This is a genomic window from Microbacterium sp. NPDC056736, assembly GCF_042790415.1.
Lineage (GTDB): Bacteria > Actinomycetota > Actinomycetes > Actinomycetales > Microbacteriaceae > Microbacterium.
Map to the genome: position 1 here is coordinate 188,114 of NZ_JBHTZE010000006.1, position 54,881 is coordinate 242,994.

The window sequence follows — 54,881 nt, forward strand, 5'->3', positions numbered from 1 at the left end:
CCGCGTGCCGCCGAACCACTTCGGGGGACCCTCCTCGATGCGGATGCTGCCGACCACCGCCTGCTCGAGCACCTCGGCCGGGATCGCCTTGGTCGTGCGGCCCAGCAGCACGGCGCTCTCGAGCGCGTCGATCCCGCGCGGCGGCGTGTACTCGGCGATGATCACGGGTCGCCCCGGATCGTCGCGCAGGTGACGGACGCGCGCGACCGCCGCGAGCGCGAGCGCGCTCCCGAGGCCCACCAGCGCGACGCCGGCCTGCAGCCAGCCCCACGGCGACGCGAAGTACGAGGAATCGAACTCGGTGAACGTGTCGGGTTCGAACCCGATCGCGATCGTCATGGTCTGGTACGGCTGAAGACCCTCGACGGATGCCACGACCGCGCCTGCGTCGTCGCGGATGGGGCACGTCTGGTCGTCGCCCTGCTGCCCGAAGTAGCACGCCTGTGCGCCGGTGCGCGCGGCGGCGAGCTCGTCGGGCATCGTCACGCGCGCCGTCACGCGACCGAACGGCTGCGGCCACGCGGTGCCGTTGACGTCCCAGTAGAACTCGTCCGCGCCGGTGTCGGCGAAGTACCGCGTGACGTTCTCGAGCGTGTAGGTGAAGACGTACGTCTGGGCCCCGTGCACGTAGCCGTCGGCTCGGGACGTCATGATGTAGAACCCGTCCTCGGACTCCGTCTCCGCCGCCCGCTCGGCGCCGCTCTCGTCGGTGATCGACACGAGCTGCGGGTTCAGTGGTGCCCCTTGATACGAGTCCGGGATGATGCGGCGCATCCCCCGGTTCTGGTCGATGTCGGGGAACCGGGCGACGAAGGTCTCGACGACGGTGAGCGTGCTGGTGCCGTCGCCTGTGCGGCCGAGCTGGTACTCGACGTCGAGGCTGTCGAACGAGAAGTCGTCGACGCCGGCGTGCGCCGGTACCGGCATGGCGAGCGCGAGCAGCAGACCGGCGAACACGGCGAGCGCGAGGCCGGCGATCCCGAGTCGCCGTGCGCGCGAAGGCACGGCAGCAGAAGTCCCCATGGGGCCAGCCTAGGGTCGACCCGAGGCTCTAATCTGGACGCTATGACCGATCGCCGCCTCGCCATCGACGCCTGGGAGAGTCTCTTCCGCGCGCAGCATGAGGTGTTCGGCGACATCAACGACGACTTCCACGACGACAGCCTGAGCCAGGCCGAGTACGACGTCCTGCTCACGGTCACCCGAGCCGCCGACATGACCGCGCGCCTGCGCGACGTGACGGCGAACATGCTCATCAGCCAGCCCAGCGTCTCGCGGCTGGTCGACCGCATGGTGACGCGCGGCCTGCTGACGAAGTGCGCGGATCCCGACGACGGCCGCGGAGCGCTCGTCACCGCGACGGATGCCGGTGCATCGCTGTTCCGCCGGATCGCGAGCGCGCACGGACGTGCGATCGCCGAGCGGATGTCGCTGCTCTCGGACGATGAGCTGGCTCAGCTGCGCGACCTCACGGCCAAGCTGCGCAAGAAGCAGCCCAGCTGCTGAGCCGCGGGCCGGTCCGTCACGGTGTGCGACGGCGGAGCGTGAGGGACGCCAGGATGAGCGAACCGACGGCGAACGCGACCACGACGAGCAGTGGCGCGAACACGTCCCATCCCTCGTCTCCGGCCGTCACCGCGTTGATCGTGTCGATCGCATAGCTCAGCGGCAGCACCTTCGAGATCTGGTACAGCGCGTCGGGCATGTCCTCGCGCGGCATGAACAGTCCGCCGAGGATGATCTGCGGGAACACGATCAGCGGCATGAACTGCACCGCCTGGAACTCCGTCCGCGCGAACGCGCTCGCGAACAGTCCGAGCGCGCTGCCCAGGATCGCGTCGACGACGGCCACGAGGCCGAGTTGCCAGAGCGGTCCGTCGACGTCGAGCCCGCACACCCACACCGCGAAGGTGACGGTGACGATCGCCTGCAGGGTCGCCATCAGCCCGAAGGCGAGGCCGTACCCCAGGATGAAGTCGGTCTTGCGGATCGGGGTCGTCATCAGGCGCTCGAGCGTGCCCGACCTGCGCTCACGGAGGGTCGTGATCGAGGTGATGAGGAACATGACGATGAACGGGAAGAGCGCCAGGATGGGCCCCCCGAACTGGTCGAAGACGCCGTCCAGATCGCTGAACAGCCACGCGAACAGCCCGACCAGCAGGCTCGGGGCGACGAGCATCAGCGCGATCGAGCGCGGGTCGTGGCTCAGCTGCCGCAGCACGCGGCCGGCGGTCGCGACGGTCAGGGTGCCGTTCACGGCGCACCCCCGTCCTTCGCGCGTCGCCCGGGCGCGTCCGCGTTCCGGCGTGCCTCACGGCGGGTCAGGGCGTGGCCTTCGTGGGCGTCGGCCGGGGTGTCCTGCGCCCGCCGCAGTGCGTCGTGCTGGACGAGCGCGAGGAACGCGGCATCCGGATCCGTCTCTCCGGTGTCGGCGAGCAGACCGCCGGGGGTCGTGTCGGCGATGATGCGCCCTGCCCTCATCAGCACCAGCCGGTCGCACCGCAGCGCTTCGTCCATGACGTGACTCGACACGATGAGCGTCGCCCCTGCGTCGGCGAGTGCGCGGAAGACGTCCCAGAGCTCGGCGCGCAGCAGCGGGTCCAGGCCCACCGTCGGCTCGTCCAGCACGAGGAGCTCCGGCGCGCCGAGCATCGCCACACCGAGCGAGACCCGCGTCTCCTGGCCGCCGCTGAGGGAGTCGATGGTCTGGTCGCGCTGGTCGGCGAGCCCGACCTGCTCGATGACGCGGTCGACGTCCGAGCGGTGGGCGCCGACGAGCCGGGCGAAGTACCGCATGTTCTGCCGGATGGTGAGGTCGCCGTAGACCGACGCCGCCTGCGTGTCGTACGACACCCGCCGGCGCAGCGCCGCCGATCCGGCCGGCTCCCCCAGCACGGTGACGGTGCCGCCCTCGACCTTCTGCACGCCCACGATCGCGCGCATCAGTGTGGTCTTGCCGCAGCCGGACGGTCCCAGAAGGCCCGTGATCTCTCCACGCGGAACTTCGAGATGAAGGTCCCTGAAGACCTCGGTGGTGCCGCGCCTCACGTGCAGCCCGCGCACCGTGACGGCATCCGCTGCAGGCATATTCATCACGTGTGAACAGTGACCCCGCGGCGCCACGCCGTCAAGAGGTCCGGAGACGCAGGCCCGGAGTCCGGGCACCGCGTCCGGGGACGGGCAGCCGTAGGGTGGGCGCCATGCACACACGCAACCAGGCCAGGCTGCAGGTGGTGGCCGGTCCGATGTTCGCCGGCAAGTCCGAGGAGCTGCTGCGGCGGGTCCGCCGCGCGCGCATCGCCGGGCTGTCGGTCGAGGTGCTCAGCCATGCGCTCGACGATCGGCGCGGCGAGGGTCAGGTCAGCTCCCATTCGGGACTCAGCGTGGCGTCGAGGCCGGTCGCCGACGTCGCCGGGCTCGTGTCCGCCGTGCGCGGCAGGGACCTGGATCTCGTCGCCGTCGACGAGGCGCAGTTCTTCGGTCCCGAGCTCGTCGGCGCCGTGGACGGGCTGGTCGCCGACGGCGTGGACGTCGTGGTGTCGGGCCTGTGCGTCACGTTCGACGGGGAGCCCTTCGAGCCCCTCCCGTCGCTGATGGCGATCGCCGAGGACGTGATCAAGCTGACCGCGGTGTGCGCCGTGTGCGGGGAGGACGCCGCATTCCATCAGCGGATCTCGGCAGCGGATGCCGGTGACGCCAGGATCCCGACCCTCGCGCAGATCGGCGGCATCGAGTCCTATCAGGCCCGCTGCCGCCGGCATTTCACCGGCCGCGGGAGCCGGTGAACGAGGGCCGCAGTGCCAGGATGAGGCATGACCTTTGGGCTGGCGCGCGATGTGATGCGCCCGACCGACTCGCCGCGCGCCGACCGCGTCACCTATGTCGAGCTCTTCTTCGACCTCGTCTTCGTGTTCGCCCTGACGCAGCTGTCGAGCTATCTCGCCGAGCAGCAGAATCCGGCGGGCCTGCTCGAGGGCGTGATCATGGTGTGCGCCCTGTGGTGGGCGTGGGTCTCGACCACGTGGGTCACGAACTGGCTCGACCCCGTCGCGCTGCCCGTGCGCGGCGTCGTGATCGGCCTCGCCTTCGTGGCCCTGGTGATGAGCGTGGCGATCGCGGAGGCGTTCGGCGAGCGGGCGTGGGCATTCGCCCTCGCCTACGTCGTGCTGCAGATCGGCCGCACGGCGTTCATCGTGTGGGCGACGCGTCGCCATGACCGCCAGGTGTCGCACGACTTCACGCTGGTGCTGGTCTGGACGGCTGTGGCCGCGGGCCTGTGGATCGCCGGGGCACTGCTGCCGCTGTGGTGGCAGCTGCCGCTCTGGGCGGCCGCCCTCGCCGTGGAGCTCCTCGGCACCATCCTCGGCTTCCCCGTCCCCGGACGCGGCCGCGTGCTCATCGGCGCCTGGGACCTCTCCGGGCCCCATATCGCCGAGCGCACGGCCCTGTTCGTCCTCATCGCCCTGGGCGAGGGGCTCCTGGTCACCGGGTTCGCCTTCGTGGCGAAGGAGTCATCGGCCGAGTCCATCATCGCCATGGCGGCGGCGTTCGCCGCCGCGGCCGCCATCTGGTGGATCTACTTCGATCACGGCGAGCGCTTGGGCTCGGAGGCGATCGAGGCGGCCGACGAGCCCGGCCGCCTCGCGCGGACGGCGTATACCTGGATCCACCTCGCCATCATCGGCGGGATCGTCGCGCTGAGCGTGGGCGACAAGGAGGCCCTCGCCCATCCGCGGGCAGCCGGCTTCGCGCCCACGGTCGCCGTGCTGCTGGGCCCGCTGCTGTTCCTGATCGGCTGCGTCCTCTTCCGGCGCGTGCTCGAGCAGCGGTGGGCGCGTGCCCAGCTCGCGGGCATCGCGGCGCTGCTGGTCGTCGGCGCGGTGGCGCTGGCCTCGGGCGGGATCGGTGCGCTGTGGCTCACCGTCGCCGCCTCCGTCGTGCTCGCCGGAGTCGCCGCGGGCGAGACGCTCGATCGCGTCCGCCGCGGCCGCCGCAGCGGAGGCTGAGCGGGCCCGGACCGGCTGCTGCGGCCTCGCTCCCGGGCCGTGCGGAAAGACGGGATGCCCCGTCCCCGGCGTGGGGACGAGGCATCCGTCGATCGTGCGCGGCTCAGCCGGTCACTGCTCGATGGGCTGCGGCGCGTCCGAGGTGGACTCGTGCGCCTGGATGGTGGGCGACGACCCCTCGGTCGTCACCTCGACCTTGCGCGGCTTCGCCTTCTCGCTGACGGGGATCGTGACGCTCAGCACGCCGTTGTTGTAGCTGGCGGAGATGCTGTCGGTGTCGATCCCCTGGCCGAGGTTGAGCTGCCGCAGGAAGCTCGCGGCCTCGCGCTCACGGGTGATCCACTTGACGTCTTCGCCGCTGTGGAGGGTGCGCTCGGCGCGGATGGTCAGGAGCTGGCCGTCCACGTCGATGTCGACGGATCCCGGGTCGATGCCCGGCAGATCGGCGGTCAGGACGTAGTGGTCGCCATCGCGGTACAGGTCCATCGGCATGCGGCGCGGGCCGCGTCGCGTGTCGAAGAGACTCGACGCCAGACGATCGAGATCACGGAACGGGTCATACGTAGCCATGGTTGTCTCCTCTCGTTCTTGGAGTTGAGTCGAGTCGACTCAACTAATCACAGATTAGCACTCGAGGGGTGCGAGTGCTAGGTCCGCTGTTCGCCGTGAACGAACGCGTCAGCACTCGATGACGTTGACCGCGAGCCCGCCCTCGCTCGTCTCCTTGTACTTGTGCGACATGTCGATCCCCGTCTGCCGCATCGTCTCGACCACCGCATCGAGCGAGACGTAGTGCGAGCCGTCGCCGCGCAGCGCGAGCCGCGCCGCAGTGACGGCGGTGGACGCCGCGATCGCGTTGCGCTCGATGCACGGAATCTGCACCAGCCCGCCGACCGGGTCGCAGGTGAGGCCGAGATGGTGCTCCATCGCGATCTCGGCCGCGTTCTCGATCTGGCGGTTGGTGCCGCCCATCACGGCGGTGAGCCCGCCGGCGGCCATCGCGCACGCCGACCCGACCTCCGCCTGGCAGCCGCCCTCGGCCCCCGAGATCGACGCGTTCGCCTTGAAGAGAGAGCCGAGCGCCGTCGCGGTGAGGAGATACCGACGGATGCCGCGGCGACGGTTCGCCTCGGCGACCTCGCGCTCGTCCCACCCGGCGACCGCCTCGGGCGCGGCGGCATGCCCGTGGTAGCCGAGGAGGGCGCTGCCGACGAGCTCGCTGTACGGGGTGACCGCGTTGCCGGCGCCGAGCCCCGAATCGGCGAGGAAGCGCCACCAGTACATCGCCACGGCGGGCACGATCCCCGCGGCGCCGTTCGTGGGCGCGGTCACCACGCGGCCACCGGCGGCGTTCTCCTCGTTGACCGCGAGCGCGAAGGCACCGAGCCACTCCCCCGGGAGTTCGCGGCGACCGTCCGCTTCCGCCGTCTCGAGCTGTGCGCGGATGGCAGCGGCACGCCGCTTCACGCCCAGCATGCCCGGCAGCACGCCGTCGGCGCGCAGACCGGCCTCGACGCAGGCGGCCATCGCATCCCAGATGGCGTCCAGCCCCTCGGCGACCTGCTCCTCGCTGCGAAGCGCCGTCTCGTTGAGGCGGGCGGCCTCGGCGATCGTGAGGCCCCGCTCATCGCACAGCGCCAGCAGCTGCTCGGCGCTGTCGAAATCCATCGGGTACACAGACGCCGACGCAGTGGCGCCCGCGCCGGTCGACGGGTCACCCTCGCGGCGGATGAATCCGCCTCCGACCGAGTAGTACGTCTCGCGGGCGATGAGGCCGGCACCGGACACCGGCTCGATCTCGACCGTCGCGGCGGACGCGCCGGTCTCGCGGATGCCGGGACCGCTCAGCGCGCGTGCCGGGCCGTCGTCAGCGGATGCCCACGCCTCCAGCGTCATCGCGTTCGGGTGCGCGGGCAGCCTGGTCCGCGGCGCGAAGACGACGTCGTCGCGCCGGAACGGCACGGCGTGGACGCCCGCGACGGCGAGCGTCTCGCCGTCGGGCCATCCGCTCCACGCCGCACGGACGGCATCCGGATCCACCGTCTCGGGTTCGTGTCCCTGCAGGCCTGCGACCACCGCGTCCGGCGTGCCGTGGCCGATGCCGGTCGCGCCGAGCGAGCCGTAGAGCGTGCAGGTGACCCGCCGCACGCGGGGCAGCGCACCGGAGGCGCGCAGCCGCACGGCGAAGTCGTGGGCCGCCCGCATGGGGCCGACCGTGTGGGAGCTCGAGGGTCCTACGCCGATGGAGAACAGCTCGAACGCCGAGACGTAGGCGCTCATCGCCACCAGGCTAAAGCACGCCCCGTGCGATCTGCAGGGCGTTACCGAGTCGATAGGAGCACGATGCGCGCATCACGGCGATTCCGCGAGGCAGTCTGTCGACTCACGCCGAAGGCCGGAACGAGACGAGCCCCACCGTGTTGCCCTCGGAGTCCTTCACGAAGGCCTGCCACTCGTCGTGCCCGGCGGGCCCGAGCGTGTCGTCGGTGTGCGTGAAGATGACGTGCGGGGGCGAGACCACGTCCGCGCGACCCCCGAGCCGCTCGAGTGCCCTGTCGACGTCGTCGACGCGGAGGTAGAGGAGAGACGGTGGGGCCGCGCGATCGAGCAGGAGTCGCACCCCGTCGAGGTCGAAGAAGAGGAGCCCGGGCGGATCGAAGACAGCGGTTGCAGGCGCTTCGAGCAGTGCGGAGTAGAAGGCCGCAGCACGCTCGAGATCCTCGGCGTGCTGCGCGACCTGCACGAGTCTCATGGCGTCATTGTGGCCCGCCCGTACGCGACGTGCCAGGCCGCACGCAACCCCCCTCGCGCCGGAGCGAATCGGGGAGTATTCAGGAGGGAATCGACCTCTGGAGGTGGACCATGCTGTTCGTCATCTATCTGATCCTGCTCATCGGCGGGATGGTGCTGTTGGGGATCTCGTTCTCGCTGCCGATCCTCTCGGCACCGGCGTTCGTGCTCGGCGTGCTGATCGTCTGCGGCGCGGTCGCGGTGCCGATCACGGCAGGGATCTTCGAGCAGCGGAGGTAGCGCGCGCCGTCTCCGCCGGGGCGCGTCGACGTACGCTGGGTTTCTTCCGCGAAGGGGGCTGCGATGTCCGTCCACGATGAGCACGTACCCGCACACCGGGTGCCCGGGCCCGGCGAGCCGGACATCCCGGAGATCGAACTCGACGAGACCATCGCTCCTCGGCCCGAGGAGGAGGCCGCCGACCTGCTGCGGGCGGAGCCGGACGTGGCGGATCACCGCGACAGCGCGCACGATGACCGAACACAGTCGTGACCGTGGGGTCCTGATGGTGACGCCCGGCTTACTCCGGCGCGTACTTGAACGACAGCTGGATCCGGGTGCGGAACAGCAGCGCGCCGTCGTCGCCGACCACGACGTCCTGTTTCGTGACCTCCGCCACGCGCAGGTCGTGGAGCGACCCGGACGCTGTGGTGATCGCTTCTCGGGCCGCCTCCTCCCACGAGGACGCACTCGTGCCGACGACATCGATCACTCGATACACGCTCATCTCGACCTCCATCGCTCGATGCGGACAGGTCCATGATGATGGCGCACACGCCCAGAGGGAAGGGGCCCCAGGATCAGCGCGACGTCGTTTCCGGCTGCGGGCCGGGATCGTCCCCATCATGAGGTCGACGGGGAGACGATCGCGCCGCCTTCGTTGCGCCTCGCCGGGCCTTCGTAGGCGCGCGCCTATCGTGATGTCATGTGGAGAGTCCTGGCGCTGACGACATCGCTGCTCCTGCTGACCGGATGCGCCGCCGTTCCCGCGGATCCCCAAGGCACATTGGATCGCGTGTCGGGCGGCACCCTGAACGTCGGCGTGTCCCCCAACGGGGACTTCACCTCCGTCACCGGAGACGCGGTGGCCGGCTCAGAGGCTGCGCTTGTCGAGTCGTTCGCCGAGACGGTCGACGCGGAGATCGAGTGGACGGTCGGCTCCGAAGAGGCACTGGTGCGGGCGCTGGAGCGGGAGGATGTCGATCTCGTGATCGGCGGGCTGACTGATGCCACGCCGTGGGCGGACAAAGCGGGCGTGACGAGGCCGTACGGCGAGTTCACCGACGAGGACGGGAAGAGGCACAAGCTCGTGATGCTGGTCCCGATGGGCGAGAACGCGTTCCTCACCAGCCTCGAGACCTTCCTCACGCACGAGGCTGCGAGGTTGCGATGAGCATCAGCTTCGGCAGGACCAAGCTGCCTGAGAAGCAGGTCCAGGTCCTGCATCGGGCCATCCGGCTCGAGTGGATCACGATCGGCTTTCTCGCCGTCAGTGTCATCCTCGTGTTCCTCGTGCTCGGCAACTCGCAGGCGATGAAGGCCGCCTGGCTCGAAGACCTGCTGTCATTCATCCCTCCGATCGCTTTCCTCATCGCGGTACGGATCAACCGGAGGCCACCCACTCCCGACCATCCCTACGGCTTTCACCGGTCGGTGGGGGTCGGGCACCTCGTGGCCGCGGTGGCGCTCACAGGGATGGGAACCTTCCTCATCATCGATTCGGGTACGGGGCTCCTCCGCGGCGAGCACCCGACGATCGGAACCGTCGTGCTGTTCGGCCAGGTGATCTGGCTCGGGTGGCTGATGATCGGCGTCATGGCCGTCATCGCCGTGCCACCCGTCATCATCGGGCGGGCAAAGCTGAAGCTCGCACGCGAGCTGCACAACAAGGTGCTCTACGCCGACGCCGACATGAACAAGGCCGACTGGATGACAGCGGCCGGTTCCATCGTGGGCGTCGCCGGCGTCGGCATCGGGCTCTGGTGGCTCGACTACGTCGCCGCACTCTTCATCTCCGGGAGCATCCTCCACGACGGCTTCCGCAATCTGCGCGCCGCGACCCTCGACCTGATGGATGAGCGCGCGACCACCTTCGACGACAAGAAGCCGCACCCCGTCGGCCGAGAGGTGGAGAAGTACCTTCGCGGACTGCCGTGGGTCGCCGAAGCGGGGTGCCGTACGCGCGACGAGGGGCACGTGTTCCACATCGAGGCGTTCGTCGTCCCGCGCGAGGGTCAGCCGCCTTCGATGGATCACCTCGAGAGCGCCCGGCTCGCGTGCATCGAGATCGACTGGAAAGTCCAGGACATCGTGCTCGTGCTCGTCCCCGAACTCCCGGATGTCGTGCAGCCGGAACCGGCCGTCTGACCCGGTCCCGCCACTCGACCGCATGGCAGCGGGGTCATGTGCGGCATCGCCGCCTTTGCGATGCCGTACGACGACTCGCCGGGCCGCGCCACGCTGCCTTCCTGCGACGCGATGTTCACGATGGCCCCGCCGGACGGCATGAGGAACAAGAAGGGAGGCGAACTGCAGCAGAAACGAGAAGAGGGGCCCTGGCGCCGACCGTGGCAGTCGCAATGCTCAACGGCCTCGCACCTGGGCGCTCCGCACTGGGGAGGCTGCCTGGATTCGCCGGCTCGGCCCTCGACCGGCGATCGATACGTATGCGCGCTACCCGACGGACACGCGTGCGCTGCGGCCGTTGATCTCCCTCAACGGGTGCCCGAAGGAAGTAGCCGTGCCTTGGTCTGCGCGCGTGGCGCTGGCTACGCTCCTTGATCGTGATCTACCAGGACCCTCTTGCATATCTGCTCGGCATCGAAGGGTCCGCTCTGCTCGACGCATGGGCCGGTGACCACGATCAAGCCTTCGTCGAAGACCGGGTCGCCGAGATCCGCCGATTGCTCGCCGACGGGAAACTCCAGAATCGCGGGGTGCTCGCGGAGCGCGTGGCCGCTGACGTCGCCTATCAGCAGCAGGCATCTGATTACGACGCGAATGCGGGCGGTGGCCTCTTCGCGATCGACGAGCCGGTCATCACCGAATGGCTGGCGCACCGCGAGGGTGGCGTCGCCCTGGATGCCGCGTGCGGCACAGGCCGATTCGCGCGGATCCTCGCCGACCTCGGCCACACCATGATCGGCGTCGACGGGTCACAGGACATGCTCGAACTGGCCCGCGAGCGTGTCCCGGAGGGCGACCTCCACCTGGGATCAGTCGATCGACTGCCTCTCGCCGACCGATCGGTCGATGTGGTCGTGTGCGCGCTCGCGCTCGTCCACCTCAGCGATCTCGGCCCGGTGTTCGCCGAGTTCGCCCGCGTGCTGCGCCCGGGTGGCGCGCTCCTCATCTCAGACGTGCATCGCGAGCTCACCACGATCGGCTCGGGCATCAAGGGTCTGGGACCCGACGGCGAGCGCCGCCTAGCCCCGGCATTCCGGCATTCCCTCGGCGACTATCTTCGGGCCGCGCTCGCCGCGGGACTCGAGCTGCGCGCCGTCGAGGAGCCCGCCCTCCACTGGGATGATTCGCCGCTGCCGAGGCCGAGCGCCGAGATCGGCGACTGGCCGGCGTGGCCATGGTCCCTGTTGGCATACGTACCTGAGGCGGCGCGCGCGGTCTCCGGCCGTCCGCAGCTGCTCCTTCTGCACTTCGCTCAGCCTGCGTCTTGAGCCTGCGCCCTGCCCCCGGGAGAGTTGACCCTGGAATGACCGAGACCACGCCTCTGATTCAGCCGGGTGCACAGCTGGAGCGCCTGTACACCGGTATGGCGTGGGCCGAGGGACCGGTCTGGCTCCCGGATGCTGGAGCCGTGCGCTGGAGCGATATCCCGAACGACAGGATCCTGCAGTTCGACGCCGCGACCCGGCGCGTAGACGTGTATCGAGCCGGAGTCGAGTTCACGAACGGTCGGACCCTCGATCTCGAGGGTCGGGTCGTGCAGTGCTCGCACGGACTGCGCCGGATCGAGCGCGACGTCGACGGGGTCGTGACGCCGATCGTCGATCGGTGGGACGGTGTGCGCTTCAATTCGCCGAACGACGTGGTGGTCGCTTCGGACGGCGCGATCTGGTTCACCGATCCGCCCTACGGCATCCTTTCCGATCACGAAGGACACGCCGCGGCGCCCGAGTACGAAGGATGCTTCGTGTTCCGCTTCGACGAGCGGATGGGAGAGCTGCGGCCGGTGATCACCGATATGGTGCATCCGAACGGACTCGCGTTCTCACCGGATGAGACGGTCCTCTACGTGTCGGACACGGCAGGGGCCACGCAACCGGGCGTCCCCCGCCACATCCGCCGCTACCGCGTGCGCGACGGCGCATGCGATCAGGGAGAGACCTTCGCGCTGATCGAGGACGGAGTGTGCGACGGCCTGCGCGTCGACGCCCGCGGGCGCGTCTGGGCATCCAGCGCCACCGGCGTCGTCGTCTTCGATGCGGAGGGTGCCCGTGTCGGCGCGATCCCCCTTCCCGAGATCGTGTCCAACGTCTGCTTCGGCGGCGAGGACGGTACGACGCTTTACATCACCGCATCCACCAGCCTCTACCGCATCCACATCAACCTGTAACGCCGAGGACCGGGAGGTCCAGGATGCGGATCGTCGTGGTTGGGGGGCGACCTGGCACGTCGGGGATATCTGATCCCTGGGCTGGTCACAGACGGCGGTCGCCGGCCATGTCCAAGGACGAAGGGGACCGCAGCCTACGATCGCCGGGGTCGGCGATGGACCCTCGTGAGCGACCGCAGTCGGTAGCACGATGCATCGTGAACCGTCTCGGCCCGATCCGGACACTACTTGGTATGAGCGCAGACAACGAGATCATCAAACGGTCGACCGACATCCCTTCCGCCGCTGCCGAACCATTCGAGAGAAACGGGAAGGTGGTCGGGGCGTTCCCCGCCTGGCGGGTCGGCGCGGACGCGGCGCAATCGAATGCCTTCGAGGCCTACGCGGACTTCCCTCGAGCTTCGGGAGACGCCGTGGCAACCATCGACCGGCACGCGGTACGCACCGTGTCCGCCCTCGCAGGCGTGGCGCTCCTCGTCGTGGCGCTCGCCGCCTGCGCGACGCCACCCGAGGCTTCCGTCAGCACCCCGCCGACCGCATCCAGCCCACCTCCGCCGAGGGGGACTCCTTCTTCGTCGGCCGCCCCTTCTGACGATGGGGCGACCGCCCTGGTGCTTCCGGGAGCGTGCGCAGACATCTACTCCGACGCGATGTTCGCCCACCTGACAGCCACGGCGCCGCCGCTCAACGATCCCCTGCATACCACGCCGTCCACGGAGCTGGCGGCCGGCCGGGAGGTACTCGAAGAGGCCCCGACTCTCCGGTGCACCTGGGGCGGGGCATCCGAGTACGGACTCTCGACCAACGTCACCATGGTGGATTCGGGGCAATCGACATCAGTCGCGCAGGCCGCCGTCGAGTCCGGGATGACGTGCAAGCAGCACGCCGAGGGCACGATCTGCCGGACCCGGGAGGACGTCTTCGTCGACGGGGAACTCTACGCCACCGTGGGAGAGACGCACTACTTCCGGGATACCGGCTGGGTCGCCACGCACTGGACCAACTTCGCGCCGGACGGTTACACGGAAGACATCGTCGCCACGTTGTGGCCGTCACTCGCGCCGACCGAGTAATCAACCGCGCGGCGCCGACGCTCGATCGTCGGATCCTGACTCCGTTGCCGCCAACCCAGCGATGGACCGCAGAAACAAGAAGAGCGCCGGCGAACCGGCGCTCTTCTCGAGGTCACTGTCTCAACACAGTGCGCGCCCGAAGGGACTCGAACCCCTAACCTTCTGATCCGTAGTCAGATGCTCTATCCATTGAGCTACGGGCGCATGTCGTTCGCAGCAGCGCACAACGTCGTCAAGAATACCTCACGGCCACCCACGGCGCGAATCGGCGGGAGGATGCCGGATTCCCGGGCGTGTCCGCCCCTCGCCGGCCGTCGCGCTGACGTCAGGAGTCGAGCTCGCTGGCGTCGATGCCGGAGATGCGCGGAGAGGGAGTCGGGGTCGGGCCGGAGGGCGCGGCATCCGTCTTCGCATCCTGATGGCGCTTGTGGGAGGCCAGACGCGGGAGGTCGACCAGGCGGATCGACTGCATGCGCGCGGCCCGCATGCGGTCGTAGTCGGGGTCGAGCTCTGGTCGCATGCCCTCGACGCGCAGCCTTCGCTGGAGGTTGGCCTCGACGTCGCCCCAGGCGGCGTCGCGGGACTGCTCGATGAGCGTGCGCACCACGTGCGGGTCGTCGGCCATGCGACGCAGCGCGTGGGCGACGCCGGCGTACTGACGGCCCCTCCGGCGCAGGTTGCGGGTGTCGCGGTCGCGGTAGTCGTGCGTGCCGTCGGGGTCGGTGAACTTGCCCCAGGCCTTCTTGCGCTGGCTCCTCACGAGCGCGGCCGCCTGGTCCTGCTCGTCGGCCAGCGCGATCAGCGTCTCGTGGGCGAACGGCGTGAACGTCGCCACGTCGAACGGCGCGTCGTGTGCGATCGTCTCGACGAGGATCCGGTTGCGGATGGCCAGCCGAGCGGCGGCGGACGCGATGGACACCCCTTCGGCGATCGCCTCTGCGGTCTTGCCCATCGCACCTCCCTCGAAAAGGCTAGCGTCCGCCGGGCGTTCGCGAGTCCGGAAGAACGAGAGGCCGCGGGCGACGACGTCGACTCCCCTGCGCTGCCGCTCTAGCGGACCCGGGCCGGGGAATCAAGGCCCCCCTCTGAAAGCGGGGGTCCCACGTAGCGTCGGAGTCACATCCCTCTCGAGAGGAGTGACCGATGGGATTCATGGATGACGCCAAAGAGACGGCCGAGGCCGTCGGCGAAAAGGTCAAGCGTGGATTCGAAGACACGACAGATCGCATCGGCGACAAGGTCGACGAGATGAAGGCGGATGCCGAGGTTCGCAAAGCCGAGCGCGAGCGAGACTCGGTGAAGACGCGCAACGACATCAAGGAAGACCTGCGGGACAACTGACCCGCACCTGAAGAAGGCGGAGCCGCCCGGGGGGCCGGCTCCGCCTTCGTCATGTCACGGCAGAGATCAGTCGATCGCGGCGATGCGCCAGGACGCGGTGACGGATGCCGCCGGCTCGATCTCGATGAGACCGGCGTCGTAGTCGTACGACGAGGCGTTGAAGGCATCCGGTGCGCAGGTCATCGGCTCGACGGCGAGCCCGAGACGGCTCTGCGCCGGGTCGGGCTTGTCGGCGGTGTGCACCTGCACCCAGGGGCACGTGGCATCCCACGTCATCTGCACGCCGGAGCCGGCGGCATCCGTCACGCGAACCGTGGCGTAGCCGTCGGCATCGCGGATCAGTCCGGAGTACGCGTGGTCGATCTCGGCGGAGCCGATGACCCGCGGCGAGCGGAAGTCGAACCGCTCGGGGTCGTCGGCGTCCACCGCGACCAGGCCGGTGGGGATGAGGCGGTCGGGGGTGACTGCGAGCACCTGAGCGGCGGGCAGCTCGAGAGTCCAGCCGTCGACGCGACCGTCCCCGGCAACGAGGTACGGGTGCGGCCCGGTCCCCCAGGGCGCCGGCTGCTCGCTCTCGTTGTGGGCGGTGACCGACTGCGTGAGGCCGTCAGGACCCAGCGAGAACGTCGTCGTGATGACCAGGCGCCACGGGTAGAACGTCTGCGGCTGGATGACGGCGGCGAGCGTCACGTGGTCGGGCCCCTTGTCGACGGCCTCGAAGTCGAGCCACGTCGCCAGGCCGTGCAGCGCGTGCGAGCGCGCCGGCTCAGTGAGGGGCAGCTGGAAGTCGCGGCCGCCGAACGAGTAGGTGCCGTCGACCACGCGGTTGGGCCACGGTGCGAGGGTCGCACCTCGATGCGCCGGACGCACCTCGTCGGCCTCGAACGGCACGACGAGGTCGCGGCCCCGGTAGGTGAGCGAGCGCAGCGTCGCACCGACGCTCGCGACGACGGCCTCGTAGTCACCCGCACGCAGCGCGTGCTGGGTTCCGGAAGCGGGGGGACGTGCCATGTGGGCTCCTTGCGGAAGGGGGGCGGATGCCGCCAACCAGAGTAGCGGCGAGGTTCGGGGCGCTCGAACCCGGGGATTACGAAGGTCAGAGCCCCTGGGCGAGGCGGTAGTACGCCTGGTTCCAGCGCAGCTCGCGCTGGAAGCCGCGCACGGTGGTGTCCTCGTCGATGAGGACGAGCTCGGTGGCGGCGATGTCCGCGAAGTCGCGGAACACCTCGATGCCGACCGCGGTGGTCATCACGGTGTGGTGTGCGGCGCCGGCGGCGAGCCAGCAGGCGGCGCTGGTGGCGAAGTCCGGTGCCGGCTTCCACACCGCCCGGCCCACGGGGAGCTTGGGCAGGTCAGGGGCGTCGACGTTCTCGACGACGTTGGCGACGAGGCGGAACCGGTCGCGCATGTCGCTCATCGCGACGACGAGCGCGGGGCCGGGGTCGGCGGTGAAGACCAGGCGCACCGGGTCGTCCTTGCCGCCGATGCCGAGCGCGTGCACCTCGAGACGCGGCTTCGCGGTGGTCAGCGACGGCGAGACCTCGAGCATGTGCGCGCCGAGGATCTTCTCGTCTCCGGCGACGAGGTCGTAGGTGTAGTCCTCCATCAGACTCGCCCCGCCGGGGAGGCCCGCGCCCATGACGTTGGCGATCCGGACGAGGATCGCGGTCTTCCAGTCGCCCTCGGCCCCGAACCCGTACCCCTCGGCCATGAGCCGCTGCACCGCCAGGCCCGGCAGCTGCTTCAGCGCGCCGAGGTCCTCGAACGACGTGGTGAACGCGCCGAAGCCGCCCTCCTCGAGGAACGACCGCAGGCCGAGCTCGATGGCGGCGCCGTCGCGCAGCGACTGGTGGCGGTCGCCGTCGGGCCGCAGCTCGGCCGCGACGTCGTACTCATCGAGGTAGACCTGCACCAGCGCGTCGACATCCGCGTCGGTCTGGGCCTCCACCGCGGCGACGAGCTCGTTCACGCCCCACGTGTTCACCTGCACCCCGAACCGCAGCTCCGCCTCGGTCTTGTCGCCCTCGGTCACGGCGACGTAGCGCATGTTGTCGCCGAAGCGGGCGAGCTTGAGCGACCGCGACGCCGCCCAGCCCGCGGCGGCGCGCTGCCAGTCCTCCACCTGCTGCCGCACCGCCGGGTTGGAGACGTGACCCACGACCGTCTTGCGCGCCACGCCCAGGCGGGTCTGGATGTACCCGAACTCGCGGTCGCCGTGCGCGGCTTGGTTCAGATTCATGAAGTCGAAGTCGATGTCGGCCCACGGCAGCTCCACGTTCGCCTGCGTGTGCAGGTGCAGCAGCGGCTTGCGGAGTGCGTCGAGTCCCGCGATCCACATCTTCGCCGGGCTGAACGTGTGCATCCACGCCACGACGCCGATGACGTCGTCGCGGGCGTTGACGTCGAGGGCGAGGCGGCGGATCGAGTCCGAGTCCTTCAGAACCGGCTTCCACACGACCTTGACCGGGAGGCCGGCCAGACCCTCGGCCACGGCCTGGGACTGCTCGGCGACCTGGCGCAGGGTCTCTTCGCCATAGAGGTTCTGGCTGCCGGTGACGAACCAGACCTCGTAGGTGTCGAGCGAGGTGGACAGGGGCGTGCGGGTCATCGTTGTTCCTTCGGGTTTCAGAGAGCGGTGACCGCGGCGGCTTCGACGGCGAGGCCGGCTCGGTAGCGGTCGAGGTAGGCGGCGAACCCGGCGACGTCGGCGGGTTCCGGGTCGGCGGTCCCGACGGCGGCGTCGGCGAAGACCCGCTCGTCGAGATAGGACGACAGCGAGATGACGGATGCCTCGGCCGAGGCATCCGCGCTCGCCACCGCCCGCGCGTACGCGGCCAGCACGGCGATCCCCCACGCGCCGCCTTCGGAGGCGGTGTCGCCGACCGAGACGGGAGCGCCGAGCGCGCCCGCGAGGAAGCGCTGCGCGACGCCCGCGGTGCGGAACATGCCGCCGTGCGCGAACATGCGGTCGAGGCCGACCCCTTCGTCCTCGAGCACGCGCATGCCCAGCGCCAGCGTGCCGAAGACGCCGTAGAGGTGCGCGCGCATCGCATTCGCCAGCGTGAGTCGACTGTCGGGCGTGCGCACGAACAGCGGACGCCCCTCGGCGAGCCCGGCGATCGGCTCGCCGGCGAGGTGGTTGTAGGCCAGCAGCCCGCCGGCATCCGCTTCGCCTTCGAGCGCCTCGCGGAAGAGCGTCTCGTACACGGCGTCGTCGGCGAGCGGGCGACCGGACGCCTCGGCGAACCGCGCGAACATCCCCGCCCAGGCGGCGAGCTCGCTGGCGCCGTTGTTGCAGTGGACCATGGCCACCGCATCCCCGGAGGGGGTCGTCACGAGGTCGAGCTCGTGGTGCACGCGCTCGAGCGGCCGCTCGAGCACGACCATCGCGAAGATGCTCGTGCCCGCACTGACGTTGCCGGTCCGCGGGGCGACGGCGTTGGTCGCGACCATGCCGGTGCCGGCGTCGCCTTCGGGGGCGCAGAAGGGGATGCCGGGGCGCAGCGCTCCGGACGGGTCGAGCAGCGCCGCCCCTTCGGCCGTCAGCGCGCCGGCGGCTTCTCCGGCGACGCGGATCTCGGGCAGGAGCTCCGCGACCCCGGCCACCGGCAGACGACCGGCGGCGAGGTCGTCGTAGCGTGCGAGCAGCGCGGTGTCGTAGCCGGCGGTCCCGGCGCCGATCGGGAACATCCCCGAGGCGTCTCCGACGCCGAGCACCTTCTCGCCCGTCAGCTTCCAGTGGACGTAGCCGGCGAGAGTGGTGGCGAACCGCAGGGCGGGGACGTGCGCCTCGCCGTCGATGACCGCCTGGTGCAGGTGCGCGATCGACCACCTCAGCGGGATGTTCACGCCGAACGCCTCGGTGAGCTCCGCCGCTGCGGCGCCGGTGTTCGTGTTGCGCCACGTGCGGAACGGCACGAGAAGCGCCCCCGCCTCGTCGAAGGCGAGGTAGCCGTGCATCATCGCCGAGACGCCGATAGCCCCGAACGTCTCGGGCGCCACGCCGTGGCGCTGCCGGGCGTCGGAGACGAGCTCGGCGTACGCGTCCTGCAGCCCCGACCAGACCTCGTCGAGCGAATAGGTCCACAGGCCCGACTCGTAGGCGTTCTCCCACGCGTGCGAGCCCACGGCGAGCACGTTCGCCGGGTCGTCGGCATCCACGAGGCACGCCTTGATGCGGGTCGAGCCCAGTTCGATGCCGAGCGCCGTGCGCCCGGCCCGGATCGCGTCGGCGCTCACCGGCCGGCCTCTTCCGCACCGTCGTCGGCACCGCTGCGACGCTCGTCCGAACTCTGGCCGTAGACGTTCTGGTACCGGTCGTAGAGGCGGTCGATGGCCTCCTGCGGGATCGGGATGAGCGGGCCGGCCTCGCGGGCGTAGTGCACCGTGCGGGCGACGTCCTCGACCATGACGGCGGCCTTGACGGCGTCCTTCGCCGACACCCCGATCGTGAACGGTCCGTGGTTCTGCATCAGCACGGCGCGCGAGCGGTGTCCGGTGAGGGTCTCGACGATGCCGCGGCCGATGGAGTCGTCGCCGATGATGGCGAACGGCCCGACCGGGATGGGCCCACCGAACTCGTCGGCCATCGCGGTGATGACGCAGGGGATCTCCTCGCCGCGCGCGGCCCACGCCACCGCGAACGTCGAGTGGGTGTGCACGACTCCCCCGACCTCGGGCATGTGCCGGTAGACGTACGCGTGCGCGGCGGTGTCGCTCGACGGGCTGCGGTCGCTCCCCGGCGTTCCGGGGATGACGTCACCGTCGAGGTCGCAGAGGATCATGTTCTCCGGCGCGAGGTCGTCGTACGAGACGCCGGACGGCTTGATGACGAACAGGTCGGCTCCGGGCACGCGTCCCGACACGTTCCCGCCCGTCCACACGATCAGGCCGTATCGCACGAGCTCGGCGTGGAGCGACGCCACCTCGGCACGGACGGCGGCGATGGATGCCTCCACCTCGGCGGAGAACGAGGGCGGCGGCGTCGCCGGGTCGGGGCTGGTCACGGGGTCCTCCATCGGGTCTCGTGTCGAGAAGTCGGGCAGAGCATCGCCCGGGACGCCATGTTACCGGTAACACCGACGATTCGCACCGGTTGTTCGACGCCCGCGTTCAGCGGGGCGGCGCTGTGGACGCCCGGACGACCAGCCGCGGGGGCGCGACGGCCGGCGCCGGTGCGCCGAGCACCTCGGCGACGGCACGGCGGGCCTCGCCGGCGAGGTCGAGTCCGACGGTGGTGAGCGCGGGGCGATAGAACGCGGCATCCGGGTTGTCGTCGAATCCGGCGACGCTCACGTCGCCCGGGACGTCCAGCTGTGCGTGGCGCAGGCCCGCGATGAGCCCCAGGGCCATCTGGTCGTTGGCCACCGCGATGGCCGTCGGCCCCTCGGATGCCCTGACCGCTGCGGCCACCTCGCCCGCGATCGCCGCGCCCGCCGCGGCGGTCCAGTCACCGCTCCATCGCCGGCCGGGCTCGATCCCCGCCTCGGCCAGCGCCCGCAGCGCGCCGGCCTCGCGAGAACGGGCCTCGAGCCAGTCGTCGGGACCGGCGACGCGTGCGATGCGCCGGTGGCCGAGGGCGAGCAGGTGCGTCACGGCGAGCGCCGCCCCCGCCTCCTGCGGGGAGGCGCCCTGCCCGGAGTGCAGTGCCGCGACGGCGATCCCGGCGTGCGCGTCCACCAGCGCGGGCAGCGTCGCGGCGTGCGGGGCCAGGACGATGAGCCCGTCGACCCCCTGCCCGAGCAGGCGATCGGCCGCGTCGCGGACGGATGCCTCGTCCGAGGCATCCGCGTATGCCGTCGCGATCCACCGCCCGGCCTCGCGTGCGGCCGCCTCCAGCGCGGCGATGCCGACGGCCGGCCCGTACAGCGTCGCGTCGGACGCGATCACCCCGAGGGTGCGCGTGGTGCGCGTGCCGAGCGCCCGGGCGGCGTTGTTGACGCGGTACCCGAGATCGGCGATGGCGCGCAGGACGCGGTCCCGGGTCTCGGGCCGGATGTTCGGCTGCTCGTTGATGACCCGCGACACCGTCTGCGTCGAGACCCCCGCCGCGCGGGCGACGTCGCGCACGCCCACACGGCTGGACGACGGGGCACTCGCTCGCGGCTCGCTCATCGCGCTCACCCTATCCGCCTCGCCGCGCGGGCAGCCGCTGCCGCCGGTCGCGCGCCCAGCACCCTTTGCGACGGATGTTATCCCTCACTTCAACCGTTGCGCGAGGCTGTCCGGCCGGAGACGCATCTCAAGCGCGCCCGTCGCGTTATGGAACTGTTACCGCTAACATCTTGCCAACGACCGGAATGTGAGGGCTAACATCTCCAGCGTCGGAGTCGCACAGCAGCGACTCGCATCACAACGAGCCGGCAGCGATGCCGGACCAGAACGAGGAGGTTTTGGAATGAGCAGGAACAAGCTTCTCGCCGGGTTCGCGCTTCTGGGGGCCCTGGCCCTCACCGCGACCGGCTGCGCGAGCGGAGACGGCGACGGCGGCGACGCCGGGAGCGGGGGCGACGAGGTCATCACCGTCGGCTTCGCCCAGACCGGTTCGGAGTCGGGCTGGCGCTCGGCGAACACCGAGTCGATGAAGGAGGCCTTCTCGGCCGACAACGGCTTCGAGCTGGTCTTCAACGCGGCCGACAACGACACCGCCGCCCAGATCGCCGCCGTGCGCGATTTCATCAACCAGGGCGTCGACGCCATCGTCATCGCGCCGATCGTGGAGGACGGCTGGGACGACGTGCTGCAGGAGGCGGCGGATGCCGGCATCCCGGTTGTCCTCGAGGACCGCACCGTCTCGGCGCCCGACGACCTCTACGCGAGCTGGGTCGGCCTGGACTTCAAGAAGGAAGGCGTCATGGCCGGGGAGTGGGCGGCCGAGACGTTCGGCGACACCCCGACGAAGATGGTCGTGCTCGAGGGCACGACGGGATCGGCCCCCGCCAACGACCGCGCCGCGGGCTTCGACGAGGCCGTCGAAGGAACGGCGATCGAGAAGATCGACTCGCAGACGGGCGACTTCACGCGCGACGGCGGGAAGACCGTCATGGAGGGCTTCCTCCAGAAGTACGGCGCCGACGGCATCGACCTGGTCTACGCGCACAACGACGACATGGCGCTCGGCGCGATCGAGGCCATCGAGGCGGCGGGCGCAGAACCCGGCGTCGACATCCAGATCGTGTCGATCGATGCCGTCAAGGACGGCATGCAGGCGCTCGTCGACGGGAAGATCAACTTCATCGTCGAATGCAACCCCCTGCTCGGCGACCTGGCGGCGGGACTCGTCAAGGACGTGCTCGCCGGCGAGGAGGTCGAGAAGGAGGTCTACGTCGAAGACCAGACCTTCACCCAGGAGCAGGCCGCCGAGGTCATCGACAGCCGTCCCTACTGATCGCCGGCGCATCGATCCTGTACCAAGGTAGGTCGAGAGCACCCCGCCGGGCGGCCCACGGGCCCCCGGCGGCGTGCCGACGATGAAGCCCGGAAAGGCAGCTGAGTCACATGTCCGCGGACACCGCAGTCCCGCCGGTCGTCGAGATGACCGGGATCACCATCCGATTCCCCGGTGTGCTCGCACTGGACGGCGTCGATTTCTCGCTGCGCCCCGGCGAGGTCCACTCGCTCATGGGCGAGAACGGCGCAGGGAAGTCGACTCTCATCAAGGCCCTCACGGGGGTGTACCCGGTGGATGCCGGCGAGATCGTCGTCGGCGGGCGGCCGCGCCGATTCACCAGCCCGGCCGACGCGCAGGACGCCGGGATCTCCACGGTGTATCAGGAGGTCAACCTCTGCGCGAACCTCTCCGTGGGAGAGAACGTGATGCTCGGCCACGAGCCGCGCACGGCCACCGGCATCGACTGGAAGGCCGCACATCGGCGGGCAGCCGACCAGCTGGAGAGCCTGGGGCTGAACCTCGACACCCGCTCCGCGCTGTCGAGCCATTCCATCGCCATCCAGCAGCTGATCGCGATCGCGCGCGCCATGGTGCTCGACGCGAAGGTCCTCATCCTGGATGAGCCGACGTCGAGCCTGGACCGCGGCGAGGTGGAGCAGCTGTTCGACGTGGTGCGGGAGCTGCGCGCCAAGCGTGTCGCGATCCTCTTCGTCAGCCACTTCCTCGACCAGATCTACGAGATCTCCGATCGCATCACCGTCCTGCGCAACGGGCGCCTCGTCGGCGAGTACGCGGTCGACGAGCTTCCGCGGGGCGAACTGGTCAGCAGGATGATCGGCCGCGAGCTCGACGAGCTCGCCGCGCTCGCCTCGGTGGCCGATCGCTCCATCGATCGCTCGGCGACCCCGGTGCTGCGCGCGACCGGTGTCGGCAGACGCGGGTCGCTCGAACCGGTCGACATCGAGGTGTACGAGGGAGAGGTCGTCGGCGTCGCGGGCCTGCTCGGATCCGGGCGGACGGAGCTGGTCCGACTCCTCTACGGAGCCGACCGCGCCGAGAGCGGCCGGATCGAGGTGAACGGCCGCCCGGCGAAGCACGCCACCCCGCGGCACGCCATCGAGAATCGGATCGCGTTCTCGTCGGAGAACCGCCGCGCCGAAGGCATCATCTCCGACCTGACGGTGGCGGAGAACATCGTGCTCGGCATCCAGGCCCGCCGCGGCGCGATGCGACGGATCCCCCAGAGCGAGGCGGATGCCATCGTCGCGGAGTACATCGCGGCCCTCGGCGTGCGCCCGGCCGATCCCGACATGCCCGCGGGGAACCTCTCCGGCGGCAACCAGCAGAAGGTCCTGCTCGCCCGGTGGCTGGCCACGGCGCCGGAGCTGATCGTCCTGGACGAGCCCACGCGGGGCATCGACGTCGGCGCCAAGGCCGACATCCAGCGCAAGGTCGCCGAGCTGAGCGCCCGAGGACTCTCCGTCATCTTCATCTCGTCGGAGCTCGAAGAGGTGCTGCGGATCGCGCAGCGCATCGTCGTGATGCGCGACCGGCGCAAGATCGGGGAGCTCGACAGCCGCGAGGTGGATCTCGACGGACTCATCGACTACATCGCCCACCAGACCGAGGAGAGCGCCGCATGAGAGCGATCATGAAGCACCGGCTGTTCTGGCCGGCGGCCGCGCTGGTGATCCTGATCGCGATCAACGCGATCGCGCGGCCGCAGTTCATCCTGGTGACCGTCCGGGACGGCGAGCTGTACGGGGCGCTCATCGACATCCTGCGCAACAGTGCGCCGCTGATGCTCGTGGCCCTGGGCATGACGATCGTGATCGCCACGCGCGGCATCGACCTCTCCGTCGGCGCCATCATGGCGGTCTCCGGCGCGGTCGCGCTGACCATCATCGACGCCTCGCCGGACCCGGGCGATCTCGGCACGGTGCTCGTCGCCCTGCTGGTGTCCCTCGCGGTCGCGCTGGTGCTCGGCGTGTGGAACGGGTTCCTCGTCGCGGTCGTCGGCATCCAGCCGATCATCGCCACCCTCGTGCTGATGCTCGCCGGACGCGGGGTTGCCCTGCTGATCACGGAGGGATTCATCACGACGGTGAACAGCGAGCCGTACGAGTTCATCGCCACCGGCTACCTGCTCGCCCTGCCCTTCGCGTTCCTGATCTGGGTCGCGGCCGTCGCCGTGACAGGCCTCATGGAGCGGCGCACCGCGCTCGGCGTCCTGACGGAGGCGGTGGGCATCAATCCCGAGGCGAGCCGGCTGGCCGGCGTCCGCGCGCGCGGCATCGTGTTCGGCGCGTACGTGGTCAGCGGCCTGCTCGCCGGCATCGCCGGTGTCATCTACAGCTCCAACATCCGCGCAGCGGATGCGAACGCGGCAGGCCTCTTCATCGAGCTCTACGCGATCCTCGCGGTGGTGCTCGGCGGCACCTCTCTCATGGGAGGCAAGTTCACGATCGCCGGGACGGTCATCGGCGTGCTCACGATCCAGACCCTGGAGGCGACCATCCTGTTCCTCGGCGTGCCCTCCGCGCAGAGCCCCGTGTTCTTCGCCATCGTCGTCGTCGTCGTCGTCCTCGTGCAGTCCCCGCGCCTTCATCGCTGGGCACGGGGGGCGCTGCGCGCGGCGCGCGCACGCAACAGATCCGCGGCCGACGACCGGACGGGGGTCGCGTCATGACCCGGAGCCTCGAGATGACGGCGCGTCGCACGGCGACCCCGTCGCGCTACGCCACCTTCATGAGCCGGCACGCCTCGCTGATGCCGACCTTCGCCGCCGTCGCGATCCTCCTCGTGCTGCTCGTCGGCGCGCAGTCCCGCTTCCCGCGCTTCCTCAGCCCCGGGAACATCTCCGCGCTGCTCCTGGACAACGCCTATCTCGTGGTGCTGGCCGTCGGCCTGACCTTCGTGATCCTCACCGGCGGCATCGACCTGTCGGTGGGATCGGTCATGGCCTTCACCGGCATCCTGGGAGCCAGCCTGCTCTCGCAGGGGGTGCCGGCGGCGATCGCGGTGCCGATCATGCTCGTCGCGGGAGCCGCCATCGGCCTGCTGATCGGCGTCCTCGTGCAGTACTTCGACGTCCAGCCCTTCATCGCGTCGCTCGCGGGCCTGTTCCTCGCCCGCGGCCTGGCCTTCGTGGTGAGCCTCTCGTCCATCCGCGTGGAGGATCCGGCGGTCCTGTGGCTGCAGCGCACGCGCTTCAGCCTCGGCGGGTGGTACATCACGCCGACCGGGATCATCGCGCTCGCCACGGTCGCGGTCGCATTCGTGGTGCTGCTCTGGACGCGCTTCGGCCGCACCGTCTACGCGATCGGCGGGAACGAACAGTCCGCGCGACTCATGGGCCTGAGCGTCGCCCGCACGAAGATCGTGGTCTACGTGGTCAGCGGCGTCTGCGGCGGACTGGCCGGCCTGCTGCTCACGGCCTACTCCGGCGCCGGATACCCCCGCAACGGCATCGGCACCGAGCTCGACGCGATCGCGGCCGTGGTCATCGGAGGCACGCTGCTCACCGGCGGCACCGGCTATGTGCTCGGCTCGCTGATCGGCGTCTTGGTCTACGGCACGATCAAGAAGCTGATCTCGTTCATGGGCGCCGAGCAGGCGTGGACGCAGATCATCATCGGGGCGCTGCTGCTGGTGTTCATCGTGGTGCAGCGGGTGATCGTCGCACGCTCGCAGCGCCGAAGATAGGCGGTGACACCACGTCCGCGCACAGCGGTCGCGCCCCTCTCCGCCGGGATAATGGCCTGATGGAGATGGCGCGGCCGCTGCTGCAGCTCTCCGGGGCGACGGTGCGCTTCGGAGCGGATGCCGCGATCGACGGCGTCGACTTCCGGCTGTTCCCCGGCGAGGTCCATTCGCTGATGGGCGAGAACGGCGCCGGGAAGTCGACCCTCATCAAGGCGATCACGGGCGCCCTTCCGCTCGACGCCGGCGTGCTGACGCTGGGCGGCGAGGTGATGCGCTTCTCCTCGCCGCACGACGCCCAGCGCGCCGGGATCAGCACGGTCTACCAGGAGATCGACCTTCTCCCCAACGTGTCGGTGGCCGAGAACATCGCGCTCGGCCGGGAGCCGCGCAGAGCCGGGGCGATCGACTGGCGCCGCATGCGCCGCGAGGCCCACGATGCGCTGGCCGACCTCGGCCTCGACATCGACCCGGCGTCGCGGCTCGGCACGCACTCGCTCGCGGTGCAGCAGCTGGTCGCGATCGCGCGGGCGATCTCCGCCGACGTGCGCGTGCTCGTGCTGGACGAGCCGACGTCGAGCCTCGACCTGGACGAGGTCGCCGAGCTGTTCCGCGTCGTGCGCGATCTGAAGCAGCGCGGTGTCGCGATCCTGTTCGTGTCGCACTTCCTCGATCAGGTCTACGAGCTCTGCGATCGCGTCACGGTGCTGCGTGACGGCCGGTTCATCGGCGAGTACCTCACCCGGGAGCTGCTGCGCATCGACCTCGTGCAGGCCATGCTGGGCCGGAGCGCCGCCGCCCTCACCGCCGCGCCCCGCGCGGAGGGCGCGCTCGAGGAGCGGCATCCGTCCCTCACCGCGCGAGGCGTCTCGGCCGGCGCGGGCATCCGCGACGCGGACGTCGAACTGCACGAGGGCGACGTCCTCGGCGTGGCCGGACTCCTCGGCTCGGGGCGGACCGAGCTGGCGCGCGCGATCACCGGCATCGACCGGATCGACAGCGGCGTCATCCGCATCGAGGGGTCCGGCAAGGCTCCGACCGGCCCCCGCTCGGCGATGTCGCTCGGCGTGGTCTACTCCTCCGAGAACCGCCGGACGGAGGGCATCATCAGCGAACTGAGCGTGCTCGAGAACATCACGCTGGCCCTGCAGGCCGACCGCGGGATGATGCGTCGCATCCCGCCGGCGCGGCAGCGCGAGCTGGCGGCGAGCTGGGTCGAGGCGCTCGACATCCGGCCGCCGGATCTCGATCGCCCCGCCGGCACGCTGTCCGGGGGCAACCAGCAGAAGGTGCTGCTCGCCCGCCTGCTCGCCCTCTCGCCGCGCGTGCTCGTGCTCGACGAGCCGACACGCGGGATCGACGTCGGAGCGAAGGTCGAGATCCAGAACCTGGTCGGGGAGATGGCGGCCAACGGGCTCTCGGTGATGTTCATCTCGGCGGAGCTCGAAGAGGTGCTGCGCGTCGGGCACCGGGTCGCCATCCTGCGCGACGGGCGCATCGTCGACACGCTGCCGTCCGACTCACTGACCGTCGACTCCCTGCTCGCGCTCGTGGCCCGACCGGAAGAGCTCGATGACTGACCCGCGGGTGACGGCCGACGACGGATCCACGCGGGCCGCGAACATCTTCGACGTCGCCCGCCTCGCCGGCGTGTCGCACCAGACGGTGTCGCGCGTGATCAACGACCTGCCCAACGTGCGCCCGGCGACCCGAGCGCGCGTGGAGCAGGCCATCGCGCAGCTGCGCTACAGCCCCTCCCCCGCCGCCCGCGCCCTGGTCACCCGCCGGACGCGCACCATCGGCCTGGTCACGCCGGGCGTGCCGGACTACGGCCCCACGTCGATCGCGACCCACTTCAACTTCGCCGCCCGCGCCGCGCGGTACAGCGTCGACACGGTCAGCGCCGTGGATCCGGACCCCGCCGCGATCAAGGGCGTGGTGGAGGGGCTGCTGCGGCAGCGGGTCGATGCGATCGTGCTCATCGTCGTCGACATCGGGGTGCTCGAGGTGGTGCGCGGCCTGGATCTGAGCATTCCGCTCGTCGCGGCGACGGCCACCGCCCGGCGCAGCCCCCACATCGTCTCGATCGACCAGTACCGCGGGGCGAGGTCGGCCGTGCGCCATCTCGCGGAGCTGGGCCACACCCGCATCCTCCACCTCGCCGGCCCCACCCGCGCACCCGATGCGCTGGAGCGCATCCGCGGGTGGCGCGACGAGCTGGCCGAGCGTCGGCTTCAGATCGTCGAGCCCCGGCACGGCGACTGGTCGGCAGCCAGCGGGCATCGGGTGGGCCTGGACCTCGATATCACGGCGGGATCGGCCGTTTTCGTGGGGAACGACCACATGGCGATCGGGCTGATGTCGGCGCTGCGGGAGCGGGGGCTGCGCGTGCCCGAGGACGTGAGCGTCGTGGGCTTCGACGACGTGCCCGAAGCGGGCTATCTCTACCCGCCGCTGACCACCGTCCGGCAGGACTTCGGCACGCTCGGCGAGCTGATCATGCAGAAGGTGCTGATCGCGGTGGAGGAGCCCGACAGCGTCACCGAGGACACCCCGATCCCGACGCACCTCATCATCCGGGAGTCCACCCGGGCGCCGTCCGCATGAGCCCCACCGCCGCGGGCCGTGGCACGCTGGAGCCATGGGCGCACGATCTCGCACCGAGGGCCGGCCGACGCTCCGCGCCCGGCTGCTGACGGCGCTCTCGGGTGATCCCGACGGCACGCCGGCGTGGGTGCGCGCCCTCGCCGACGGCGACGATGCGGGCTGGTTCGCGGACGGCGGCGCGGTGTGGACCGTGCACGCGGGAACGGGGACGTTCGTCGCCGGCATCCGTGCCCTGCTCCTCCAGGCGCTGCATCCGGGAGCGATGGCGGGCGTCCACGACTTCTCGCGCTACCGGGACGACCCCATCGGGCGCCTGACCGGCACAGTGCGGTGGATCATCTGCGTCACCTACGGATCGACCGCGCAGGCGGCCCGCGAGACGGGCCGCGTCGCGCGGCTGCACGAGCGCGTGCAGGGCTCGTACGAGTCGGCGTCGGGCACGCGATCGTACTCGGCGGCGGACGCCGATCTCGTCGACTGGGTGCACCTCGCCTTCACCGAGGCGTTCCTCGGCGCGCACGAGCGCTGGGGCGGCCCGATCCCGGGCGGGCCGGACGCGTACGTCCGCGAGTGGGCGCAGGCCGGTCGGCTCATGGGGCTCGACGACCCGCCGCTCACCGAGGCCGATCTGCACGCCCGCATGGACGGCTACCTCGCGCGCGGCGAGCTGCGCCGGGACGAACGCGTGGACGACGTCGTGCGGTTCCTCAGACGCGCGCCCTTCACCGGCATGATGCGCATCGCGTACCGGGTGCTGTTCGCCGCAGCGGTGGCGAGCCTTCCCGTCCGGTACCGGCGCCTGCTCGGCCTGCGACGCACACCGCTGCCGGTCGTGACGGTGACGCGCCTCGTGCTGGCGGTCTCGGCGCGGGCGCTCGCCCGCGGTCCCCGCGCACAGGACTTCGCCCGCGACCGCCTGCGGCGTCTCGCCGGCGAGGAGTCGACGACTGCCGCCGCCCGGACCCCCGCTCCCTGACCGACTCGCTCGCATCCGCCCCGGTGGCACGCGGCGCATGGCACTCTGGGTGCATGCGTATCGCCCTCACCGGATCATCCGGAAAGCTCGGCTCGGTCGTCGCCCGCGAACTCCGCGCGGCGGGCTACGACGTCATCGGGATCGACGTCGTCGGCTCGCGCGGGCCCGACTTCGTGCAGGTCGATCTGACCGACTACGGCCAGGTCGTCGACGCCCTCGCCGGGGTGAACGACCGCCACGACGGATTCGACGCCGTCGTGCACCTGGGTGCGATCCCCGCCCCCGGCATCCGCTCGGATGTGGCGACGTTCCACAACAACATGAATGCGACGTTCAACGTGTTCTGGGCAGCCGTGCGGCTCGGCATCCGTCGCATCGTGTACGCGTCGAGCGAGACGGTGCTGGGTCTGCCCTTCGACGTGCCGCCGCCCTACATCCCGGTCGACGAGGAGTATCCGCCGCGCCCGGAGTCGGTGTACTCGCTCGTGAAGACCCTCGAAGAGCGCATGGCCGTCGAGCTCGTGCGCTGGCACCCGGACCTGTCGATCACCGGCCTGCGGTTCTCGAACGTGATGGTCCCCGAGGACTACGCGGAGTTCCCGTCGTACGACGACGACGCCCGCAAGCGCAAGTGGAACCTCTGGGGCTACATCGACGCGCGCGACGGGGCGCAGGCCGTGCAGCGCGCGCTCGAGGTGGCCCCGCCCGGGTTCGAGACCTACATCATCGCGGCCGCCGACACCGTGATGTCCCGCCCGAACGCCGAGCTCGTCGCCGAGGTGTTCCCCGGCGTGCAGACGCGCGAGTTCGCGGAGCACGACACGCTGCTCTCCATCGACAAGGCCCGCCGGCTGCTCGGCTACGAGCCCCGGCACTCCTGGCGGGACCACATCCCGGGATCATGACCGAGGGGCCCCGCGAAGCCGCTGAGCGCTACCGCTTCGAGAAGTGGCAGCGCGAGCACGGCCTCCTGCCCGACGAGGCCGAGGCGACGGATGCCGCAGATCAGCGGTCCGCGGCGACGCGAGCGTATTCGGCCGCCGACCGGGCGGCGGTCGTCGAGACCGCGATCCAGCAGGCGATCCGCCGGGGCGAGTTCGATGACCTGCCGGGCGCCGGCAAGCCGATCCCCGGGCTCGGCGAGAGCCATGACCCGGACTGGTGGATCCGCCGCAAGATCGAGACCGAGAAGCTCACGGGTCTCGGGCCCCCGGCGCTCACCCTGCGCGTGGAGAACGTCGAGCTGGACGACCGGCTCGACGAGCTGGCACGCGAGCAGGACGTGCGCGAGGCGGTCGAGGACTTCAACCGCCGCGTGATCGAAGCGCGCCGTCAGCTGCTCGGCGGTCCGCCTGTCGTCACCCCCACGCGCGACGTCGAGGCCGAGGTGGCCGCGTGGCGCGAGCGTCGCGACGCCCGCCTGGCGCGCTCCGAGGGCGGAACGGATGCCGCGCCCGTGCGCCGTCACCCGTGGTGGCGTCGGCGGGGTCGCGAGTAGCGCTCCCCCGCCGGGCGCGGCGCGTCAGCCGTTCGGGTTCGTGGCCATGCCGTCGAGCCAGAGGGTGTTCGACGGGTCCGAGTGCGTCGTGTCGGTGCCGACGTGCCTGTCGCTGATCTGCGGTCCCTTGGTGATCACGTGCACCAGGGCCATGGCGTGACCGCGACCCAGACCGTAGTCGGCCGCGAGCCACTCGACGATGGGCGTGGCCTTGGTCGTCTCGTCGAAGCCCTTCTCGCGGGCCTTCTCGATGAGCTGCCGCGGGGTGAGGCCCGTCTTCTTCTCGATGTTGTCGAGGTATGCCTGGAACGACATGCGTGCTGTCCTTTCAGCGTCCGGTCGGGATGTCGAGCACTCCGGGAGCATCCTGCCACTCCTGGATGATGCGATCGGAGGCGTGGATGCAGAGGATCCGCAGCCGTGTCTCACCGCAGTTCTTGAACCCGTGCCACTCCCCCGCGGGTGCGGTCGCGGTGTCGCCGGCCACGGCGTGACTGACCTTGCCGGCGATCATGAGACGCGCCTCGCCCTCGAGCACGACCCACGTCTCGGCATAGGGATGGCGGTGGATGTCGGGACCCTGGCCGGGCTCGTTGTCGACGAAGAAGTACGACACCGCCGCGCCGTGCTCGGCGCCGACGAACATGCGGTTGCGGCCGGCTCCGACGCGCAGGTCGGCGGCGCCGACCACGGCGGGAATCGTGGTGCTCATGGGGTGCTCCGTTCTGGTCAGCAGGTGCTTTCAGCATCGTCATCCGCAGCCGCGCCCCCTAGAGTTTCGATGTGGATCGAAAGTTCGTCGACTTCGTGCTCGCGCCGGACGATCTCACCGCCATCCGGTTCGGCGTCTCGCCGGGCCACGAGCTGTGCCATGCCGTGCGAGCGCTGCTGCGTCCCGACGAGCACCCTTTGCAGTGGGGCTGGCTGCGCACGACCCGCGGCGCGGTCCCGCGCGAGCACTTCGAGGTGCTCGCGCTCCTGATCAGGGAGGACGGGTACTTCCCCGACTTCCTCACGACGACGCCCTCCTGGGAGCTGACGCCCGATGCCGAGGCCGAGCGGCTCCGCGCCATCGACGACGAGCGGTTCCGCGTGGACATGACGAAGGTGCTGGTGCGCACGGACGGCGCGCGCAGGGTCGCGGTGCAGCACATGCTCGATCAGCCGGATCGCGCACGGGAGATGATCGCGCAGGCCTGGCTGGAGGTGTGGAATTCCGCCGTCGCGCCGGTGTGGCCCCAGCTGGAGCGCCTGCTGCGCGCCGATATCGCCGTGCGCTCGCGCCGGATCGCGGAGAGCGGCATCGGCGCGATGATCCAGACGCTCCACGATCGAGTCCAGTGGAGCGACGGCATGGTCCGCGTCACGATGCGCATCTGGAGCGAGGTGGTCGACTGCCGCGGCAGCGGACTCGTGCTCGTGCCGTCGGTGATGGGATCCACGGGCTGCAACGTGCTCACCGAGCCGCCCGCGCAGCCGACGCTCTTCTACCCCGCGCACGGGGTCACCGCGACCTGGGCGCGGGACGCGTCCGACGCGACGGCGGCCCTCGGCGCGCTGCTGGGACCTGCCCGCGCGCGGATCCTGCTCGAGGCGCACGAACCCCGGACGACCTCGCAGATCGCGCGGGACACCGCCGTGGCCCTCTCCACCGCTTCCCACCACCTCACCGTGCTGCGCGACGCGGGTCTCGTCGCGAGCTCGCGGGACGGCGCACGGGTGCTGCACCGACGCACCCCGCTCGGCGAGGCGATGGTCGGCGCGGCGCTCTGACCCGGTCGGTCTCGGTGGTTTGGGGCGCGTGCCGGGCGTTCGGGGCGCACGGCGTGCGCCCCGAACGTCCGCAGCGCGCCCCAAACCCGGAGAAGTGAGGCAGCGAGCCCGGTCAGGGGCCGCCCAGGTAGCCGACGGTAGGATGGCCGTGCCATTTCGATGTGCATCTACCTGCCCGCGCGACCTCCGCGCCGGGCAAGGCGGCACGATGCGCCGCCGCAGGCGGCTTCCGAGCCTGGAGAAAGATGCACACGACCCTCGTCGAGACCGATACGTCCGCCCGCGCGGCCGTGCGCCGTCCGAGCCTCATCCGCGAGGCCGGCTACGCCTATTTCCCGGTGGCCCTGGTCGCGCGCCTCCCCTTCGCCATGATGGTGGTCGGCATCCTCACCCTCGTCGTGTCCGCGCGCGGGTCGCTGGCCCTCGGCGGCGTGACCAGCGCCATGACCGGTCTCGGCACCGCACTCGTCGGGCCGCTCCTCGGGGCCGCCGCCGACCGGTTCGGCCAGCGCCGGGTGCTGCTGGTCGCCGGGACGGTGAACAGCGTCCTGCTCGTCACGATGGCGGGGCTCGCCTTCACGCCCGTTCCGGATGCCGCGCTCCTCGCGGTCGCGTTCTTCATCGGCGCGTCGATGCCCCAGGTCGCACCGCTGTCGCGGAGCCGCCTCGTGGCGATCATCGGGAGGGTCTATCCGCGCGACCGGCGCACGACCGTCGTCAACGGCGCCATGGCGTACGAATCCGCGGCCGACGAGATCGTGTTCGTGTTCGGCCCGGTGATCGTGGGCCTGCTCGCGACGACCATGACGCCGGCCGCCCCGGTCATCGGCGCCGCGGTGCTCGCACTGGTGTTCGTGACCGCGTTCGCGCTGCACCCGACCGCGGCGGCGGGCCCGGCGCGCGGCGCCGCCGATCGCCCGGCGCAGGCTCCGGTCCGGGATCTCGTCCGCGTCCGGGTGCTCGCGCCCGTGGCGGGCGCCCTGGGAATGGGCCTCTTCTTCGGGGCGATGCTGACGTCCCTCACCGCCTTCATGGCCGAGCGCGGCGTGCCCGAGCAGGCCGGGCTCGTGTACGGCGCGATGGGGATCGGATCCGCGGCGCTCGCTCTGGGCGTCGCGCTCTTCCCCGCGCGGTTCTCGCTCTCCGCCCGCTGGCTGACGTTCGCGGCGGTCCTCGTCGCCGGCGCGCTCGCGCTGCCCCTCGTCGACTCGGTCACGGGGATGGCGCTGTGCCTCCTCGTCATCGGCGTGGGGATCGGGCCCACCCTCGTCACGCAGTACAGCCTCGCCGCCGCGTTCAGCCCGCTCGGCCGGTCGGCGACCGTCATGACGATGCTCGGCTCGGGTGTCGTGGTCGGCCAGTCCGCGGCATCCGCCGTCACCGGAATCGTCGCCGACACCCTCGGAGCCTCCGTCGCCCTCCTCGCGCCGGCCGTCGCCGCCGCCGTCGTGCTCGGCGCCGGCGTCGTGAACGCGGCCGCCGCGCGCCGGTGACGTCTTAGCGCGGCGACTCGGCGAGGATGCGCCGGATCTCGGCCATCGCCTGCTCGGACTGCGCCAGCAGCGCGCGGACTCGTTCGGCCGCATCGCCGGCCACCGCACCACCGCCGGCCGTGGCCGACTCCGCGAGCGCCGGGTGGGTCGTCGTCGCAGGCATCCCCGCGCTCGCCTCCGCACCGGCGTCGACCGCACCGGCCACCGCACCGGCGGCGACCCCCTTCGCCGCGTGCGTCGCCAGCGCAGGCTCCGCCGTGTCCGGCCCTGCGTCCGCCTCGACGAGCGCCTCGGCCTCCGCATCCGCGTCTGCGTTCTCGTTGGCCGCCTTGCGGGGCCCGAGGAAGAGGTTCGCGAGATAGCCCGTGAACGTGCCGAAGATCCCCACCCCGACGACGATGACCAGGGTCCCGATCAGGCGGCCGGCGTTGGTCACCGGGAACTGGTCGCCGTAGCCGACCGTGGAGATGGTCACGAGGGTGTACCAGAGCGCGTCCGAGGCGGATGTGATGTTGGCGCCCTCGGCGTTCTCCTCCACGGCGAGCACCGAGATGCTCCCGAACTGGAGCACCAGGACACCCATGAGGAGCAGGGTCATCAGCGCGCTGTTCGCGCGATCCTTGATGAGGGTGCTCCACACCGTCCGCGGCCCGAGTTCGCGCAGGAGGCGGAAGACGCGCAGCAGCCGGAACAGCCGAAGGATCTTGAACTGCGGGAACGGAAGGCTCGCGAGCAGGTCGGCCCAGCCGAATCCGCGGAAGAAGTAGCGGCCGGCGGACGGCGCCGTGGCGATCCGGTAGATGAAGTCGCCGAGGAAGATCGCGCTGAACACCGCGTTCATCACCGACAGCACCAGCTCGAGCGCCGAGTCGCCGGCCACGAGATACACCAGCAGCAGGTTCACGATCGACAGGATCGACAGCGCGCCGATGAAGATCTCGTACGCGGTGTTCTTCAGCTCGGCGCGTGCCGCCGCGCGTGCCTGCGCGCGGGCACGGGACCGCTCGCGGATCTGTGAGAGAGGCCGGGCCATGACGTCTCCTCGAATCGGGTCATTCCGGACGCGTTCCGGCTGAGTCTCATTGTCCTCTCTCCCGCCCGCGGGGAGCGACGATCACGCCCAGGCCCGTGCGGACAGCGTGGCAGGATCCGCACCTCGGCGGCCTAGTAGTCCTCGGGAGCCAGGTCGCCCTGTCCGCTCTCGCCGAGCTCGGCGAGCTCGGGCGACAGGTCCTGCGTCTCGGGCTGGAGGTCCTCCACGGGCATGTCGAAGCGCGGCACCTGGTCCTCGGCCGACGGCAGGTGGGCGGGGTCGTCCCCCGTGGCGGTCACCGGATCCTCGGAGACGTCGTCGGGCGCCTGCCCGCTCGTGCGCTCCCACTCCGCCTGAGCCGGGTCCAAGGTCGGATCCGGCGCGATCGACGTGTCCTGGTCGCGCAACGGCTGCGCTCCGGCGCCCCCGTCGGCGGCGCGGGGGATGTCGTCGGGAAGGTTGTCGGACATGACGGCTCCTCTCGTCTGGCGAAGAGCCACCGTACGAAGCTCCGCCCGCATCCGGCACGGGGTTGACTCCCGCGCCGGAGGGGAGGTACGCAGACGGATGCCTCAGCGGAGCCGGTAGACGCGGATGCAGACGTGGCCGGGGTCGGGGCGGGCGTATCCGACGAACTGCCCCTCCGTCAGCCACCGGTGCGCTTCGGCGCCCGTCTGGAAGACGAAGGCGGTCCGGTAGTAGAGATCGTCCTCGCCGACAGGCTCTCCCGCTCGCAGCCGGCGCTCGACGACTTCGCCGGCGTGCCAGTAGCCGCGGTTGACGACATCGATCGCGGCGCCGTCCTCGGCCTCGATGACATAGCGTGCGTCGAGCTGCGTGGTCGCTCCCCGTGTGACCCACCAGTCGGCGCCCACGGGGAGCACGCGCCCGGTCAGGCGCGGTCCGGTGATCTCGCCGCCGACGATCGGCGTGACGTTGAGATCCTCGGAGGCCGTGCGCCCGACCCTGATCGGGTCGGCGACCGCGACGCGGAGCTCGAAGACGAACTCGAGTCCCGGCTCGAACGCGGTCACGCGACGGCCGTCCGGGCGCGCGCGTCCACGGGTGTGACGGTACCGAGTGCAGCCTCGACCGCGCGAGCCGCGGCGAGCGCGACATGATCGCCGTTGCGCGGCCCGATGAGCTGCACGCCCGTCGGCAGGCCATCGTCATCGAGCCCCGTCGGCACCGCCACCGACGGCAGTCCGAGGAAGTTCACGGCCACCAGCAGCCGGTGGTCGCGCCACAGCTCGGTGGTCGCGGCGGGGCCGGAGAGGTCGAAGCCGACCTCGGGCATGCGCCGTGCCGAGACCGGACCGAGCACGATCGGGTGCTGCGACTGGAACTTCTCCCAGGCCGCCGCGATCACGGCCCGCCGGGCCCAGGCACCGCCATACTCCTCGGCGGAGCCCAGAACCTCGGTCTCTTGCGCGTTGTCGAGGAAGTACCGGGTCGAGCCGTCCGACAGCGGCATCGGGAGCGCGCCCGGCAGGAAGGCGCCGACCATCTCGTTCACCGAGATGCGGCGCCAGAGTCCGGCCGCCTCCTCGATGAGCGGCGGCTCGATCTCCTCGACCTCCCAGCCGGCCGCAGCGAGCGCGTCGGCCGCCCGGCCGACGGCGGCGGCGACCCGCGGATCGACGCCCCAGCCCAGCGGATCCCGCGCGACGGCGACGCGTCGCGGGCCGTCGTAGGAGGTGGGGTGCTCGACGGTCAGCGCCATCGGATCGCGGCCATCGGCGCCGTGCATGAGTGAGAACGCGATGTCGAGGTCGTCCACGCGGCGCGCGATCGGACCGTTCACGGCGAACAGCTGCAGCGAGAGCGACACCGGCTCGGTGATCTCAGCCATCGGCGCCGGAATCCGTCCGGCCGACGGCCGCAGCGCGCACACTCCTGCGGCATAGGCGGGGAGCCGGAGGGAGCCACCGTAGTCGTTGCCGAGGCCGAGCGGCGTCATGCCGGTCGCCACGGCCACTGCATCGCCGCCACTGGATCCACCGGGCACGCGGAAGGGGTCCCAGGGGTTCAGGGTGCGGCCGAAGAGGTCGTTGTCGGTGTCCCAGCGCAGTCCCCAGTCAGGCATGTTGCCGCGCCCGATCGGGATGGCGCCCGCCTCGAGCAGACGCCGGACCATGGTGGCGTCCTCTCCGGGAACGGCATCGGCCATGAAGGACCAGCCGCTCGTCGACGCCGACCATGTGAGGTCGATGTTCTCCTTCACCGTGAACGGCACGCCCGCGAGCGGGCCCACCGGGTCACCCGCGTCCAAGGCGGCGTCGACCTGGTCGGCGAGTGCGCGAGCCCGATCGTGGAACACGACGGTCAGCGCGTTCACGGTCGGGTTGACCCCCTCGATGCGCTCGAGGTGCGCGTCGATCACCGCCCTCGCGGTCGTGGCGCGCGAACGGACCGCCTCGGCGAGTTCGCCAAGGCCGAGCTGCCACAGCGGTCGATCTGTCATTTCTCTCCTCCGGGGGTGATGATGCGGGTGGTCCTGGTCGCCACCGTCGGCAGGGCGGACGTGCGCGCGGGCAGCCGTCGGCGCGGCACCCATCCGCTCCGCGGGATCGAGTCCAACAGCGTACGCGTGTACTCGGCGCTCGGGCGGTCGAGCACGTCGGCGATCGGGCCCTGCTCGATGACCGCACCCGACTTCATGACGACGACGTGATCGCATACGCGCCGCACGGTGGTGAGGTCGTGCGAGATCATCAGCAGCGCGACGCCGGTCTGGCGGCGGATCCCGTCGAGCAGCGTCAGGATCTCGACCCGGGTGGTGACATCCAGCGCCGACACGGCCTCGTCGAGCACGAGGATCTCGGGCTCAGCCGCGAGCGCACGGGCTATGGCCACCCGCTGCCGCTGTCCGCCCGACAGGGAACGGGGCCGCTGCCCGGCGAGGTCGGGTGCGAGCTTCACCGAGGCCAGCAGGCGGTCCACCTCGGCGTCGATGTCCGAACGCCGGTCGCGGCGTCGATGGACGGCGATCGCCTCGGCCAGGCACTGCCCCACCGTCTGGCGGGGATCGAGCGACTGGTAAGGGTCCTGGAACACCATCTGCGCGACACGCGCCCGCGCTCGGCGGTCGCCGGCCCGCCGCGCCGGTCGCGTCCAGTCCTCGCCCTTGACGACGACCTCGCCGGCATCGGCCGTCTCGAGGCCGCAGATGATGCGAGCCGTGGTGGACTTGCCGGACCCCGATTCCCCGACGATGCCGAGGGATCCGCCACGCGCGAGGGTGAAGCCGACCCCGTCGACGGCGACGAACTCCTCCCGACCGCCACGGGGCGAGCGGACCTGGAACGTCTTGCGCAGTCCGGCGACCGTCAGCACCTGATCCTCGGCCGACCCGCCGGCGGCGACCAGGGCGCCCGGCAGCGTCGCCGACAGCAGCCGCTTCGTGTACGGGTCGGCAGCATCCGTCCGCATCGTCGCCGCGCGCAGCGTCTCGATGGTGCGGCCGTGCTGCATCACCGCGACCCGGTCGCACACCGCACCCGCGAGTGCCAGATCGTGGGTGATGAACAGCAGCGCGAGGTCGCGGTGCCTGCGGAGGTCGGCGATCACGGCCATCACCTCCTCCTGCGTGGTTACGTCGAGCGCCGTCGTGATCTCGTCGGCGAGGAGGATCGGCGGGTCCATAGCGAGGGTGGCGGCGATCATGACACGCTGCAGCAGCCCGCCCGAGAGATCTCCCGGGCGCTGCCTCATGCGGCGGGCGGGGTCGGGGATGCCGACCTCGGCGAGCAGGTCCTGCGCCCGGCGGTCCGCGGCATCCGCCTTCTCCCCCGCCACCGCGACGAGCGCCTCCGTCATGAAGTCGCCGATGGTGCGCAGCGGGTTGAGGTGGGCGCGAGGCGTCTGGAAGACCATGCCGAGGCGGCGGGCGCGGATGTCGCGAAGCCGCCTGGCCGGCAGGGTCGAGATGTCCTCCCCGTCGATGCGGATGGCGCCGCCGACGGTGAAGCCCTCCGGGAGGAGACCCGCGGCGGCCCGGACCGACAGTGTCTTGCCCGAGCCGGACTCGCCGACGAGGCCCAGCGCCTCGCCCGCGCGAACGCCCAGCGTGCAGTCGTGCACGAGGGTGCGCGGCTGATCGCCGTCTCGGCCTGCGCCGGCGGCCGGTGCCGTCACCGAGACGTGGTCGAACTCCAGGACGTACGCGGTCATCGGCCGCTCCCTTCGGCCCAGGCCGTCACTCGGCCACCGACGATGTTGACCGCGAGCACCGTCACGACGACGAGCGCGGCGGGGAACATCGACTGTTCCGGGGCGCCGACGAGCAGCGACGGCTGCCCGGCGGCGATCATCACTCCCCAGTCCGACGACGGCGGCTGCGCGCCGAGCCCCAGGAACGAGATCGCGGCGAGGTCGAGCATCGCGTAGCCGAAGCCGACGGTCGACTGGGCGAGCACCGCGGGCAGGAGCGCCGGCACGAGGTGCCGGAAGCAGATCGCGAGGGAGCCGACGCCCTGGATGCGCAGCGCCGCCATGTAGGGCTTGGCGAGCTCCTGCCGCGCGGAGGCGCGTACGAGCCGCGCCACGATCGGGATATAGGCGATCGACAGCGCCACGATCGGCGCGATGAGCCCCTTGCCGAACATCGACACGGCCAGGACGGCGAGAACCAGGCCGGGGATCGCGAAGATCACCTCGATGAGCCGCGAGCTGACGCCGTCTACCCACCCTCCGAACCACGCCGACGCGATGGCGATCGCGGTGCCGAGGGCCGTGGCGGCGACCACCACGGCGATCGGTGCGAACACGCTGGGCCCGGCGCCCACGAGTACGCGCGACAAGATGTCGCGCCCGAGGTCGTCGGTTCCCATCCAGTGCGCCGACGACGGCGGACCGGATACGGGGCCTACGTAGAGCTGATTCGGGTCGTACGGCGCGAGCCACGCGCCGAACAGCGCCATGACGAGGATGCCGATCATCACGACCCCGGCCGCGATGGCCAGGGGATCACGCACGGCGAGGCGACGCGCGAACGTCGGGACGCGGCCTCCGGCAAGCTGGGCGACGCTCATGCGGTCCTCCTAGGCTTGACGGAGTCGGGGTCGATCAGCGCGATCGCGACATCGGCCACGGCGTTGAGCACGACGAACAGGATGACCAGCAGCAGCGAGACGACCTGCACGACCGGCAGGTCCTTGCGTGCCGCGGCCTCGGTGAACAGGGACCCCAGACCGCCCAGCCCGAACGCCTGCTCGGCGATCGCCGATGCGGCGAACAGACCCGCGACCGTCGCGCCCGAGATCGCGAGGATCTGTGGCGAGGCGTTGAGGAACACGTGGCGCCGGAAGATCTGCGCACGCGGGATGCCGCGCACCCTTGCCGTGTCGACGTGCTCGGAGTGCAGCTGACCCACGACGGCGCCGCGGGTGATGCGGCTGAGGTACGCGATGTAGAGCACAGCGAGCGAGATCGCCGGGAGCGTGAGGTGGTGCAGCGTGTCGATCACGCCGCCGTCACCGGCGCCGTACACCGGGAACCAGCCGAGCACGCGGCCGAACACCCAGATCAGCAGGATCGCGACGACGAACGTCGGCAGCGCGACCCCGAACGACGTTGCGACGAGCACGGCGCGATCGGTTCCCTTTCCGCGCGTGCCGGCCAGGATGCCGGAGCCGACGCCGAACACCGCGATGAGCACGAGCGTGTACAGCACGAGCATCAGCGTGATGCCGAAGCGCGGAGCGATCAGCTCGACCACCGGCGTCTTGTAGACGAAGGAGGTGCCGAGGTCTCCGGTGAGCACGCCGCCGACCCAGTACAGGTACTGGATCCAGATCGGCTGGTCGAGATGGTGCTCGGCCTTGATGGCGGCGATCATCTCGGGTGTGGGCCGCAGGCCGCCGGCGAGCGCGACGACCGGGTCGCCGGGCGTGAGCAGCACCGCCGAGAAGATGACGATGCTCGACAGGAACAGCGTCAGCAGGAGCCCGCCGAGCCTGCCGGCGAGCTGTCTGACCGTGCTGGCGTTCATCGTCATCCCCTCCCGTTCCCGTTGACGGCGGTCACTCGCCGCCGAGGCGCAGCGCCCAGGGGCTCGCGTAGGCGGCCACCGACGTCACGATCCCGGTGAGCTCGTTGCTCAGGAACGCCGTGTGGTACGAGCCTGCCAGGGTCACCTGCAGCTGATCAGGAGCGAAAACCTCCTGCGCCGCGATGTAGGCTTCCGCAGCCGCGACGGGGTCGGGTGTGGTGCGGGCGGCCTGGACCCCCGCGACCACCTCGGGCACGGCGTAGCCGCTCCAGTTGAAGATGCCCCCCTGGTCGGGCGGCAGCACGAACAGCTGCGGGTAGGTGAGCACTCCCGGAGTCTCGGTGTAGCCGCTCGTCGCCACGAAGTCGATGTTCTCGCGCGGCCCCGGATCGGGCAGGAAGATCGCGCCAAAGTCGGCCGCCTGCCGCTCGTCGATCTCGACGGTCAGGCCGATCTGCTCGGCGGCGCTCTGGACGATGGCGGCAGTCTGGGACAGCTCCTTGTTGCCTGCGGGGATCGCGATCCGCAGCGGCACGGAGGTGTCTTCGCCGGATTCCTCGACGAGCTTCTTCGCGCTATCGAGGTCCACGCGCGGCGCCTCGAGATCGTCGTACCCGTCCTGATAGTCCGCCGCCGCGGGCGAGCCCGACCACGAGAACGGTGCGACGAACGTGCTCTGGGGCTGGCCGAGCCCGTGCAGCACGGTGGCGATGTACTGCTCGCGGTCGATCGCGAGGCTGAGTGCCTGACGGATCATCGGGTTCGCTCCGGCACCGGACTCGCGGGTCGGGCCGAACGAGAACGACGCGGTGGACGGACCGATGACCAGGCGCCCGGTGTCGGAGGACGCGAACGCCTCACGGCTGCCCGGGGCGACGTTGAACGCGCCGTCGACCTCGCCTTCCAGGAGCGCGTTGGTGAGGGTGGTGCCGTCGGGGATGAACCGGAAGGTCAGCTGCTTCACGAGCGGGGCGCCGTCCCAGTACTCCTCGTTGGCGGTGAGCACGATCTCACGTCCCGGTGTCCAGCTCTCCAGCTCGAACGGGCCGGCGCACATCAGCTCGCCTCCCGAGGTGCCCAGCGCCGAGCCCTGGGCCTCGCTCACGGCCTTGCTGAGCACGGCCCCCGCGCCGCCCGAGAGGGCGTCCCGGAACGTGGAGTCGGGAGCGACGAAGCGGACCGTCACCTGGTTCTCGCCCGTGATCTCGATGCCGTCGGGCGCGACGAGGACGAAGGCCCCGTAGAACGCCGACGTGACGTCGGAGTGATGCCGTTCGAGGCTGTAGACGACGTCTTCGGGCGTCACGGGGGTGCCGTCCCAGAAGGTCACCCCAGGCCGGATGTCGATGACGAACGTGACGGGGTCGACCCAGTCCGCACTCTCGGCGATTCCGGCCTCGACCGTGAAGTCGGGCTGCACGCGCAACAGGCTGTCGCAGAGGTTGGGCTGCACGAAGTTGTAGTCGGCGCCCGGTACGAGCGAGCGCGGCTCGCCCTCGACGAGCGCCCAGGTGACCTCGTCGACCGCCGTCGTGGCCGCGGGAAGCGCGTCGACCAGCTCGATCGGGCCGGAGGTCGCGTCGCCGGTCGGCGACGCCTCGGTGTCGCGGGGGGTGCATCCCGCCAGCAGCACGAGCGCTGCGCCTGCTGCGGCGACCGCGGCGGCCTTGCCTCGGATTCTCATCTCGTTTCCTTTCGGGTCGGTCCCGCAGGACCACAGATCGCGACGTCGTCGGCGCGATCAAGGCGGTGGGGCATCAGCGCACCACGAAGACCCGGACGCACACCTGGCCGTCCTCGTCGCGCGCGAGCCCGATGAACTGGTGCTCGGCCAGCCAGCGGTGGGGTGCGGCATCCGTCTGGAACACCGGCGCAGTGCGGAAGTAGTACTCCTCCTCCGGCACGTTCTCGCCGGACTCCACCCGGGCCGTCACGTCGGCCGACGCACGGTAGTAGCCGCGGTTGAGGATGTCGATCACGGCGCCGTCGTCCGCTCGCAGCAGATAGCGGGCTTCCAGCTGCGCCGTGCCGGAGCGCTCGACTGCCCAGTCGCCCCCGCCCGGCAGAACCTCACCGCGCAGCAGCGGACCTGCCACCGTGCCGCCCGAGATCGGAGTGAACGTCAGCTCTTCGTCGGCGCTGCGCCCGATCCGCAGGTGCGGCTCGATGTCGACGCGGATCTCGAAGGCGAATTCCAGGACGGGGTCATTCATGAGCGGGCCTCCTCGGCATGCGCGTCGGGCAGAACGGACAGGATGATGCGCAACGGCTCCGCGCCGCCGAGCGTGATGCGCTGCCGGTTGACCGCGGTGCCGACCGCGCCCCACGGCTCCTCTCCCGTCCCCGGCTGCGGGATGAACTCGGGGAAGTCGCTCGAGTGCACGAGCAGGCGCAGTCGGTGCCCCGCCCGCACGCGATACCCGAGCTGGCCGAGATCGATGTCGACGGGCGCCGGGTCACCGGCATCCGTCACATGCACCTGACCACGGGCGATGCGCAGGGCACTGCCGGACGGTGCCACGTCAAGCAGCCGGGCGAAGACGTCCATGACGGGGCCGTCGGACGACACGGATGCCGCGACCCGCACCGGCCCCGCGAGGTCGACGTCGCGTTGGAAGACCTCTGTGGTGAACGACAGCACGTCGGCCCGCGCGCCGAGCGCGGACTCGTCGGGCGCATACAGCAGGAAGGCGAAGGCGTTCGGCACACTCGACGGCACGAGGTCGTCGGGGTCGTGGAGCCACTCGAGGTCGGCGGAGCCATCCGGCATGTCGGGCGACAGACCGCCTTCCGGCGTGGCGTACAGCGTGCGTGCCGATGCGCCCGAGGGCGGCCAGGTGTCGCTTCGACGCATCCCCGGCGTACCCGCGAGATTCCAGCTCACCCGCGGGATGTCGGATGCCTGGCCGTGGCCCCGCACGAACACCTCGAAGAAGTCGACCGCGGGCTGCAGCATCCGTTCCAGCTCCGAACGGATCTGCTCGTCACTGCGCTCCTCCGTGCGCGCGGAGGCGGGGTCGTCGAGGTAGTAGGACTCGTGGTCCATCGACTCGATCCGCAGGAAGTGGTTGAGCGCCCACGCCGGTCGCTGCTCGATCTCGGCGACGTCGGCCCAAGAGAGCGGCGCGCAGTTGTCCCACCAACCGATCGTGTGGAGGGTCGGCACCGGGCGGGCGTCGAACGGGCTCTGCAGGGGGAAGCGCGGCAGATGCACCGCACGTGGGTACCACTGGTCGTACGAGAGCGAGCGGGCGCCAAGCTGCGCGACGACCTCCTCGGCCTGCGCACTGAACGGCCGGCGCGAGGGGTCGAGGTCCCAGAAGTAGGCATCCTGCGAGTGGAAGTAGGTGAGGGGGTACAGGTAGGTGATCGCCCACTCGACGCGGCGGGTGCGCTCCCCCGGCACGACGCGCACGGGCTCACCGAGCATCGTGCCGGTCACGCGCGGCGCGATGGCCTTGAGCGCGGGATGCTGCGACACGACCGCCGCCCACTGCGTATAGCCGTAGTAGCTGTCGCCCCACATCGCGACGCGGCCGTTCGACCAGGGCTGCTGCACGATCCAGTCGATGGTGTCGTAGCCGTCGTCGACCTCGTTCACGAACAGGAGCGCGTCGCCCTCGGAGCGGAACTTGCCGCGCACGTCCTGCGCGACGACGCGGTAGCCGCGCGCCGTGAAGTACTCGGCGATCAGCGGGATGAACGTGTACTCGCCGCTCTTGTCATAGGGCAGCCGGATCAGAACGGTGTCACCGGGATTGTGGTCGGGGACGGCGGGTGCGCCCGGGAGGTACACGTCGGTCGCGAGCCGCACGCCGTCGCGCATGCGCACGCAGCTCTCGCGGGCGGCGGGGCTGACGGGCGCTGGTCCGACATGCACGATCTCCGGCACGGGTGACTCCTCTTCGAGCTGATGGAAGCAACGGTAGGGATTCAGGTGTTCTTAGTCAAGTCTGACTAGACAATAAATCGACTAGGATCGTGTCCGAGGCGAAATGGAGGTTCCGATGGCCCGACCGTCCGTCGCAGAGGAGCGCACGCGGCAGATCGTCGACGCGACGATCCGCACCATCGCCGCGCACGGCATCACCGGCGCGAGCCTCGAGCGCATCGCCGAGGAGGCGGGGATGTCTCGCGGTCACGTCCGCCACTTCGTCGGCAACCGCGAGGAGCTCCTGCGCGAGAGCGCCCGCCGGTTCTACTACGACGACACCGAGGGCGAGTCGATCCTCCCTGTCGGGACGCGCGACATCGCCGGCGCCCTCGACTTCCTGTTCAGCGCCGAGTTCGCCGCGCCGGGCAACGAGAACGCCGTCGTGCTCGGATTCGTGGAAGCCGCACGCTCGGACCCCGTGCTCGCGGGACTCCTCGTATCTGCCTACCAGGGCACGCATCAGGCCCTGGAAGTGCTGTTGACGGCGGAGTATCCCGGCGCCGAGGCGGGCGCCTGCGCATCTGTCGCTTACGGCGTCGTCGGCATCGCCCTGCACAACGTCTTCCTGAGCGACATCGCCTCGGCGGCCACGGGCACCGCGACCGCCCGCGCCGCCGCCGAACGGCTCATCGCGACACTGGGCTGACTCTGCGAGACCGCAGACGCTGTCGGCCGCGCCGCCTAGTCTCGTCTCATGCGCGGGTCTGCGGAGGCGGGGTCATGAGCGACGGCGCGAGGGGCGGTCGTTGGGTGCTGCACGTCGACCTCGATCAGTTCATCGCCGCCGTCGAAGTGCTGCGCAACCCCACCCTGGCGGGCAAGCCCGTGATCGTCGGCGGTCGCGGAGACCCCGCCGAGCGGGCGGTGGTGTCGACGGCGTCGTACGAGGCGCGGCAGTACGGGGTCGGATCCGGGATGCCGCTGCGCATCGCCGCCCGCAAGGTGCCGGACGCGGTCATCCTGCCCGTCGATGCCCCGGCCTACCTGGCAGCGTCCGACGAGGTGATGGCGACGCTCCGCGAACAGCCCGGCGCGGTGGTGCAGGTGCTCGGCTGGGATGAGGCGTTCATGGGGGTCACGACGACCGACCCCGAGGCCTATGCACGACGGGTGCAGGCGGCGGTGCTCGATCGCACCCGACTGCACTGCAGCGTCGGCATCGGCGACACCCTGGTGCGGGCCAAGAACGCGACCGACTTCGGCAAGCCGCGGGGCGTCTTCCGGCTCACGGCGGAGAACTGGCTCGAGGTCATGGGCGACAAGCCGACGGCCGCACTGTGGGGCGTCGGCTCGAAGGTGTCGAAGCGGCTCGCGCTCCTGGGCGTGACGACGGTCCGCCAGCTCGCCGTCGCGGACCCCGGCGCGCTGGCGGGCGAGTTCGGGCCGAAGATGGGCCCGTGGTACCGGCAGCTGGGTCGCGGTGACGGCTCAGCGGTGGTGGACGACACCCCCTGGGTGGCGCGCGGACACAGCAAGGAGACGACCTTCCAGGTCGATATCGTCGACCCGCAGGAGATCGAGGATGCCGCACGCCGGCTGCTGGATCAGGTGCTCGACGAGGTGGCCGGCGACGACCGACCCGTCGTCGGCCTCGGGCTCAAGGTGCGCTATGCGCCCTTCCTGACGAAGACGTTCACGAAGAAGATCCCCACCACGTCCGACCGGGCGGTCGTCGTGGAGCGGGCGCTCGAGCTCGTGGCGAAGATCGAGCCCGGGCGCCCTATCCGCCTGCTGGGTCTGCGGGCCGAGATGGCGATGCCCGACGACGCCCGCGAAGGCCGCACCCCGACGCGCAGCGGGTGGTGACGACGCCCGCGGCCGCGGCGTGAGGCCCTCTGGTGCCGACCCCGCCGAGGGTGCATCATTCGGGTATCCGCGCCACGGACGGGGAGAGACGATGACCGCGTCGCGCCTGACGTTCGACGACCTCGAGCTGCGCTTCGACCGCGAGCAGGAGGGGACCTACCGCGTCGTCGTGACCTCGAGCGACGGCCCCGCCACCACGGGCACCTTCTCGCGTCCCTTCACCGACGAGGAGCTTCACGCCTTCGTGCAGCGCGTCGGCCTCGTCCGCAGCCGAAGCGCGAACCCCGACCGGGACGAAGAGATGCGGGCGTTCGGGGCACGGCTCTTCGACGCCGTGATGACCGACCGCGTCGGCGCGCTCTACGAGGCGGCCCAGTCGCGGGCGGATGCGAAGGATGACCGAGGGATGCGGCTGACCCTGCGCCTCTCGGGCGCCCCCGAGCTCATGCGGCTTCCGTGGGAGCTGATGTACCGGCATCCGCGTTTCATCGCGCAGTCGGAGCGGACCCCTCTCGTGCGCACCCTCGATCTGCCGTCGGCGCACAAGCCTCCCCCGCTCACCGGACCGCTGCGGATCCTCGGGATCATCAGCCACCCCTCCGGCTACGCGCAGCTCGACTCCGAACGCGAGCGCCGCAACCTCGAGGAGGCGCTCGGGCCGCTGCTGCGGAGCGGCCGCGCAGAGCTGACCTGGCTGGAACGGGCGACGATCGCCGAGCTGGAGCAGCGGATCGCCCAGCCCGACGAGGTCCACGTGCTGCACTACATCGGGCACGGGGCGTACGACGAGAAGACCGACGCCGGCATCCTCGTGCTCGAGACGCCGCAGGGACGTGCGGACGACGTCAGCGGCCAGCGACTCGGAACGATGCTCCAGGATGAGCGGAGCCTTCGACTCGTCGTCCTCAATTCCTGCGAGGGCGCCCGCACCTCGATCGTCGACCCGTTCTCGGGAGTCGCGACGCGCCTGCTGGAGTTCGACATCCCCGCTGTCGTCGGCATGCAGTTCGAGATCACGGACGCGGCTGCCATCGCGTTCAGCCGGAGCCTTTACACGGGAATCGCCAACGGCGCATCGATCGACGCCGCGATCGGGCCGGCGCGCCGGGCGATCGACGCCGCCGCCAGCAGCTCCGAGATCGGCACACCCGTGCTGTTCCTCCGAAGCAAGGAGACGCGCCTGTTCGACGGCGCCGCCCCTGTCGGGAAGGAGACCGGACGCGACGTCCCGCCTGCACCCTCCCCGCCGGCCCCACGCCCGGACGGCGGCGGCGCCGGCTCCGGCGGCTCCGGCGGCGGCTCGCCTCCGCACGAGGTCACTCCCCCGGCGCCGTCGCCGCCGGTCGTCCGCCCGTCCCCTGACGGCGGCGGCACGAGCCAACCCGTACCGGGCGCGGTCCGTGCGCTCTGGGCCCTCATCGCCGTGCTGGCGGTGGCCGTGTTCGCGTTCTTCGCCTCGCTCGTCGCGCAGAACGTCTTCGGGGTGGACGTCCCGTGGATCCCGGGCACCGGCAGTTCGCAGGTCACGCCGTCGGACGACGCGCCGCCCGATCAGGCTCCCACGGAGGGCACGGTCCCCGACGTCGCCGGGTCGGCGGTCGACTTCGCCATGTCCGCGCTGCGTGACGCCGGGTTCGACAACGTGGCCGTCGAATACGTCGACTCGGCCCAGACCGGCAACACCGTGGTCGCGACCGACCCGCCGGCCGGCACGACCCTCGGCTTCGACCAGCTGGTCACGGTGCAGATCTCGAACGGCTTCGGCTGACGGACACTGCCAGAGCCTGTCACCGCCGTGCGCCGCCCCGTAGCGTGGATGCATGGCTGACATCCGTGCGGAGGTGAAGGAGTTCCTGAGCTCGCGCCGCGCGCGGCTGACGCCCGAGCAGGCGGGCCTGCCGGCCTACGGCGGCAACCGGCGGGTCGCGGGCCTTCGCCGCGAAGAGGTGGCGATGCTCGCCGGCGTCTCGGTCGACTACTACGTGCGCCTGGAGCGCGGCAACCTCGCGGGTGCCTCGGAAGGCGTGCTGGACGCCGTGGCGCGCACCCTCCAGCTCGACGAGGCGGAGCGGCAGCACCTGTTCGATCTCGCGCGCGCCGCCGGGCCCGCCCGCAGGTCGGCCCGCCGCGCGCCGTCGGTCGTACGGCCCGCCGTGCGACAGGTGCTCGACGCGTTCACCGAGGCACCGGCGTGGGTGCGCAACGGCCGGCACGACATCCTCGCCGCCAATCTCCTGGCCCGCGCGCTGTACTCACCCGTCTTCGACGATCCACGCCGGCCGGTGAACACCACGCGCTTCGCGTACCTCAATCCGGCGGCCCGTGACTTCTGGCGCGACTACGACCAGATCACGCACGACTCCGCGGCGATGCTCCGCATGGAGGCCGGTCGCAGCCCGCACGACCCCGAACTCATCCGGCTGGTCGGGGAGCTCTCGACGCAGAGCGAGCTCTTCCGCGAGCGGTGGGCGTCCCGCGACGTGAAGTTCCACCGCAGCGGCCTCAAGCGGCTGCACCATCCGGTGGTCGGGGATCTCGATCTGAACTACGAATCCATGGAGCTCCCCAGCGAGCCCGGGCTGGTGCTGAACGTGTACACCGCCCCGGCCGACTCGCCCTCCGCGGACGCCCTGAAGCTCCTCGCGTCCTGGGCCGCCACGCAGGCCGCCGAATTCGCCGCAGCCGATGCGACCGCCGCCGGAGCGGATGCCCCCGGGAGCGTCAGAGGGGCATGACCACCAGCGTCGTGGCCGCGGCATCCGGTCCGGTGATCGGCCGGACGTACGCGACGCCGTAGCGGTCGTACTTCGCGTGGAGCGCGGCATCCAGCTCGGCGCTCACCGCGGGGTCGGCGAGCGAGAACGTCACGTCCTTCTCCACGCCGCCCGCCGCCACCCGCCCGACGCCCGCGCGCAGCGCGCGTCGGAACCACCCGTTCTCGGGGCCGTGGGCGGACCGCACGTAGAGCGCGTCGCCGACGGCTGCGTGCCAGATCGTCACCGGCGGCCGCAGCGACCCGTCCGGCCGGCGCGACGAGATGCGCAGCTCGGTGGCGCTGCCGATGCGGCGGAGATCCGCGGCATCCCACGCCGTCACGATGCGTCCTCGGCTGTCGGTGTCTGTGTGCCCGCGCTCATGTGTCTCGCTTCCGTTCCCCTCAGAGTCCGACCATAGCCATGCCGGCGTCGTCGTAGCGGTTGCCCGCGACGGCTGCGGCGAGCGCGTCGAGGGTCGAGATGTCGTCCGCCGACAGCGCGACGGCGGTCGCCCCGGCGTTCTCGTCGACGCGCTCGCGCCGGCGTGTGCCGGGGATCGGGACGATGGACGGATGCCGCGACAGCAGCCAGGCGAGAGCCACCTGGCCGGGCGTCGCCCCGCGCGCCGCGGCGACCCCGCGCACCCCGTCGACGACGGCCTGGTTGGCGCGGAGGTTGTCGGGCTGGAAGCGCGGTACCCGGCCGCGGATCTCGTCGGCGCCGAACGTCGCGTCCGTCCCGACGTCGCCGGTGAGGAAGCCCTTGCCGAGCGGGCTGAAGGGCACGAAGCCGATGCCGAGCTCGACGCACGCCGGCAGCACCTCGGCCTCGGGGTCGCGGGTCCACAGCGAGTACTCGCTCTGGACGGCGGTGACCGGGAACACCGCGTGCGCGCGCCGGATGGTCGCAGCGCCGGCTTCGGAGAGGCCGAAGTGCTTCACCTTGCCCGCTGCGACCAGCTCGCCGACCGCGCCGGCGACGTCCTCGATGGGCACGTCGGGGTCGACGCGGTGCTGGTAGAAGAGATCGATCGCCTCGACGCCGAGCCGCTGCAGCGATGCGTCGGCGACGCGGCGGATCTGCTCGGGCCGCGAGTCGGTGCCGACCATCCTGCCGTCGACGATGTCCCACCCGAACTTCGTCGCGACGACGACCTGCTCGCGGATGGGCGCGATCGCCTCACCGACCAGCACCTCGTTGTCGTAGGGTCCGTAGACCTCGGCGGTGTCGATGAAGGTGACGCCGTGATCCACTGCGTGGCGGAGGACCCCGATCATGTCGTCGCGGTCGCCGGGGTTCGGGCCGTAGCTCATCGACATGCCCATGGCGCCGATGCCGACCGCCGAGACCTCCAGGCCCTGGCCGAGCTTCCTGGTGTGCATGAATCCTCCTCGTGCCGCGGAGCGCTCGCCGGCGGCATCCTCCATCCCACTCCGTTCAGCCTGCCGCGGGGAGTCCCTCGCGTGACAGGTACCGCGAGAACCCCTCGCGCGGGCTCAGCGCAGGTCCGCGAGCGCCCGGTGCACGGACGCGACGGCGCTGGATCCCTCGCCGACCGCGGCGGCCACGCGCTTCATCGATCCGCGGCGGACGTCGCCGGCGGCGAACACGCGCGGAACGGACGTCTCGAACGGCAGCGGTTCGCGGCCGAGGCCCTGCCAGCGTTCGAGGGACTGCACCGACACGTCGGTGCCGGTGCGGAGGAATCCGTCGGCGTCGCGGTCGAGGTCCGCGAGCCACGACGTCGCCGGCTCGGCGCCGATGAAGCAGAACAGTCCCCTCGCCTCGACGTCGCCGATGGAGTCGATGCGCACGCGCTCGAGAGACGACGAGCCGTCGAGCCCGACGACCCGCGACCGGGTGTGCACGTCGACCCGTGGCTCCTCGAGGAGCCGGTCCACCAGGTACGACGACATGCGCGTGCCGAGGTCCGACCCCCGTACCACGAGGTGCACCGGGCAGCCGTTGGCGGCGAGGTAGAGCGACGCCTGGCCGGCGGAGTTCGCGCCGCCGACCACCACGACGGGCGACTCGAACACCTGGCGCAGCTCGAGCGGAGTCGCGGCGTAGTAGATGCCCGCGCCCTCGAACTCGCTCCAGCGGTCGAGGTCGAGCGTGCGATACGCCGCGCCCGACGTGACGATCGCAGTACGGGCGCGGATGACCCGGCCGTCGGTGAGGGTGATGTCGAGGTCGTCGCCCGCGGGGCGGAGGTCGACGGCCTCGCAGGGCGCGTACACGCGGACGCCGAACTTCAGCGCCTGGAGGGACGCCTGACCGATGAGGTCGCCGCCGCTCACGCCGAACGGGAACCCGAGGAAGTTCTCGATGCGCGAGGTCGCCGCCGCCTGGCCGCCGGGGGCGACGGCGTCCAGCAGCACGGTGCTGAGGCCCTCGGATGCCCCGTAGATGGCCGCGGCCAGGCCCGCCGGTCCGCCGCCGATCACCACCAGGTCGACGACCTCGTCGGCGCGGGCCTGATAGCTGAGCCCGAGGGTCTCGGCGACGGCGCCCGGAGTGGCCCGCGCCATCGGCTCGCCCTGGATGAAGGCCACCGGGAGGTCGTCGAGCGTGATGCCGTGCTCGCCGAGCGGTCCGAGGTCGCCGGGCGGCAGCTCGATCGCGGTATGGACGAGGTCCACGCGCTCGGCGAACCGGCGAAGCGTCATGAACTCTCGCGACGAGCGGGGGCCGACGAGCTTCAGCGTGAGGGCCGCCGGCCCGCGACGCAGCATCTCGCGCCGCGCCCACAGCGCGTGCAGCACGATGTCGCACAGCTCGTCGTCCTCGGCCATCAGCAGGCGCAGCCGGGCGCGGCTGACCCGCAGCATCCGTCCCGCGACCGACGCCCGCGCCGACAGGAACGCGCCCTGGCCGTTGAGCAGCCCCAGCTCGCCGACGAAGCTGCGCGGCCCCATCCGGCCGATCGGCGTCTCGTCGACCCACCCGAAGGAGACGCGCACGAGCTCGATCTCGCCGGAGTCGACGAGGATCAGGTCGTAGTCGAGGTCGCCCGCCTCGAACAGGTACTCGCCCTCGGCGACCTCCTGCGGCTCGCCGAACGCGAGCAGACGACTCCACTGCGCATCGGTGAGGGGCGGCTTCATCATCCGCTCGAGATCGGCCTGCGTCATGCTCGAACCACCCATGTAATGAACCCCTCGATCGTCAGTGGATCAGCGTGCGCCAGTCGGCCGGCACCCTGCCCGCCGGTCCGGGCGTCGGCTGGGTCAGCGGGCGAGCCTCGGGCGGGGCGAGCGGGGGCCCGTCGACGTAGTCCCCGGCGACATAGTCCCAGAACCAGCTCTCCCCCGGCTCGAAGCTGCGGACGTAGCGATGCCCGGTGGAACGGAAGTGCGCCGTCGCGTGCTGCGCCGGCGAGGTGTCGCAGCATCGGATCCCGCCGCACACCGCGCACCGCCGCAGGTGCACCCACCAGCCGCCGACGGCGTCGCAGTCGGCGCAGCCCTCGCCCGAGGGCGCACGGGTGGGGTCGATCTCGTCCAGGCTCATACGCCTTGCTCTCCTCACGCACGTTCCGTCGGTGCCGATGCTAACGCGCCCCAGCGGCGCCGCGCCCCTGCGAGAGAGATCGGCCCGCGAGGGCCGAGGACCTCCGCGGCTGTGCGAGTCTGACGTGATGGCAGAGGTCTTCCGCGACGCCCTCGGCATCCCCCACATCCGCGCGCGCGACGTCGGCGACCTGGCCGAGGCCCAGGGCGAGGTGACCGCGCGCGACCGCGGTTGGCAGATCGAGGTGGCGCGTCTGCGCGCGTCCGGCAGGATGTCCGAGCTGATCGGGGAGGCGGGGATCGCGTGGGACGTGTTCGCGCGGCGTGCGCGCCTGGACGACACCGCCCGCCGCGCGTACGCGCGGCTCGATCCCGACAGCGCCGAGTTCGTCCGCCGGTACGCCTCGGGCGTCCGGCGCGGGATGGCGACAACGGGCGGTGCGGCGGCCGAGTTCCGCAGCCTCGACGAGGCGTTCACCGACGCCCGCCCCCTCGAGCCGTGGGAGGACCACGATCCGCTCGGCGTGCTGCACGCCGCTCATGCGCTGTTCTCGCCGCTGCCGGTGCTGCTGTCGCGCGAGCACGTCGCGGCGACCCTCGGAGAGGAGTGGGTCGATGTCTTCGCCGGCTACGGAGACCTCGGCGAGGAGGCGGTGCCCACCTCGGGAAGCAATGCGTGGGCGCTCCACGGCGCGAGGACCGGCAGCGGGATGCCGCTCCTCGCCGGCGACCCGCACCGCACGTTCGAGCTGCCCGGCGTGTACCAGCAGGTGCGGCTCGCCTGCGACGAGTTCGACGTCGTCGGCCTCACGTTTCCCGGGGTGCCCGGCGTGCAGCACTTCGGCCACACCGGCGAGGCCGCGTGGGGCGTGACGAACGCGATGGCGCACAGCGTCGACGTGTTCCGGGAGCGGCTGCGCCCGACCGGGGACGGGTACGACGCCCTCGGCCCCCGGGGCTGGCGCCCCGCCGACGTGCGGCGCTCGCTGGTGCGGGTTCGCGGAGCCGAGGCGGTCGAGGTCGAGGCGATCGAGACCGAGCGCGGCACGGTGGTGTCGGAGCTGAGCCGACGCGACGGCGAGCTCATCGGCTGGAGCGTGCGCCTTCCCGCGCGGGCGGGCGCCGACGTGGGGGCCCGGGCGCTGCTGCCGCTGCTGCGCGCGCGCACCGCCGTCGACGTGATCGGCGCCTTCTCGTCGTGGGTCGACCCGGTGAACCGCGTCCTGGCGGCCGATCGCACCGGCGTCGTGCTCTCGGCCACCGTCGGCGCGACGCCCGATCGGCCGCCCGGCCGGCGCCGGCGGGCATTCGACGGCGCCACGGCGGATCCGGCCCCGAACCGGCCGGCCGTCCCGGCCGTGGAGGTGACCGACAGCGTCGTCGACGCCAACGAGCGCCCCTCCGATCCGCGCATCGACCTGGGCTGGGCCTACCCGCCGCCGCACCGCGCGTCGCGCATCCGCCACCTTCTCGCCGAGCGGCGGCCTCGCGCGGTCGCCGAGTTCGCCGCGGTCTGGGGCGACACCGCAGGAGGCTCCCTGATGGCCGGTCTCCTCGCCGCTGTCCGCCCGGACGACCTGTCGCCCGCCGCCGCGGCGGCGCTCGACGAGCTGCGCGCGTGGGACG

General features: G+C 71.2%; 56 protein-coding genes and 1 tRNA gene (2 of these 57 running past the window's edge). 27 read left to right on the forward strand and 30 right to left on the reverse strand.

What is annotated here, in order from left to right; all coding sequences use genetic code 11:
- Positions 1-1,023: the 5' portion of a DUF2207 domain-containing protein gene (locus ACFRAL_RS13430; protein WP_378883688.1), read on the reverse strand. Its footprint begins 777 nt before the window's first position; the window shows 1,023 of its 1,800 coding nt (coding positions 1-1,023); it begins with the start codon at positions 1,021-1,023; the stop codon falls past the left edge of the window.
- Positions 1,024-1,065: 42 nt separating this feature from the next.
- On the opposite strand from ACFRAL_RS13430, the gene ACFRAL_RS13435 reads away from it, so the two are divergent.
- Positions 1,066-1,506, forward strand: a complete 441-nt coding sequence (locus tag ACFRAL_RS13435; protein ID WP_336394706.1) for a MarR family transcriptional regulator — start codon at positions 1,066-1,068, stop codon at positions 1,504-1,506.
- A gap of 16 nt (positions 1,507-1,522) precedes the next feature.
- On the opposite strand, the gene ACFRAL_RS13440 is transcribed toward ACFRAL_RS13435, so the two are convergent.
- Together ACFRAL_RS13440 and ACFRAL_RS13445 are read right to left on the reverse strand one after the other, a co-directional pair.
- Complete coding sequence (locus ACFRAL_RS13440; protein WP_378883692.1) at positions 1,523-2,257, reverse strand: ABC transporter permease; 735 nt, start codon at positions 2,255-2,257, stop codon at positions 1,523-1,525.
- On the reverse strand, positions 2,254-3,093 hold the full coding sequence (locus ACFRAL_RS13445; protein WP_378883856.1) for an ABC transporter ATP-binding protein: 840 nt from the start codon (positions 3,091-3,093) through the stop codon (positions 2,254-2,256). The genes ACFRAL_RS13440 and ACFRAL_RS13445 overlap by 4 nt, the downstream gene beginning before the upstream one ends.
- A gap of 107 nt (positions 3,094-3,200) precedes the next feature.
- Here ACFRAL_RS13445 and ACFRAL_RS13450 point away from each other — a divergent pair, with 107 nt between their 5' ends.
- On the forward strand, positions 3,201-3,785 hold the full coding sequence (locus ACFRAL_RS13450; protein ID WP_378883694.1) for a thymidine kinase: 585 nt from the start codon (positions 3,201-3,203) through the stop codon (positions 3,783-3,785).
- A 27-nt stretch (positions 3,786-3,812) separates the two neighbouring features.
- A complete protein-coding gene (locus tag ACFRAL_RS13455) occupies positions 3,813-5,006 on the forward strand; it encodes a low temperature requirement protein A (RefSeq protein ID WP_378883696.1) in 1,194 nt (397 codons plus the stop codon).
- Positions 5,007-5,117: 111 nt separating this feature from the next.
- On the opposite strand, the gene ACFRAL_RS13460 is transcribed toward ACFRAL_RS13455, so the two are convergent.
- The 3 genes from ACFRAL_RS13460 to ACFRAL_RS13470 form a co-directional block, all read right to left on the reverse strand.
- Positions 5,118-5,576 carry an Hsp20/alpha crystallin family protein gene (locus ACFRAL_RS13460; RefSeq protein WP_378883698.1) on the reverse strand — a complete coding sequence of 153 codons (459 nt, stop codon included), beginning with the start codon at positions 5,574-5,576 and terminating at the stop codon, positions 5,118-5,120.
- 108 nt (positions 5,577-5,684) lie between these two features.
- Positions 5,685-7,286, reverse strand: coding sequence for an L-serine ammonia-lyase, iron-sulfur-dependent, subunit alpha (locus ACFRAL_RS13465; protein ID WP_378883700.1), 1,602 nt, complete (start codon positions 7,284-7,286; stop codon positions 5,685-5,687).
- 103 nt (positions 7,287-7,389) lie between these two features.
- Positions 7,390-7,758 carry a methylmalonyl-CoA epimerase gene (locus ACFRAL_RS13470; RefSeq protein WP_336394700.1) on the reverse strand — a complete coding sequence of 123 codons (369 nt, stop codon included), beginning with the start codon at positions 7,756-7,758 and terminating at the stop codon, positions 7,390-7,392.
- Between the two features lie 110 nt (positions 7,759-7,868).
- Here ACFRAL_RS13470 and ACFRAL_RS13475 point away from each other — a divergent pair, with 110 nt between their 5' ends.
- Complete coding sequence (locus ACFRAL_RS13475; RefSeq protein WP_336394699.1) at positions 7,869-8,036, forward strand: hypothetical protein; 168 nt, start codon at positions 7,869-7,871, stop codon at positions 8,034-8,036.
- Between the two features lie 63 nt (positions 8,037-8,099).
- On the forward strand, positions 8,100-8,288 hold the full coding sequence (locus ACFRAL_RS13480; RefSeq protein ID WP_378883704.1) for a hypothetical protein: 189 nt from the start codon (positions 8,100-8,102) through the stop codon (positions 8,286-8,288).
- 28 nt (positions 8,289-8,316) lie between these two features.
- Here ACFRAL_RS13480 and ACFRAL_RS13485 read toward each other — a convergent pair whose 3' ends face one another.
- Entirely contained in the window at positions 8,317-8,523 is a 207-nt protein-coding gene (locus ACFRAL_RS13485; protein WP_378883707.1) for a dodecin family protein, read from the reverse strand.
- Positions 8,524-8,721: 198 nt separating this feature from the next.
- Here ACFRAL_RS13485 and ACFRAL_RS13490 point away from each other — a divergent pair, with 198 nt between their 5' ends.
- The 5 genes from ACFRAL_RS13490 to ACFRAL_RS13510 all read left to right on the forward strand — a co-directional run bounded on the left by ACFRAL_RS13490 (position 8,722) and on the right by ACFRAL_RS13510 (position 13,442).
- Positions 8,722-9,189: a hypothetical protein gene (locus ACFRAL_RS13490; protein ID WP_378883710.1), complete on the forward strand. Its 468-nt coding sequence runs from the start codon at positions 8,722-8,724 to the stop codon at positions 9,187-9,189.
- A complete protein-coding gene (locus tag ACFRAL_RS13495) occupies positions 9,186-10,163 on the forward strand; it encodes a cation diffusion facilitator family transporter (RefSeq protein ID WP_336394696.1) in 978 nt (325 codons plus the stop codon). The genes ACFRAL_RS13490 and ACFRAL_RS13495 overlap by 4 nt, the downstream gene beginning before the upstream one ends.
- Positions 10,164-10,579: 416 nt before the next feature.
- A complete protein-coding gene (locus ACFRAL_RS13500) occupies positions 10,580-11,470 on the forward strand; it encodes a class I SAM-dependent methyltransferase (RefSeq protein ID WP_378883713.1) in 891 nt (296 codons plus the stop codon).
- 35 nt (positions 11,471-11,505) lie between these two features.
- Entirely contained in the window at positions 11,506-12,369 is an 864-nt protein-coding gene (locus tag ACFRAL_RS13505) for an SMP-30/gluconolactonase/LRE family protein (RefSeq protein WP_378883715.1), read from the forward strand.
- 233 nt (positions 12,370-12,602) lie between these two features.
- Positions 12,603-13,442: a hypothetical protein gene (locus ACFRAL_RS13510; protein ID WP_378883717.1), complete on the forward strand. Its 840-nt coding sequence runs from the start codon at positions 12,603-12,605 to the stop codon at positions 13,440-13,442.
- A 131-nt stretch (positions 13,443-13,573) separates the two neighbouring features.
- On the opposite strand, the gene ACFRAL_RS13515 is transcribed toward ACFRAL_RS13510, so the two are convergent.
- Positions 13,574-13,646 (reverse strand) — tRNA-Arg (locus ACFRAL_RS13515).
- A 121-nt stretch (positions 13,647-13,767) separates the two neighbouring features.
- A complete protein-coding gene (locus ACFRAL_RS13520) occupies positions 13,768-14,394 on the reverse strand; it encodes an asparagine synthase (protein ID WP_336394692.1) in 627 nt (208 codons plus the stop codon).
- Between the two features lie 191 nt (positions 14,395-14,585).
- On the opposite strand from ACFRAL_RS13520, the gene ACFRAL_RS13525 reads away from it, so the two are divergent.
- A complete protein-coding gene (locus ACFRAL_RS13525) occupies positions 14,586-14,783 on the forward strand; it encodes a hypothetical protein (RefSeq protein WP_336394691.1) in 198 nt (65 codons plus the stop codon).
- 66 nt (positions 14,784-14,849) lie between these two features.
- On the opposite strand, the gene ACFRAL_RS13530 is transcribed toward ACFRAL_RS13525, so the two are convergent.
- The 5 genes from ACFRAL_RS13530 to ACFRAL_RS13550 all read right to left on the reverse strand — a co-directional run bounded on the left by ACFRAL_RS13530 (position 14,850) and on the right by ACFRAL_RS13550 (position 20,897).
- Complete coding sequence (locus tag ACFRAL_RS13530) at positions 14,850-15,794, reverse strand: aldose 1-epimerase family protein (protein WP_336394690.1); 945 nt, start codon at positions 15,792-15,794, stop codon at positions 14,850-14,852.
- An 85-nt stretch (positions 15,795-15,879) separates the two neighbouring features.
- Positions 15,880-17,391: an L-arabinose isomerase gene (gene araA / locus ACFRAL_RS13535; RefSeq protein WP_378883722.1), complete on the reverse strand. Its 1,512-nt coding sequence runs from the start codon at positions 17,389-17,391 to the stop codon at positions 15,880-15,882.
- Positions 17,392-17,408: 17 nt separating this feature from the next.
- Positions 17,409-19,022 (reverse strand): xylulokinase, encoded by a 1,614-nt coding sequence (locus ACFRAL_RS13540; protein ID WP_378883725.1) that lies wholly within the window; start codon positions 19,020-19,022, stop codon positions 17,409-17,411.
- Positions 19,019-19,801 (reverse strand): L-ribulose-5-phosphate 4-epimerase, encoded by a 783-nt coding sequence (locus ACFRAL_RS13545; protein WP_378883728.1) that lies wholly within the window; start codon positions 19,799-19,801, stop codon positions 19,019-19,021. The genes ACFRAL_RS13540 and ACFRAL_RS13545 overlap by 4 nt, the downstream gene beginning before the upstream one ends.
- 94 nt (positions 19,802-19,895) lie before the next feature.
- Positions 19,896-20,897 carry a LacI family DNA-binding transcriptional regulator gene (locus ACFRAL_RS13550; RefSeq protein ID WP_378883731.1) on the reverse strand — a complete coding sequence of 334 codons (1,002 nt, stop codon included), beginning with the start codon at positions 20,895-20,897 and terminating at the stop codon, positions 19,896-19,898.
- 283 nt (positions 20,898-21,180) lie between these two features.
- Between ACFRAL_RS13550 and ACFRAL_RS13555 the strand changes: the two genes are divergently transcribed.
- The 9 genes from ACFRAL_RS13555 (at position 21,181) to ACFRAL_RS13595 (ending at position 30,956) form a co-directional block, all read left to right on the forward strand.
- Positions 21,181-22,170 carry an ABC transporter substrate-binding protein gene (locus ACFRAL_RS13555; protein ID WP_378883734.1) on the forward strand — a complete coding sequence of 330 codons (990 nt, stop codon included), beginning with the start codon at positions 21,181-21,183 and terminating at the stop codon, positions 22,168-22,170.
- Positions 22,171-22,280: 110 nt separating this feature from the next.
- Complete coding sequence (locus tag ACFRAL_RS13560; protein ID WP_378883737.1) at positions 22,281-23,816, forward strand: sugar ABC transporter ATP-binding protein; 1,536 nt, start codon at positions 22,281-22,283, stop codon at positions 23,814-23,816.
- Complete coding sequence (locus tag ACFRAL_RS13565; RefSeq protein ID WP_378883740.1) at positions 23,813-24,862, forward strand: ABC transporter permease; 1,050 nt, start codon at positions 23,813-23,815, stop codon at positions 24,860-24,862. The genes ACFRAL_RS13560 and ACFRAL_RS13565 overlap by 4 nt, the downstream gene beginning before the upstream one ends.
- Positions 24,859-25,878 carry a sugar ABC transporter permease YjfF gene (locus ACFRAL_RS13570; RefSeq protein ID WP_336394682.1) on the forward strand — a complete coding sequence of 340 codons (1,020 nt, stop codon included), beginning with the start codon at positions 24,859-24,861 and terminating at the stop codon, positions 25,876-25,878. Before ACFRAL_RS13565 ends, ACFRAL_RS13570 begins: the two co-directional genes overlap by 4 nt.
- Before the next feature lie 59 nt (positions 25,879-25,937).
- On the forward strand, positions 25,938-27,455 hold the full coding sequence (locus ACFRAL_RS13575) for a sugar ABC transporter ATP-binding protein (protein ID WP_336394681.1): 1,518 nt from the start codon (positions 25,938-25,940) through the stop codon (positions 27,453-27,455).
- The gene (locus ACFRAL_RS13580; RefSeq protein WP_378883744.1) at positions 27,448-28,482 is read left to right on the forward strand and encodes a LacI family DNA-binding transcriptional regulator; all 1,035 of its coding nucleotides are present in this window, start codon (positions 27,448-27,450) and stop codon (positions 28,480-28,482) included. Before ACFRAL_RS13575 ends, ACFRAL_RS13580 begins: the two co-directional genes overlap by 8 nt.
- Before the next feature lie 34 nt (positions 28,483-28,516).
- Positions 28,517-29,458: an oxygenase MpaB family protein gene (locus tag ACFRAL_RS13585; protein ID WP_378883746.1), complete on the forward strand. Its 942-nt coding sequence runs from the start codon at positions 28,517-28,519 to the stop codon at positions 29,456-29,458.
- Between the two features lie 53 nt (positions 29,459-29,511).
- Positions 29,512-30,363: an NAD(P)-dependent oxidoreductase gene (locus tag ACFRAL_RS13590; protein ID WP_336394678.1), complete on the forward strand. Its 852-nt coding sequence runs from the start codon at positions 29,512-29,514 to the stop codon at positions 30,361-30,363.
- A complete protein-coding gene (locus tag ACFRAL_RS13595) occupies positions 30,360-30,956 on the forward strand; it encodes a DUF1992 domain-containing protein (RefSeq protein ID WP_378883749.1) in 597 nt (198 codons plus the stop codon). The genes ACFRAL_RS13590 and ACFRAL_RS13595 overlap by 4 nt, the downstream gene beginning before the upstream one ends.
- 24 nt (positions 30,957-30,980) lie before the next feature.
- Here ACFRAL_RS13595 and ACFRAL_RS13600 read toward each other — a convergent pair whose 3' ends face one another.
- Both ACFRAL_RS13600 and ACFRAL_RS13605 read right to left on the reverse strand, forming a co-directional pair.
- Positions 30,981-31,271 (reverse strand): DUF4287 domain-containing protein, encoded by a 291-nt coding sequence (locus ACFRAL_RS13600; RefSeq protein WP_378883751.1) that lies wholly within the window; start codon positions 31,269-31,271, stop codon positions 30,981-30,983.
- A gap of 13 nt (positions 31,272-31,284) precedes the next feature.
- Complete coding sequence (locus ACFRAL_RS13605) at positions 31,285-31,668, reverse strand: cupin domain-containing protein (RefSeq protein WP_336394675.1); 384 nt, start codon at positions 31,666-31,668, stop codon at positions 31,285-31,287.
- A gap of 71 nt (positions 31,669-31,739) precedes the next feature.
- Between ACFRAL_RS13605 and ACFRAL_RS13610 the strand changes: the two genes are divergently transcribed.
- Both ACFRAL_RS13610 and ACFRAL_RS13615 read left to right on the forward strand, forming a co-directional pair.
- Positions 31,740-32,729, forward strand: a complete 990-nt coding sequence (locus ACFRAL_RS13610; protein WP_336394674.1) for a DUF5937 family protein — start codon at positions 31,740-31,742, stop codon at positions 32,727-32,729.
- A 245-nt stretch (positions 32,730-32,974) separates the two neighbouring features.
- Entirely contained in the window at positions 32,975-34,222 is a 1,248-nt protein-coding gene (locus tag ACFRAL_RS13615) for an MFS transporter (RefSeq protein ID WP_378883755.1), read from the forward strand.
- 4 nt (positions 34,223-34,226) lie between these two features.
- On the opposite strand, the gene ACFRAL_RS13620 is transcribed toward ACFRAL_RS13615, so the two are convergent.
- The 10 genes from ACFRAL_RS13620 to ACFRAL_RS13665 form a co-directional block, all read right to left on the reverse strand.
- Positions 34,227-35,255 carry a potassium channel family protein gene (locus tag ACFRAL_RS13620; RefSeq protein WP_378883758.1) on the reverse strand — a complete coding sequence of 343 codons (1,029 nt, stop codon included), beginning with the start codon at positions 35,253-35,255 and terminating at the stop codon, positions 34,227-34,229.
- Between the two features lie 131 nt (positions 35,256-35,386).
- Positions 35,387-35,725: a sugar ABC transporter ATPase gene (locus ACFRAL_RS13625; protein WP_378883764.1), complete on the reverse strand. Its 339-nt coding sequence runs from the start codon at positions 35,723-35,725 to the stop codon at positions 35,387-35,389.
- 102 nt (positions 35,726-35,827) lie between these two features.
- A complete protein-coding gene (locus tag ACFRAL_RS13630) occupies positions 35,828-36,289 on the reverse strand; it encodes a DUF3237 domain-containing protein (RefSeq protein WP_336394670.1) in 462 nt (153 codons plus the stop codon).
- Entirely contained in the window at positions 36,286-37,719 is a 1,434-nt protein-coding gene (locus ACFRAL_RS13635; RefSeq protein ID WP_336394669.1) for an amidase, read from the reverse strand. Before ACFRAL_RS13635 ends, ACFRAL_RS13630 begins: the two co-directional genes overlap by 4 nt.
- The gene (nikE, locus tag ACFRAL_RS13640; protein WP_336394668.1) at positions 37,716-39,428 is read right to left on the reverse strand and encodes an ABC transporter ATP-binding protein; all 1,713 of its coding nucleotides are present in this window, start codon (positions 39,426-39,428) and stop codon (positions 37,716-37,718) included. Before nikE ends, ACFRAL_RS13635 begins: the two co-directional genes overlap by 4 nt.
- Positions 39,425-40,288 (reverse strand): ABC transporter permease, encoded by an 864-nt coding sequence (locus ACFRAL_RS13645; protein WP_336394667.1) that lies wholly within the window; start codon positions 40,286-40,288, stop codon positions 39,425-39,427. The genes nikE and ACFRAL_RS13645 overlap by 4 nt, the downstream gene beginning before the upstream one ends.
- Positions 40,285-41,247, reverse strand: a complete 963-nt coding sequence (locus tag ACFRAL_RS13650; protein WP_336394666.1) for an ABC transporter permease — start codon at positions 41,245-41,247, stop codon at positions 40,285-40,287. The genes ACFRAL_RS13645 and ACFRAL_RS13650 overlap by 4 nt, the downstream gene beginning before the upstream one ends.
- A gap of 31 nt (positions 41,248-41,278) precedes the next feature.
- Positions 41,279-42,931, reverse strand: a complete 1,653-nt coding sequence (locus ACFRAL_RS13655; RefSeq protein WP_336394665.1) for an ABC transporter substrate-binding protein — start codon at positions 42,929-42,931, stop codon at positions 41,279-41,281.
- Positions 42,932-43,004: 73 nt separating this feature from the next.
- Positions 43,005-43,460, reverse strand: a complete 456-nt coding sequence (locus ACFRAL_RS13660) for a DUF3237 domain-containing protein (RefSeq protein ID WP_378883770.1) — start codon at positions 43,458-43,460, stop codon at positions 43,005-43,007.
- On the reverse strand, positions 43,457-45,139 hold the full coding sequence (locus ACFRAL_RS13665) for a CocE/NonD family hydrolase (protein ID WP_336394663.1): 1,683 nt from the start codon (positions 45,137-45,139) through the stop codon (positions 43,457-43,459). The genes ACFRAL_RS13660 and ACFRAL_RS13665 overlap by 4 nt, the downstream gene beginning before the upstream one ends.
- 115 nt (positions 45,140-45,254) lie before the next feature.
- Between ACFRAL_RS13665 and ACFRAL_RS13670 the strand changes: the two genes are divergently transcribed.
- From ACFRAL_RS13670 to ACFRAL_RS13685, 4 genes are all read left to right on the forward strand, one after another.
- A complete protein-coding gene (locus ACFRAL_RS13670) occupies positions 45,255-45,827 on the forward strand; it encodes a TetR/AcrR family transcriptional regulator (RefSeq protein ID WP_378883774.1) in 573 nt (190 codons plus the stop codon).
- 74 nt (positions 45,828-45,901) lie between these two features.
- Positions 45,902-46,987: a DNA polymerase IV gene (locus ACFRAL_RS13675; RefSeq protein WP_378883777.1), complete on the forward strand. Its 1,086-nt coding sequence runs from the start codon at positions 45,902-45,904 to the stop codon at positions 46,985-46,987.
- Positions 46,988-47,078: 91 nt separating this feature from the next.
- Complete coding sequence (locus ACFRAL_RS13680) at positions 47,079-48,755, forward strand: CHAT domain-containing protein (protein WP_378883780.1); 1,677 nt, start codon at positions 47,079-47,081, stop codon at positions 48,753-48,755.
- Between the two features lie 52 nt (positions 48,756-48,807).
- Positions 48,808-49,722: a helix-turn-helix transcriptional regulator gene (locus ACFRAL_RS13685; RefSeq protein ID WP_378883783.1), complete on the forward strand. Its 915-nt coding sequence runs from the start codon at positions 48,808-48,810 to the stop codon at positions 49,720-49,722.
- On the opposite strand, the gene ACFRAL_RS13690 is transcribed toward ACFRAL_RS13685, so the two are convergent.
- The 4 genes from ACFRAL_RS13690 to ACFRAL_RS13705 all read right to left on the reverse strand — a co-directional run bounded on the left by ACFRAL_RS13690 (position 49,709) and on the right by ACFRAL_RS13705 (position 53,256).
- On the reverse strand, positions 49,709-50,083 hold the full coding sequence (locus tag ACFRAL_RS13690; protein WP_378883786.1) for a DUF2255 family protein: 375 nt from the start codon (positions 50,081-50,083) through the stop codon (positions 49,709-49,711). The genes ACFRAL_RS13685 and ACFRAL_RS13690 overlap by 14 nt on opposite strands.
- 61 nt (positions 50,084-50,144) lie before the next feature.
- Complete coding sequence (locus ACFRAL_RS13695; RefSeq protein WP_378883789.1) at positions 50,145-51,125, reverse strand: aldo/keto reductase; 981 nt, start codon at positions 51,123-51,125, stop codon at positions 50,145-50,147.
- Positions 51,126-51,239: 114 nt separating this feature from the next.
- The gene (locus ACFRAL_RS13700; RefSeq protein ID WP_378883792.1) at positions 51,240-52,877 is read right to left on the reverse strand and encodes an FAD-dependent oxidoreductase; all 1,638 of its coding nucleotides are present in this window, start codon (positions 52,875-52,877) and stop codon (positions 51,240-51,242) included.
- A gap of 34 nt (positions 52,878-52,911) precedes the next feature.
- Positions 52,912-53,256 carry a UBP-type zinc finger domain-containing protein gene (locus ACFRAL_RS13705; protein WP_336394655.1) on the reverse strand — a complete coding sequence of 115 codons (345 nt, stop codon included), beginning with the start codon at positions 53,254-53,256 and terminating at the stop codon, positions 52,912-52,914.
- 127 nt (positions 53,257-53,383) lie between these two features.
- On the opposite strand from ACFRAL_RS13705, the gene ACFRAL_RS13710 reads away from it, so the two are divergent.
- A protein-coding gene (locus ACFRAL_RS13710; RefSeq protein ID WP_378883796.1) for a penicillin acylase family protein crosses the window boundary here: on the forward strand, positions 53,384-54,881 show its 5' portion. The gene runs 638 nt beyond the window's last position; the window shows 1,498 of its 2,136 coding nt (coding positions 1-1,498); its start codon is at positions 53,384-53,386; the stop codon falls past the right edge of the window.

Bases quoted from the DNA above. Each gene is read 5' to 3' on its own strand.
- ACFRAL_RS13435 (WP_336394706.1), top strand. From the start codon at position 1,066: ATGACCGATCGCCGCCTCGCCATCGACGCCTGGGAGAGTCTCTTCCGC.
- ACFRAL_RS13445 (WP_378883856.1), bottom strand. From the start codon at position 3,093: ATGAATATGCCTGCAGCGGATGCCGTCACGGTGCGCGGGCTGCACGTG.
- ACFRAL_RS13450 (WP_378883694.1), top strand. From the start codon at position 3,201: ATGCACACACGCAACCAGGCCAGGCTGCAGGTGGTGGCCGGTCCGATG.
- ACFRAL_RS13455 (WP_378883696.1), top strand. From the start codon at position 3,813: ATGACCTTTGGGCTGGCGCGCGATGTGATGCGCCCGACCGACTCGCCG.
- ACFRAL_RS13460 (WP_378883698.1), bottom strand. From the start codon at position 5,576: ATGGCTACGTATGACCCGTTCCGTGATCTCGATCGTCTGGCGTCGAGT.
- ACFRAL_RS13465 (WP_378883700.1), bottom strand. From the start codon at position 7,286: ATGAGCGCCTACGTCTCGGCGTTCGAGCTGTTCTCCATCGGCGTAGGA.
- ACFRAL_RS13470 (WP_336394700.1), bottom strand. From the start codon at position 7,758: ATGAGACTCGTGCAGGTCGCGCAGCACGCCGAGGATCTCGAGCGTGCT.
- ACFRAL_RS13475 (WP_336394699.1), top strand. From the start codon at position 7,869: ATGCTGTTCGTCATCTATCTGATCCTGCTCATCGGCGGGATGGTGCTG.
- ACFRAL_RS13480 (WP_378883704.1), top strand. From the start codon at position 8,100: ATGTCCGTCCACGATGAGCACGTACCCGCACACCGGGTGCCCGGGCCC.
- ACFRAL_RS13485 (WP_378883707.1), bottom strand. From the start codon at position 8,523: ATGAGCGTGTATCGAGTGATCGATGTCGTCGGCACGAGTGCGTCCTCG.
- ACFRAL_RS13490 (WP_378883710.1), top strand. From the start codon at position 8,722: ATGTGGAGAGTCCTGGCGCTGACGACATCGCTGCTCCTGCTGACCGGA.
- ACFRAL_RS13495 (WP_336394696.1), top strand. From the start codon at position 9,186: ATGAGCATCAGCTTCGGCAGGACCAAGCTGCCTGAGAAGCAGGTCCAG.
- ACFRAL_RS13505 (WP_378883715.1), top strand. From the start codon at position 11,506: ATGACCGAGACCACGCCTCTGATTCAGCCGGGTGCACAGCTGGAGCGC.
- ACFRAL_RS13510 (WP_378883717.1), top strand. From the start codon at position 12,603: ATGAGCGCAGACAACGAGATCATCAAACGGTCGACCGACATCCCTTCC.
- ACFRAL_RS13520 (WP_336394692.1), bottom strand. From the start codon at position 14,394: ATGGGCAAGACCGCAGAGGCGATCGCCGAAGGGGTGTCCATCGCGTCC.
- ACFRAL_RS13525 (WP_336394691.1), top strand. From the start codon at position 14,586: ATGGGATTCATGGATGACGCCAAAGAGACGGCCGAGGCCGTCGGCGAA.
- ACFRAL_RS13530 (WP_336394690.1), bottom strand. From the start codon at position 15,794: ATGGCACGTCCCCCCGCTTCCGGAACCCAGCACGCGCTGCGTGCGGGT.
- araA (WP_378883722.1), bottom strand. From the start codon at position 17,391: ATGACCCGCACGCCCCTGTCCACCTCGCTCGACACCTACGAGGTCTGG.
- ACFRAL_RS13545 (WP_378883728.1), bottom strand. From the start codon at position 19,801: ATGGAGGACCCCGTGACCAGCCCCGACCCGGCGACGCCGCCGCCCTCG.
- ACFRAL_RS13550 (WP_378883731.1), bottom strand. From the start codon at position 20,897: ATGAGCGAGCCGCGAGCGAGTGCCCCGTCGTCCAGCCGTGTGGGCGTG.
- ACFRAL_RS13555 (WP_378883734.1), top strand. From the start codon at position 21,181: ATGAGCAGGAACAAGCTTCTCGCCGGGTTCGCGCTTCTGGGGGCCCTG.
- ACFRAL_RS13560 (WP_378883737.1), top strand. From the start codon at position 22,281: ATGTCCGCGGACACCGCAGTCCCGCCGGTCGTCGAGATGACCGGGATC.
- ACFRAL_RS13565 (WP_378883740.1), top strand. From the start codon at position 23,813: ATGAGAGCGATCATGAAGCACCGGCTGTTCTGGCCGGCGGCCGCGCTG.
- ACFRAL_RS13570 (WP_336394682.1), top strand. From the start codon at position 24,859: ATGACCCGGAGCCTCGAGATGACGGCGCGTCGCACGGCGACCCCGTCG.
- ACFRAL_RS13575 (WP_336394681.1), top strand. From the start codon at position 25,938: ATGGAGATGGCGCGGCCGCTGCTGCAGCTCTCCGGGGCGACGGTGCGC.
- ACFRAL_RS13580 (WP_378883744.1), top strand. From the start codon at position 27,448: ATGACTGACCCGCGGGTGACGGCCGACGACGGATCCACGCGGGCCGCG.
- ACFRAL_RS13585 (WP_378883746.1), top strand. From the start codon at position 28,517: ATGGGCGCACGATCTCGCACCGAGGGCCGGCCGACGCTCCGCGCCCGG.
- ACFRAL_RS13590 (WP_336394678.1), top strand. From the start codon at position 29,512: ATGCGTATCGCCCTCACCGGATCATCCGGAAAGCTCGGCTCGGTCGTC.
- ACFRAL_RS13595 (WP_378883749.1), top strand. From the start codon at position 30,360: ATGACCGAGGGGCCCCGCGAAGCCGCTGAGCGCTACCGCTTCGAGAAG.
- ACFRAL_RS13600 (WP_378883751.1), bottom strand. From the start codon at position 31,271: ATGTCGTTCCAGGCATACCTCGACAACATCGAGAAGAAGACGGGCCTC.
- ACFRAL_RS13605 (WP_336394675.1), bottom strand. From the start codon at position 31,668: ATGAGCACCACGATTCCCGCCGTGGTCGGCGCCGCCGACCTGCGCGTC.
- ACFRAL_RS13615 (WP_378883755.1), top strand. From the start codon at position 32,975: ATGCACACGACCCTCGTCGAGACCGATACGTCCGCCCGCGCGGCCGTG.
- ACFRAL_RS13620 (WP_378883758.1), bottom strand. From the start codon at position 35,255: ATGGCCCGGCCTCTCTCACAGATCCGCGAGCGGTCCCGTGCCCGCGCG.
- ACFRAL_RS13625 (WP_378883764.1), bottom strand. From the start codon at position 35,725: ATGTCCGACAACCTTCCCGACGACATCCCCCGCGCCGCCGACGGGGGC.
- ACFRAL_RS13635 (WP_336394669.1), bottom strand. From the start codon at position 37,719: ATGACAGATCGACCGCTGTGGCAGCTCGGCCTTGGCGAACTCGCCGAG.
- nikE (WP_336394668.1), bottom strand. From the start codon at position 39,428: ATGACCGCGTACGTCCTGGAGTTCGACCACGTCTCGGTGACGGCACCG.
- ACFRAL_RS13645 (WP_336394667.1), bottom strand. From the start codon at position 40,288: ATGAGCGTCGCCCAGCTTGCCGGAGGCCGCGTCCCGACGTTCGCGCGT.
- ACFRAL_RS13650 (WP_336394666.1), bottom strand. From the start codon at position 41,247: ATGAACGCCAGCACGGTCAGACAGCTCGCCGGCAGGCTCGGCGGGCTC.
- ACFRAL_RS13655 (WP_336394665.1), bottom strand. From the start codon at position 42,931: ATGAGAATCCGAGGCAAGGCCGCCGCGGTCGCCGCAGCAGGCGCAGCG.
- ACFRAL_RS13660 (WP_378883770.1), bottom strand. From the start codon at position 43,460: ATGAATGACCCCGTCCTGGAATTCGCCTTCGAGATCCGCGTCGACATC.
- ACFRAL_RS13670 (WP_378883774.1), top strand. From the start codon at position 45,255: ATGGCCCGACCGTCCGTCGCAGAGGAGCGCACGCGGCAGATCGTCGAC.
- ACFRAL_RS13675 (WP_378883777.1), top strand. From the start codon at position 45,902: ATGAGCGACGGCGCGAGGGGCGGTCGTTGGGTGCTGCACGTCGACCTC.
- ACFRAL_RS13680 (WP_378883780.1), top strand. From the start codon at position 47,079: ATGACCGCGTCGCGCCTGACGTTCGACGACCTCGAGCTGCGCTTCGAC.
- ACFRAL_RS13685 (WP_378883783.1), top strand. From the start codon at position 48,808: ATGGCTGACATCCGTGCGGAGGTGAAGGAGTTCCTGAGCTCGCGCCGC.
- ACFRAL_RS13695 (WP_378883789.1), bottom strand. From the start codon at position 51,125: ATGCACACCAGGAAGCTCGGCCAGGGCCTGGAGGTCTCGGCGGTCGGC.
- ACFRAL_RS13700 (WP_378883792.1), bottom strand. From the start codon at position 52,877: ATGACGCAGGCCGATCTCGAGCGGATGATGAAGCCGCCCCTCACCGAT.
- ACFRAL_RS13705 (WP_336394655.1), bottom strand. From the start codon at position 53,256: ATGAGCCTGGACGAGATCGACCCCACCCGTGCGCCCTCGGGCGAGGGC.